42 protein-coding genes and 2 tRNA genes (1 of these 44 running past the window's edge) are annotated in these 43,008 nt (G+C 57.4%); 22 read left to right on the forward strand and 22 right to left on the reverse strand.

Annotation, left to right across the window (positions count from 1 at the left end; all coding sequences use genetic code 11):
* The 3 genes from O2N63_RS11510 to O2N63_RS11520 form a co-directional block, all read right to left on the reverse strand.
* A protein-coding gene (locus O2N63_RS11510) for a sugar O-acetyltransferase (protein WP_271054415.1) crosses the window boundary here: on the reverse strand, positions 1–122 show its 5' end (the start). Its footprint begins 436 nt before the window's first position; 122 of the gene's 558 nt are visible here — the first part of the coding sequence; the start codon lies at positions 120–122; the stop codon falls past the left edge of the window.
* A 180-nt stretch (positions 123–302) separates the two neighbouring features.
* Entirely contained in the window at positions 303–1,730 is a 1,428-nt protein-coding gene (cls, locus tag O2N63_RS11515) for a cardiolipin synthase (protein ID WP_271054416.1), read from the reverse strand.
* A gap of 7 nt (positions 1,731–1,737) precedes the next feature.
* Entirely contained in the window at positions 1,738–2,772 is a 1,035-nt protein-coding gene (locus tag O2N63_RS11520) for an RluA family pseudouridine synthase (protein WP_271054417.1), read from the reverse strand.
* Between O2N63_RS11520 and O2N63_RS11525 the strand changes: the two genes are divergently transcribed.
* On the forward strand, positions 2,771–3,097 hold the full coding sequence (locus O2N63_RS11525; protein WP_271054418.1) for a DUF6476 family protein: 327 nt from the start codon (positions 2,771–2,773) through the stop codon (positions 3,095–3,097). The genes O2N63_RS11520 and O2N63_RS11525 overlap by 2 nt on opposite strands.
* A 123-nt stretch (positions 3,098–3,220) precedes the next feature.
* Here O2N63_RS11525 and O2N63_RS11530 read toward each other — a convergent pair.
* Positions 3,221–3,297 (reverse strand) — tRNA-His (locus O2N63_RS11530).
* Between the two features lie 143 nt (positions 3,298–3,440).
* Here O2N63_RS11530 and O2N63_RS11535 point away from each other — a divergent pair.
* Positions 3,441–3,665 (forward strand): DUF6324 family protein, encoded by a 225-nt coding sequence (locus tag O2N63_RS11535; protein ID WP_271054419.1) that lies wholly within the window; start codon positions 3,441–3,443, stop codon positions 3,663–3,665.
* A 118-nt stretch (positions 3,666–3,783) separates the two neighbouring features.
* On the opposite strand, the gene O2N63_RS11540 is transcribed toward O2N63_RS11535, so the two are convergent.
* From O2N63_RS11540 to O2N63_RS11565, 6 genes are all read right to left on the reverse strand, one after another.
* Positions 3,784–4,254 (reverse strand): MmcB family DNA repair protein, encoded by a 471-nt coding sequence (locus O2N63_RS11540; RefSeq protein WP_271054420.1) that lies wholly within the window; start codon positions 4,252–4,254, stop codon positions 3,784–3,786.
* A 387-nt stretch (positions 4,255–4,641) separates the two neighbouring features.
* Entirely contained in the window at positions 4,642–4,965 is a 324-nt protein-coding gene (locus O2N63_RS11545) for a hypothetical protein (protein WP_271054421.1), read from the reverse strand.
* A 148-nt stretch (positions 4,966–5,113) separates the two neighbouring features.
* Positions 5,114–5,581, reverse strand: coding sequence for a transcription antitermination factor NusB (gene nusB / locus O2N63_RS11550; protein WP_271054422.1), 468 nt, complete (start codon positions 5,579–5,581; stop codon positions 5,114–5,116).
* Positions 5,578–6,129 (reverse strand): 6,7-dimethyl-8-ribityllumazine synthase, encoded by a 552-nt coding sequence (locus tag O2N63_RS11555; RefSeq protein WP_271054423.1) that lies wholly within the window; start codon positions 6,127–6,129, stop codon positions 5,578–5,580. The genes nusB and O2N63_RS11555 overlap by 4 nt, the downstream gene beginning before the upstream one ends.
* 2 nt (positions 6,130–6,131) lie before the next feature.
* On the reverse strand, positions 6,132–7,262 hold the full coding sequence (gene ribB / locus O2N63_RS11560; RefSeq protein WP_271054424.1) for a 3,4-dihydroxy-2-butanone-4-phosphate synthase: 1,131 nt from the start codon (positions 7,260–7,262) through the stop codon (positions 6,132–6,134).
* A gap of 148 nt (positions 7,263–7,410) precedes the next feature.
* Positions 7,411–8,049, reverse strand: coding sequence for an NYN domain-containing protein (locus tag O2N63_RS11565; protein ID WP_271054425.1), 639 nt, complete (start codon positions 8,047–8,049; stop codon positions 7,411–7,413).
* A gap of 166 nt (positions 8,050–8,215) precedes the next feature.
* Here O2N63_RS11565 and O2N63_RS11570 point away from each other — a divergent pair, with 166 nt between their 5' ends.
* Complete coding sequence (locus O2N63_RS11570) at positions 8,216–8,572, forward strand: DUF6122 family protein (protein WP_271054426.1); 357 nt, start codon at positions 8,216–8,218, stop codon at positions 8,570–8,572.
* A 24-nt stretch (positions 8,573–8,596) separates the two neighbouring features.
* Here O2N63_RS11570 and O2N63_RS11575 read toward each other — a convergent pair whose 3' ends face one another.
* Positions 8,597–9,577 carry an MBL fold metallo-hydrolase gene (locus tag O2N63_RS11575; RefSeq protein ID WP_271054427.1) on the reverse strand — a complete coding sequence of 327 codons (981 nt, stop codon included), beginning with the start codon at positions 9,575–9,577 and terminating at the stop codon, positions 8,597–8,599.
* Between the two features lie 133 nt (positions 9,578–9,710).
* Positions 9,711–10,301: a riboflavin synthase gene (locus tag O2N63_RS11580; RefSeq protein WP_271054428.1), complete on the reverse strand. Its 591-nt coding sequence runs from the start codon at positions 10,299–10,301 to the stop codon at positions 9,711–9,713.
* Positions 10,302–10,565: 264 nt separating this feature from the next.
* On the opposite strand from O2N63_RS11580, the gene O2N63_RS11585 reads away from it, so the two are divergent.
* The 3 genes from O2N63_RS11585 to O2N63_RS11595 all read left to right on the forward strand — a co-directional run bounded on the left by O2N63_RS11585 (position 10,566) and on the right by O2N63_RS11595 (position 15,183).
* Positions 10,566–11,852 carry a capsule biosynthesis protein gene (locus O2N63_RS11585; RefSeq protein ID WP_271054429.1) on the forward strand — a complete coding sequence of 429 codons (1,287 nt, stop codon included), beginning with the start codon at positions 10,566–10,568 and terminating at the stop codon, positions 11,850–11,852.
* A gap of 129 nt (positions 11,853–11,981) precedes the next feature.
* On the forward strand, positions 11,982–13,106 hold the full coding sequence (locus O2N63_RS11590) for a polysaccharide biosynthesis/export family protein (protein ID WP_271054461.1): 1,125 nt from the start codon (positions 11,982–11,984) through the stop codon (positions 13,104–13,106).
* Between the two features lie 22 nt (positions 13,107–13,128).
* On the forward strand, positions 13,129–15,183 hold the full coding sequence (locus O2N63_RS11595; protein ID WP_271054430.1) for a capsular polysaccharide biosynthesis protein: 2,055 nt from the start codon (positions 13,129–13,131) through the stop codon (positions 15,181–15,183).
* Between the two features lie 66 nt (positions 15,184–15,249).
* On the opposite strand, the gene ribD is transcribed toward O2N63_RS11595, so the two are convergent.
* From ribD to O2N63_RS11635, 8 genes are all read right to left on the reverse strand, one after another.
* Complete coding sequence (gene ribD / locus O2N63_RS11600) at positions 15,250–16,317, reverse strand: bifunctional diaminohydroxyphosphoribosylaminopyrimidine deaminase/5-amino-6-(5-phosphoribosylamino)uracil reductase RibD (RefSeq protein WP_271054462.1); 1,068 nt, start codon at positions 16,315–16,317, stop codon at positions 15,250–15,252.
* Positions 16,318–16,331: 14 nt separating this feature from the next.
* The gene (gene nrdR, locus O2N63_RS11605) at positions 16,332–16,802 is read right to left on the reverse strand and encodes a transcriptional regulator NrdR (RefSeq protein ID WP_271054431.1); all 471 of its coding nucleotides are present in this window, start codon (positions 16,800–16,802) and stop codon (positions 16,332–16,334) included.
* A 180-nt stretch (positions 16,803–16,982) separates the two neighbouring features.
* Entirely contained in the window at positions 16,983–17,408 is a 426-nt protein-coding gene (locus O2N63_RS11610; RefSeq protein ID WP_271054432.1) for a secondary thiamine-phosphate synthase enzyme YjbQ, read from the reverse strand.
* A 7-nt stretch (positions 17,409–17,415) separates the two neighbouring features.
* Positions 17,416–17,694 (reverse strand): HlyU family transcriptional regulator, encoded by a 279-nt coding sequence (locus O2N63_RS11615; RefSeq protein WP_271054433.1) that lies wholly within the window; start codon positions 17,692–17,694, stop codon positions 17,416–17,418.
* A gap of 63 nt (positions 17,695–17,757) precedes the next feature.
* Positions 17,758–18,021 carry a DUF1294 domain-containing protein gene (locus tag O2N63_RS17575; RefSeq protein ID WP_408629814.1) on the reverse strand — a complete coding sequence of 88 codons (264 nt, stop codon included), beginning with the start codon at positions 18,019–18,021 and terminating at the stop codon, positions 17,758–17,760.
* A 111-nt stretch (positions 18,022–18,132) separates the two neighbouring features.
* On the reverse strand, positions 18,133–20,121 hold the full coding sequence (gene rpoD / locus O2N63_RS11625) for an RNA polymerase sigma factor RpoD (protein WP_271054435.1): 1,989 nt from the start codon (positions 20,119–20,121) through the stop codon (positions 18,133–18,135).
* A 196-nt stretch (positions 20,122–20,317) separates the two neighbouring features.
* A complete protein-coding gene (gene dnaG / locus O2N63_RS11630; protein WP_271054436.1) occupies positions 20,318–22,285 on the reverse strand; it encodes a DNA primase in 1,968 nt (655 codons plus the stop codon).
* A 52-nt stretch (positions 22,286–22,337) separates the two neighbouring features.
* Positions 22,338–22,925 carry a TetR/AcrR family transcriptional regulator gene (locus O2N63_RS11635; protein ID WP_271054437.1) on the reverse strand — a complete coding sequence of 196 codons (588 nt, stop codon included), beginning with the start codon at positions 22,923–22,925 and terminating at the stop codon, positions 22,338–22,340.
* Between the two features lie 166 nt (positions 22,926–23,091).
* Here O2N63_RS11635 and O2N63_RS11640 point away from each other — a divergent pair, with 166 nt between their 5' ends.
* The 6 genes from O2N63_RS11640 (at position 23,092) to O2N63_RS11665 (ending at position 28,515) form a co-directional block, all read left to right on the forward strand.
* Entirely contained in the window at positions 23,092–23,400 is a 309-nt protein-coding gene (locus tag O2N63_RS11640) for a hypothetical protein (protein WP_271054438.1), read from the forward strand.
* Between the two features lie 153 nt (positions 23,401–23,553).
* Positions 23,554–24,840: a homoserine dehydrogenase gene (locus O2N63_RS11645; RefSeq protein ID WP_271054463.1), complete on the forward strand. Its 1,287-nt coding sequence runs from the start codon at positions 23,554–23,556 to the stop codon at positions 24,838–24,840.
* Positions 24,841–25,078: 238 nt separating this feature from the next.
* Positions 25,079–26,050 carry a class II fructose-bisphosphatase gene (glpX, locus tag O2N63_RS11650; RefSeq protein WP_271054439.1) on the forward strand — a complete coding sequence of 324 codons (972 nt, stop codon included), beginning with the start codon at positions 25,079–25,081 and terminating at the stop codon, positions 26,048–26,050.
* A 7-nt stretch (positions 26,051–26,057) separates the two neighbouring features.
* Entirely contained in the window at positions 26,058–26,606 is a 549-nt protein-coding gene (locus O2N63_RS11655) for a cysteine hydrolase family protein (RefSeq protein ID WP_271054440.1), read from the forward strand.
* Entirely contained in the window at positions 26,603–28,348 is a 1,746-nt protein-coding gene (gene recJ, locus O2N63_RS11660; protein WP_271054441.1) for a single-stranded-DNA-specific exonuclease RecJ, read from the forward strand. Before O2N63_RS11655 ends, recJ begins: the two co-directional genes overlap by 4 nt.
* Positions 28,349–28,440: 92 nt before the next feature.
* Positions 28,441–28,515: transfer RNA gene (locus tag O2N63_RS11665), tRNA-Glu, on the forward strand.
* A 372-nt stretch (positions 28,516–28,887) separates the two neighbouring features.
* On the opposite strand, the gene O2N63_RS11670 is transcribed toward O2N63_RS11665, so the two are convergent.
* Entirely contained in the window at positions 28,888–29,949 is a 1,062-nt protein-coding gene (locus O2N63_RS11670; protein ID WP_271054442.1) for an ABC transporter ATP-binding protein, read from the reverse strand.
* Positions 29,950–29,969: 20 nt separating this feature from the next.
* A complete protein-coding gene (locus tag O2N63_RS11675; RefSeq protein WP_271054443.1) occupies positions 29,970–30,749 on the reverse strand; it encodes an IclR family transcriptional regulator in 780 nt (259 codons plus the stop codon).
* A gap of 154 nt (positions 30,750–30,903) precedes the next feature.
* Here O2N63_RS11675 and O2N63_RS11680 point away from each other — a divergent pair, with 154 nt between their 5' ends.
* From O2N63_RS11680 to O2N63_RS11725, 10 genes are all read left to right on the forward strand, one after another.
* Entirely contained in the window at positions 30,904–32,154 is a 1,251-nt protein-coding gene (locus O2N63_RS11680; protein ID WP_271054444.1) for an ABC transporter substrate-binding protein, read from the forward strand.
* Between the two features lie 122 nt (positions 32,155–32,276).
* Entirely contained in the window at positions 32,277–33,188 is a 912-nt protein-coding gene (locus O2N63_RS11685; protein WP_271054445.1) for a carbohydrate ABC transporter permease, read from the forward strand.
* A 13-nt stretch (positions 33,189–33,201) separates the two neighbouring features.
* Positions 33,202–34,050, forward strand: coding sequence for a carbohydrate ABC transporter permease (locus O2N63_RS11690; RefSeq protein WP_271054446.1), 849 nt, complete (start codon positions 33,202–33,204; stop codon positions 34,048–34,050).
* The gene (locus O2N63_RS11695; protein WP_271054447.1) at positions 34,047–36,131 is read left to right on the forward strand and encodes an alpha-galactosidase; all 2,085 of its coding nucleotides are present in this window, start codon (positions 34,047–34,049) and stop codon (positions 36,129–36,131) included. The genes O2N63_RS11690 and O2N63_RS11695 overlap by 4 nt, the downstream gene beginning before the upstream one ends.
* Positions 36,128–37,837, forward strand: a complete 1,710-nt coding sequence (locus tag O2N63_RS11700) for an IlvD/Edd family dehydratase (RefSeq protein WP_271054448.1) — start codon at positions 36,128–36,130, stop codon at positions 37,835–37,837. The genes O2N63_RS11695 and O2N63_RS11700 overlap by 4 nt, the downstream gene beginning before the upstream one ends.
* Positions 37,837–38,601: an SDR family NAD(P)-dependent oxidoreductase gene (locus O2N63_RS11705; protein ID WP_271054449.1), complete on the forward strand. Its 765-nt coding sequence runs from the start codon at positions 37,837–37,839 to the stop codon at positions 38,599–38,601. The genes O2N63_RS11700 and O2N63_RS11705 overlap by 1 nt, the downstream gene beginning before the upstream one ends.
* A 5-nt stretch (positions 38,602–38,606) precedes the next feature.
* Positions 38,607–39,512: a 2-dehydro-3-deoxygalactonokinase gene (locus O2N63_RS11710; RefSeq protein ID WP_271054450.1), complete on the forward strand. Its 906-nt coding sequence runs from the start codon at positions 38,607–38,609 to the stop codon at positions 39,510–39,512.
* A complete protein-coding gene (locus O2N63_RS11715; RefSeq protein WP_271054451.1) occupies positions 39,509–40,114 on the forward strand; it encodes a 2-dehydro-3-deoxy-6-phosphogalactonate aldolase in 606 nt (201 codons plus the stop codon). The genes O2N63_RS11710 and O2N63_RS11715 overlap by 4 nt, the downstream gene beginning before the upstream one ends.
* Complete coding sequence (locus tag O2N63_RS11720) at positions 40,111–40,956, forward strand: SMP-30/gluconolactonase/LRE family protein (RefSeq protein WP_271054452.1); 846 nt, start codon at positions 40,111–40,113, stop codon at positions 40,954–40,956. Before O2N63_RS11715 ends, O2N63_RS11720 begins: the two co-directional genes overlap by 4 nt.
* Positions 40,957–40,963: 7 nt before the next feature.
* On the forward strand, positions 40,964–42,865 hold the full coding sequence (locus O2N63_RS11725; RefSeq protein WP_271054453.1) for a beta-galactosidase: 1,902 nt from the start codon (positions 40,964–40,966) through the stop codon (positions 42,863–42,865).
* Positions 42,866–43,008 lie beyond the last annotated feature (143 nt).

Here is a 43,008-nt window from a genome sequence, read left to right on the forward strand (position 1 = left end):
TCGGGATGCAAGCTATTGTGCTCATGGACCGCTGACCGCGCCACGACCCGAAGCGCCTCAAGCTCGTCATCGACACAGTTGTACCAATCACCGGCCACCATCTTTTGTCGTTCTGTTCTCATGCCAATCAAAGCTCCGTGCTTATCCCGAGGGACTTTCGAAATCAGACGTATTCGAAAATCCTGAAGCCCAATTCGATGAGAGGCTCGGGGACTGATAAGTTCAAGCATATCGCCTGGCCGGTAAAACCCAAAATCCGGCGCGGCCCAACATCCTGCCAAATAGCAGGACGGGTGGTGCCCCTATAAAAGCGGCGCCATGGTCCCCACCGCGTTGACCATCAACCGGCGCAGGCGGGACCAGTCTTCGACGTCCTGGCGCAGAACCGGGGTAGACGCGTCCTGAAATGCGTCCTGCTGGGTGCGGATTTCCCCGGTCAATTCGGGGTCAAGCAACATCAAAGAATTCTCGAAATTCAGATCAAAACTGCGCCGGTCCAGATTGGCGGAGCCAATCAATGCCACCTGCCCATCCACAGTTATCAGCTTGGCGTGCAAAAGCCCTCCGTGAAACTCGTGGATTTTCACACCGGCCCGCAGAAAACTGTCGAAATAGCTTTGCGAGGCAAGGCCCACCACCCAGCTGTCGTTCTTCGCCGGAAGATTGATCCGGACCCGCACACCACGACGCGCCGCCGAGCAGATCTGCCCATGCAACGCTTCGGACGGAACGTAATAGGGCGTGGTGATCACCACCTCTTCTTGAGCGGAGGCCAAAAGCATCTGAATCATGTCCGGCACGCCTTCATGGGTCTCGACGCTCCCCGTACCGGCCATGACACTAACAAATCCACCTGCTTCCTCTTCCGGGATGTGGTCAAGCAGTTCCGAAATGTCTTTGCCACCATGAGCCATCCAGTCACCGATAAACAAGCGTTGCGCCTGCCACGCCACGGGGCCATCGATACGCAGCATCGTGTCGACCCAGGGCGCATATTTGGCTTTTATGCGGAACTCGGGATCAGCGCAGTTCTGGCTGCCCACATAGGTGACATGATGGTCGATCACCACAATTTTTCGGTGGTTGCGGATATCCAGTCGCTGATAGAGGGCGGCGATGAGCGGGTACGAGATATCAAAGGCCACGACCTGCTCGATCCCGGCCTCTGCCATGTCGCGCCATAGTTGGTGTGACAGGAGCTTGCGCGAGCCAAGCCCGTCGACAATCACCCGCGCCGCAACCCCTCTTCTGGCGGCCGCCATCATCGCTTGGGCCACCCGCGTTCCATTGTCATCGGGCAACCAAATATAGAAGAGCAGATGAGCGTGATCCTGTGCCGCTTCGATATCAGCCACCAGCCAATCAATCGCCTCATTGCTGTCAGCGGTCAGCTCGGCCCTGTTCCCGTCCACCGGTTGAAACCCATTGATGGAGGCAGCGCGGGCAAAGCTCTGAGCGTAGGGCACAGGCAGATCCGGCGCAATGGGCGCAGCGGCCGGTAAGCGCGGCAATTCCTTGCGCAGATGCGTCAGCCTGCGGTCCATCCGCCAACTGGCGCTTGGATCCCCAAAGAAGAAATAGGCAATGATCCCGATGAAAGGCAGCGCCATGATCACGGCAACCCAAGCCAGTCGCGAGGCGGGTGCGCGATGCGCCCGCGTGATGGCACGCACCACCACGGATACGTGCAGCAGAAAGAAAAAAATGGACCAGATCAGTGTCCAGTTCATATGGGCCCTACCCGTTGCGCAACACCTCTATCAAGGTCAGCATATCCTCTGGAAGGGGCGCGGCAAAGCTGAGTTTTTCCTCTGATACCGGGTGTTTGAAGCCCAAAGTCGCCGCATGCAGCGCCTGACGTGGAAACGCGCGCGTCGCCTCAATCGCTTCAGGACCGATGGCCTTGGCGTTGAGCTTGCGCCGTCCACCGTAGGTCGGGTCACCGATCAGCCCGTGTCCCGCATGGGCCATGTGCACGCGGATCTGGTGGGTCCGTCCGGTCTCAAGCCAGCAATCCACCAGCGCCGCCTGCCCCGGCGTGCCAAAGCTTTCGATAATCCGCGCACGTGTGACCGCGTGGCGCCCGCCCGAAAACAGCACCGCCTGCTTTTGCCGATCAGTCTTGTGGCGCGCCAGCTGGGTGGTGATCTTAAGGATATTGCCCGGCTCGAAACTGATGCCTTTAAGCCCGTTCAGCCGCGGATCTGCCTGATCCGGCACCCCATGCACGACGGCACGATAGTGCCGTTCCGCCGTGTGCTTTTCAAATTGCGCCGCAAGCCCGTGATGGGCTGCATCCGATTTCGCCACAACCAAAAGCCCAGAGGTATCTTTATCGATCCGATGCACAATGCCCGGTCGCGCCACGCCGCCAACCCCGGACAGCTCTCCACCAAAATGGTGCAACAGCGCATTGACCAGAGTGCCCCCGGGCGAGCCCGGCGCCGGATGCACCACCATACCCGCAGGTTTGTTCACCACGATCAGATCCTCGTCCTCGTGAACGATATCCAGCGGGATGTCTTCCGGTCCGATATGGCTTTCCTCGGCCACGGGGACCGAGATCAACAGCACGTCGCCCACTTCGACCTTGCCGCGCGGATCGGTAATCACCTCACCGCCCCGTGTAATGGCACCTTCTGCCAGCAGCTTGGCAAGACGCGAGCGCGACAGCGCAGCTTCTTCTGGCACATCACGCGCAATCGCCTTATCAAGACGCTTGGGCGGGTTTTCCGCAATGACGACTTCGATCAGGCGCAAAGGGGCCGACATGGACAACTCTCCTCAGGACGAAACCGGCGCGGAACACACCGTATTGGATGGCACCGTCCGGTTTCTGAAAATTCTGGTGACCACCCTGACGGCGACCACAATCATTGGTCTCATAGTGCTGATCACGGTGATTGTCATGCGCTTCCAGCAGGAAAATGTCGTTCCCCTGCCTGATGAGCTGGTTTTGCCAGCTGGCGTGACCGCAACCGCCGTGACCCGGGGACCGGGCTGGTTTGCGGTGGTGACGGACGATGAACGCATCCTGATTCTCGAACCCGACGGGCAAACCATCCGCCGGGAAGTGTCGATTTCGAACACTGAGTGACCCTTGCAACCCATTGGAAACAGACGACTTCATCGGCTTTCAACAAAAAAAGGCGCCACCGGATCAAACCAGTTAGCACCCTTCTGTCCTCTCCGCATCATGCCCTATTGGGCAGCGGGAAGGTGGTACCGACACCCCGGCTCGAACGGGGGACCTCTTGATCCACAATCAAGCGCTCTAACCTACTGAGCTATGTCGGCACGTGGGATGCGTCATAAACCGAGCTTTCGGTCTGCGCAAGAGGGAGAACTTGAAAAAGTTGTGAAAGATCCGTAACCCGACAGACAAGGAATTCACGCGGCCAGAACACAGGCCAGTACACGGGCCAGACAAAGGACACGTCATGGGTATCAACGACGAGAGTGACATCGAAGCCAACCTGCAGATCGGGCCAACAACCGACGGAATGGTGCGGCTGTTTGTAGAAGGCAGCGGGATTGAGATCCCGATGGATTTCGACCCGGAAGAGGCAGAAGAGATTGCCGAGGAATTGCAGGCGGCAGCGTCTCAGGCCCGTGCAATTCTGCAGTCCGCTGCGGATAAGGGCGGCAAAAAGAAAAAACGCTGAAACTGCAGATGTCGGGTGAGGGGCGCTGCCCCCTCGCAAGGCAAGCTTGCTCACCCCGGGATATTTGCAGTCAGAAGAAAAGGGGCGCAGGCTTTAAGGCGCCCTATTTTACAAAATATCAAGAGGTTGAGATAAGCGCCGCGACACCGGGGTCGCGAAACGCTTGCAGGCGGCGGGCGGCATGGGTGGCGAATTTCTGCACCATCACTTTGCGCCGAGCGGCAGCGAGTTTGTCTTCTGGCGCCATGCGGATGATTTCCGCATCATAGCCATCGGCGATGATCAGGCCGGTGCCATCTGGCAGGAGTTCTGTGGGGAAACCTGCATCCACCGCCCAGAAATAGCGGTCGCACCATTCCAGATAGCCCTGCCATTTCTTATCGGAGGTGAAATCTTCGCGGCTGGATTTGCACTCGATCACCCAGATCTCGCCTTTTGGTCCCAGCGCCATGACATCGACGCGTAAGCCACGGGTGGGGATCAGTTCTTCGACCGTGACGAACCCATGTGACATCATATGACGGCAGACACCACGGGCGAGGATCTGGCCGGGCTGTGTATGAAACGTGGTGATGTCCGAGCTCTGCATGCCTTCATGTGAACAATTCATGAACATTTTGTCAATGGGCCGTTCGCCCCCTTGTTATCTTCCTCTTGCAACGCCCGCCCGCAAACCCTATTTAGGCGGAGGCGGTTTCTGCCCTTTTCGTCACAAGCGGGTAATATTCCGGTGGCCTTAAGCATTTCTGAGGGAGCTGGCTCTGTCATGGCCGTGGCCACGTTACCTGGCGCCCACCTGTACATACAGGTCCTCAGGAATTCAGACCCCGACGACTGTGAGCGGTTCCGCCGACCCTCCCCCTTTTTCCTGGTAACGACAAAAGCCCACCAACTGGCGGGCCATTAAAGAGTTTGAAGAATGGATGCACGCTCCTTTAAAGAGTTTAAGCTTTGCCCAGACAGCCCTTTAAAGAGTTCAACGTTTTACCGGGTGGCGCTGCGCGGCCTTAGTGACCTCAACCCGCACCGGAATATCGGTGGCGACCGGAATGCGTTTTCCGCCTTTCGGCGTTTTGTCATCATCCCCCAAGCGCATAATCACGAAGGCGAATTGTACGCCGGAAAAGACAATCCCGTTGAACATGAACAGCATGATCAACGCGACCCAGCCCATGTCGGAAGCCGAGATCAGGTGCCAGAGGTTGGCCACATTCATGTAGAGAAGAGCCGCCACAAACGCTGCCGACAAGGCAAATCCGATCAACACATGGGTGATGTAGAGGCGGACAAGTTTGGGCATGGGGCAATCCTTCATGGGCTCATACCCCTACCCTAACAGGACAATGGTGAAGGGAAAGTGGCACGAGGTCGCACAGCATCATAAAATGGTGAACAAAAGAAAAAAGCGCCCCAAGGGGCGCTATTCACATTCACCGTAATGTCCTGTTTTAAAAGGCGTCCGGACGAGCTTCTCGGGCCATATGATCAAGCACCGCATTGGTGAATTTCGGTTCATCTCCTTCCGGGAAAAAGGCACGCACCACGTCAACAAACTCGGTAATGACCACCTTTGGCGGGGTATTGCTTTCGACCAGTTCAGCACCAGCCGCGCGGAAGGTGGCCCGCAGGGTCGGGTCGATGCGCGCGATTGGCCATTTTGCCACCAGCGCGCGGTCGGTCATCTGGTCGATCTTCGCCTGATGGTTCACAGCGTCCTCGACCAGCTTGCGGAAGAGTTTGCTGTCGCCTTCCACCATGGTGTAGTCGTCAAATTCCTCGCCAAAGCGGAAGTCTTCGAACTCCACCTTTACCCGATCCACGGTCTGGCCGGAGGCTTCCATCTGAAACAGTGCCTGCACCGCGAACAGGCGGGCTGCTGATTTCATTTGACGTTTCTGGTTGCCGGAGAGCGTCATGCCGTTGGGGTATCCTCTGTATCACCTGCAAGGCGGATGCTGTCCGTGATGGGCTTGAACCCGATCCCCTTGCTCGAAGAGCCCCATTTGCGCGAAAGCGCGATGAGATGCAAGGCCGCAGCGGCTGCACCACCACCTTTATTTTGACCCTCGACCTCAGCGCGCACTTCGGCCTGCTTGCGGTTTTCCACGGTCAGGATGCCGTTTCCGATGCAGATTCCATTCAGGCCCATCATCTGGATCGCGCGCGAGCTGTCATTGCAGACCGTCTCGTAATGCGTTGTTTCACCACGGATAACGCAGCCCAGCGCGACATATCCATCATAGTTCGACAGACGTTCGGCGATGGAAATCGCGGTGGGAACTTCCAGTGCTCCGGGCACTTCGGCCACATCCCAGGTGCCACCCACGGCTTCGATTTCCGCCTTGGCGCCCGCCACCAGATTGTCGGCGATATCCTTGTAGTAAGGGGCAACGACGATCAGGATCTTCACCGGCTTGTCAAATTCCGGGCGCGGCAGGATGTAGTGTTGTTCAGCAGCGGCCATGATCAATCCTCTTGAATGGGGCGGGTTGCGGTGATGTTCAGCCCATAGGCGTCCACGCCCACATAACGGGTATCGGGGCTGTCGGTCAAAAGCACGAGGTCTGAGAGGCCCAGCGCAGACAGGATCTGCGAGCCAAGACCAATATTGCGCACGGTGCCGGGCTCTTCCTCGTCGCGGGCATAAAGCGTCTTGCGTGGCTCGCGGAACAGGCAGACAACGCCCCTGCCCTCATTCGCCACGATCTGCATCGCGCGCGGCAACTCGTCAGCCGGTTTCGGCCCCATGCCCAGCACGTCCTGCGATTCATTCAGAGCGTGGGTGCGCACCAGAACCGGATCGGCCGTGGTGATATCCCCTTTGATCAGCACAACATGCTCGATGTCATGGGTCAGGTCGGTAAAGATCCGCATTTCCCATTCGCCACCGAATTCCGAGGTGATCGTCTCGTGACCTGTCTCGCGCACAAGATTGTCGTGACGGCGGCGATAGGCGATGAGATCCGAGATCGTCCCGATCTTCATCCCATGTTTCTTGGCAATCTCAACCAATTCCGGCAGGCGTGCCATGGTGCCGTCTTCATTCATGATCTCGCAGATCACGCCCGATGGGTTGCGACCGGCCAAACGGGCAATATCCACGGCGGCTTCGGTGTGGCCAGCGCGGACAAGCACGCCGCCATTCCTCGCCCGCAGCGGAAACACATGGCCGGGGGTCGCGATCTCGGCCGGACCATTGGCCGGGTCGATTGCGGTCGCCACGGTCAGCGCACGGTCGGCGGCAGAAATACCGGTCGACACGCCTTCGCGGGCTTCGATTGAGGTGGTGAAAGCCGTTTCGTGACGCGATGAGTTATGCATGGACATCATCGGCAGACCGAGTTCTTCAATTCGGCGTGCTTCCATAGGCAGGCAAATCAGACCACGGCCATAGGTTGCCATGAAGTTCACCGCTGCTGCATCACAGGCATCCGCCGGGATCACGAAGTCTCCTTCGTTCTCACGGTCTTCGTGGTCCACCAGAATGAAGATCCGTCCCTTGCGGGCCTCTTCAATGATTTCTTCGGCGGTGGCGATGGCGTCCGACAGGCTGGCCTCAACCGGGCCCGGCGTTTCATAGGTGGTGCTCTCGCTCATGTCAGGTTCCCCAGATGGCAATTCCAGTGCAGTTGGCCCGCAATACCGTAGCGATGCAGCCATGGAAAGACAAAACGCGACGTTTTAGTCGCCCTGAACGCGCAGTGCCCCTGCGTATATGCGCAAATGGGAAGTTGATGACCTACGATCAGACCTTGAGCTTGATCCGCGTTTGCTGACCGGTGCCTTCGATGCAGAACTTTTCGACATGAGCTTCGAAATACTTACGCCAGCTTTTTTGGTCTAGATCTGATACCGTAATTCCGAGTTTGGACCTCATGATCCCATTGACCTGCCCCATGAGTGGGGTCTCAGGAAGTGATTGAAATACGCCGATGATCCGTTGGTTAATTTCTTCCTGCGTAGTATTGATCCGGCACCACTCATTGCAAGACAACCTAAAATTTTCAGGCGCCTTTAACTCCCCCATGCCGACCACATGGATACCCCGTTCCCTCAGGTGCGCAGCGAGGTGAGAAAAATCACCATCTGAGCTGGCCAACACCAAAGCATCCAAACCGCGCTCAAGGCACAATTCGAATGCTTCTAGTGCGAGAGCTATGTCTGCGGCATTCTTACCAGTTCCTGTGTGAACAAGTTTGATACCTGGAGCGTCGTCCCAACCGGGAATACGTTTGGCATTACCGTAAACCCGCCGAACCGTCAGATCGCCAATTTTGCGTGCTTCGTGGATAATTTTTCCAGCTAGCGCACTCGAGATGTTCTCTCCGTCAATCATCAGCGCCACACGCCTTGCCGATGGCAATTTCACTTCGTCTTTCGGCATAATGAGGACCCATCTTCTGAATACATTTCAACAATAAGAAAAAGATAACCTGCCACCCCGACAATTCAACCCATGCTTGATATTTACTGGCAGAAATAACAAAGGGGGTTGCACCGCACAGGGAGGCGCGCGATGTGGGGCACTGAAAGGACGGCCGATGGAGCAAATGTTTGAGCTAGCGACTGGCCCATTGCGCCCTGTGATCCACTACGGGTCACATTTCCTTTTGCCCGTGCTGTTTGCTTGGCTGGTGTTCAGGTCGCAATGGAAGGTCGCGGCGCTATTGATGATTGCCACGATGGCCGTGGATTTGGATCACTTTTTGGCAACCCCGGTTTTTGACCCCGACCGCTGCAGCATCGGGTTTCATCCGTTACACGGTGGATGGGCGCTGGCTGCCTATGCGGCTGCTTTGCTGGCCGCCCTGCCCTTGCGCATATGGTGGCTGGTGGCCTTGGCTTTGGGGAGCATGTGGCATCTCGCAACAGATAGTCTGGACTGCGTGTTGGGCGGTATCTGGTAAGGCCGCACCAAAGGTTTCAATCCATCAAAATTGCCACAGTGCCGGAATGAAGCGATAGGCATCGCCATCGCGCGCCACATGACCTACGCCAGGGAATGGGAAGTGATAGCCCAGAACAGCAATCCGATCTGTCGCGGCCATATCCAACAGGCGTCGGCGCGTGGCGCCAGTCATCTCTCCGTCTGTATCCCGCCCGCTATACCATTCGGGATGCGCAAAGTTCAGGATCGCATGGGTCATGCAATCGCCCAGCGCTATGAGCTGTTGCCCATCACTTTCCACAATGACCGACATGTGACCGGGTGTGTGACCGGGCGTGTCGATCAGGCGAATGCCGGGGGCAACCTCATGGTCGTTGGAGGCAAGCGTCCATTCCACCCCTTCGGCATTAATGGAATTCACGGCACCCAACACAAATTGTTGTTCTTCGGGGGCGACGCGGTTCACCAGATCGTCTTGGGTCCAATGCGAGTGCTCGGCCTCTCCCATCACATATTCCGCATCCGGGATGAGCGGTTCGTCAAAATCGTCGCGAATACCCCAGATATGATCGGGATGGGCGTGGGTGATCGCCACATGGGTGATGCCAAACGGGTCAATACCAGCGGTTTCCAGATTTTCCATCAACCGCCCGGCTGTGCCGAGCCAACGGTTGCCCGACCCCACATCCACAAGCACCTTGGCCTCGCCCAGCTCGATATACATGTGGTTGGTATGGGAATAGCCGATCTCGGGATCGATATAATGCGCGGCCATAAAAGCGAGCTTTTCTTCTTCCGGTGCATTCATCGCCTGACCACCGAAGGGCAGCGTGAAATAGCCATCCGACACAATCGTGATCTTCGCCTGCCCCAGTGTGAAGCTGAAATGCGCCGGGTTTCCATCCGTGGGAGCACCGAGCATGGCACGCGCCGTTGCGGGCATGGCAAAAGCGGGGGCCATGGCGGCCATACGCAATAGGTCCCGCCTTTTGAAACTGGGGGGTGTCGGTTTGATCAGGCTCATCACAGGCTCCCTAGTGGTTCACCCGTTAATTCATATGCAAATTTTCGAATTTAGCAATATGTCAGCGATCAAGTGCCCGTTTTTTGAAACCTGCAAACCGATATTTTTTTACAAAACATGGAACCTCGCGAGGTTAGCCACCATATTCTGCAAGCCGTGCCACATAGCGGGCCAAAGTATCGATCTCGAGGTTGATGCGGTCACCCACTTTCGCCGTTCCCCAATTGGTCACGTCTTTCGTATGCGAAATCAGGTTCACGCCGAACACGTCCCCCTCCACTTCGTTCACGGTCAGCGAAGTGCCATTCAGTGCCACCGATCCTTTTGGAGCAATGAACTTGGCAAGTTCACCCGGCGCGCGGAATTGAACCCGCGTGCTGTCCCCTTCGGTCTGCATTGATGTGATCTCGGCCACGCCATCCACATGGCCAGACACAATATGTCCACCCAACTCATCCCCAACCTTGAGCGCACGTTCCAGGTTCACTTTGCGCCCAACGACCCAGTCACCCAGATTGGTCTTGGAAACGGTTTCGGCTGAAATCTCGACATCATACCACCCATCGCCCATTTCGACGACGGTCAGACACACACCGTCAGAGGCAATTGATGCCCCAAGATCGATTGTCGCGGTGTCATAACTGGTCTCGATCCGCGCGCGCAGGTCGCCTTTCTGCTCCAGCGCTGCGATACGACCCACATCGGTGATGATCCCGGTAAACATGTGCCTCTCCTTCATGAAACGCCAAAGACCTAGCGCGCGCCCGGAGGTTTGCCAATCCCTGCGCGATGCAAATTGTGCAGTTGGGGCCTGTAGGTGGGTGGTTTTTCAAACAGACGCAAGGACGCCAGTACTGCATTTATACACCAATTCACCTTAATTTTACCAAATATGGCTCAAAATGAACTTGCAAATTTGATGGTGTTCAGCCCTACGATTATAGTCGTCCCAACGACCCAGAAGCTGGACATTCAAAGGTAAAAACACGTGTTAACCGGTAAAGATCGCAACTTCCTTTTTCTGCAAGGTCCACATGGGCCGTTCTTCTGGCAGTTGGGCAAGATGTTGCGCGCGGCGGGTGCTACGGTCTGTCGGGTGGGGTTCAACCGAGGTGATGAGGCATTCTGGCCCGAGAAATGCAGCTATGTCCCCTTCAATCAAGACCAGACCGAATGGGCAACGCACTATTCCGATTTACTCACTGAAAAGTCTGTCACTGACATCGTTCTCTATGGGGACACGCGCCCGGTTCACGCCCAAGCGATTGATATCGCCAAATCCCGGAACCTAACGGTGCATGTTTTCGAAGAAGGTTACTTGCGCCCCTATTGGGTGACATATGAGCGTGACGGTTCCAACGGTCATTCGCGGCTGATGGATATGTCGATCACACATATGCAGGACGCATTGGCTGATGCCGAGCAGGATCTACCGGAAGCCCCCGCAGTTTGGGGCGATATGCGCCATCACGTATTCTACGGTGCGCTCTACCATTGGTTCGTGATGTTCCTGAACCAGCGCTACACCAATTTCCGACCTCATCGAGCGCAGACCGTAGCGCAGGAATTTCGTCTGTATCTGCGCCGCCTTTTGCTCATGCCTGCCCATGCCGCAGAGCGAATGGTGGCGACGGCCCGGATCAAATATGGTGGTTTTCCCTATCACTTGGTTCTTTTGCAGCTTGAACATGATTCAAGCTTTCAGATGCACAGCCCATTTGACAGTATGACCGAGTTTTTAGAGTTGGTATTTGATGGCTTCATCACTGGGGCTGCCCCTCATCATCATCTGGTTTTCAAAGCCCACCCCCTTGAAGACGGGCGCGCACCAATTCGTCGCAAAATCAATGAGCTGGCCAAGAAACATAATATTGAAAACCGGATCCATTACGTTCGAGGCGGCAAGCTGGCAGAGCTGTTGAACCATGCGAGGTCGGTCGTAACCGTCAATTCCACCGCTGCCCAACAGGCGCTTTGGCGCGGATTGCCGACCAAGCTCTTTGGTCGCGCGGTCTTTGCCAAACCGGAGTTTGTCTCAACTCAGACGCTGCCCAGCTTCTTCTCACAACCCACGCGCCCTGACAGCCGTGCCTACCGCGACTACCGGCATTATCTTCTCGAAACCAGCCAAGTGCCCGGTGGCTTTTATTCATCGCGTGGGCGGCGCCAATTGATGCGACAGGTGGCGGATATGATGCTGGCCCGTCACGATCCTTATGATGCCCTGTCAAAAGGCACAGCAGCACCGCGGCAACAGTTGCATATCGTGAAATAACCCAGCAAAGGAAGTGCTGGATTTTTTGGCTTAACCAGCATAATATTTCCAATAAGAACAATGAAAACAATGGCCTCCCCTCATTTCCCGAGCTGGCTGGCCACAAGAGGAGCCCGAGCAGTGAAGAACATGGGCAAAACAATAGCGCGCCGTGCGGCGCTTTTGGTGCTGGCAGGCACCGTTGCCGCTTGTGGATTGCCACGGGTCGGCCCCAACAAATCCGAGATTTATGCAGGAAGCGTCGAACAACAAGGCGATGCCTTTATCGTATCAATAAACGACCGCGTGACCCGTGCGACCGCTGTGGTGCCCGCGCTTGGCTTTGATGATGCATTTCTGAATGCTGGCATCATTGGATCCGACACAATCAGCCCCGGTGACGTGCTTGGCATCTCTATCTGGGAAAATGTTGATGCGGGCATTCTGACCACAGCAGGTGCTCCGGCAAGCCTGAGCGAAATTCAGGTAGATGGAGATGGATATATATTCATCCCATATGCTGGCCGTATCAGGGCCGCAGGCAACAGCCCCGAAACCATTCGCCGCATCGTGACGGAAAAACTCGCTTCACAGACACCAGATCCACAAGTCATGGTCGCTCGTGCTGCCGGGAATGGGACAACCGTCACCCTGACGGGCGCCACCGGTCAAGGCGTGTTCCCGATTGAGCGCCCGACACGCACCCTTAGCGCCATGCTCGCAGCTGCGGGCGGCGTATCGGTCGCACCGGAAATTGCAAAGGTCAGGGTCACTCGCGGCAATCAGACCGGTGAAGTCTGGTTCGAAGATCTCTTTAACAACCCCGCGCTGGACATCGCATTGCGCGGCGGTGACCGCATTCTGGTTGAGGCCGATACCCGCGCCTATACTGCCCTAGGCGCAACTGGCGGGCAAAGCCGCGTGAAGTTCGAAAGCAAGACCCTGTCCGCTATCGAGGCGCTGGCGCAGGTTGGTGGACTGCAAAGCAATGTCGCTGATCCAACCGGAGTCTTCGTGTTCCGCAACGAGACTGCAGAGATCGCCAACAGTGTGCTCGGCCGCAGCGATCTGATTGGTCCGCAACGCATGGTCTATGTACTGAACCTGACCGAACCCAACGGCATGTTCATGGCCCGTGACTTTGTGATCCGCGACGGCGACACGCTGTATGTGACCGAAGCCCCCTACGTTCAGTGGACCAAGCTTCTGTCGACCATCACCGGCTCCCTCGCCTCTGCCGGGTCAATTGCCGCATTGGGCAATTCTGTAAAATAGGCAGCACGCGTTGACACAAACCGTGAAATCTCTTTCAGCCGCCGGGAAGCCACCTTCCCGGCGGCTTTGTGTCTATAATGGCGGTTTTCTGACCCAACCCCGCATTCGCCGGATCCTTTCATTGTCAGGTTGGAAAGTGGATGTCGGGCTTCCGAATGACGGGGATTGGGTTGGCACCTGGGGCAAGAGCCCCACTTCTGGACGCGGTGAATGGGTGTCAGACTGGAAGGACAGCCCGGTTTTGCGGGTTGAAGACGCTTTCTTACGTTCGGTCCTGCCTGGACGCGAGGGGGAGCCACCTCTGGGGCTTCTGCTTGATGACCTCGGCGTGCATTTTGACAGCTCCCACCCCTCACGGCTGGAACAGATTCTTGCCGAAAACCCGCTGGACGACACGGCTCTCCTGAACCGCGCCCGGAATGCGATGGCGCGGCTTCAGACAGCACAACTGTCAAAATACAACGCGTTTGATCCGGCACTGCCCTGCCCTGACGCTCCGTATGTTCTGGTGATCGACCAGACCCTCGGAGATGCGTCGATCCCGCATGCTGGGGCATCCGAAGGCACATTTCGTGATATGCTGGTCGAAGCCCGGTTGACCCATCCCTATGACCGCATCTTGATCAAAACTCATCCCGAAACCCAACGTGGACACCGACAGGGCTACTATGGGACCGAGGACGAAAGCGATCATGTTCACCTTATCACAGACCCGGTCAGCCCATGGGAGCTTCTGTCTGGGGCCAAGGCTGTCTACACGGTCAGCTCTGGAATGGGGTTTGAGGCCATTTTGGCCGGGCACAAACCGCATGTTTTTGGTCAACCCTTCTATGCTGGATGGGGGCTGACACAAGATGCACATCCACCCAACCGGCGCGGTCGTTCGCTAACGCGCGCGCAACTCTTTGCGGGTGCTATGATCCTCTATCCCAGCTGGTATGATCCCTATCGTGACAGGTTGTGCGAGATCGAAACCGTGATCGACACACTTGAAGCTCGCGCCAGGGCGTGGCGGGAGGATCACCAAGGATATGTCGCCTCGGGGATGCGGCTTTGGAAGCGCAAACCTCTGACACGTTTTTTCTCAGCTCAGGGCACGGCACCGTCCATGATCTTTGACGACACTGCTGGTCGCGCTGCGGAAGGCGCTGCATTGGTCGGCAAACCATTGATGGTGTGGGCGGGTAAGGAAGAACCGGAACACAGGGGAGAGGCACCGCTTTTTCGCGTTGAAGACGGTTTTTTACGCTCTCGCGGGCTTGGTGCGGATCTGATCCCCCCTCTGTCTCTCGTCCGGGATGATCTGGGGATTTACTACGACCCCACACGAGAAAGCCGTTTGGAACATTGGATCACAGCACGTGTGACCCTTCCTGATTACGCAAAAGATCGTGCAGACCGGCTCATCTCTCAACTTCGCGCAGCCAAAATTGGCAAATACAACCTCGCCCGATCGGCACCCGACCTGAGCCACCTTCCTGAAGGACAGCGCATTCTTGTGCCCGGACAGGTGGAAGATGACGCGTCGATCCGGTTGGGCACTACTGAGGTTTCAACCAATCGCGCTCTGTTGCAGCGGGTCCGTCAGGACAATCCTGATGCCACGATTGTCTACAAACCCCATCCAGATGTGGAGGCGGGTTTGCGTGAGGGCAAGATTTCTGAGGATGCCGCTGCCCAGCTTGCGGATCTTGTCGCCCATGACGCAGATCCGATGGCACTTCTGGATCAGGTCGATGCGGTCTGGACCATGACGTCGACACTTGGATTTGAAGCGCTCATTCAGGGTGTGGATGTCACCTGCCTTGGGGCACCGTTTTATGCTGGATGGGGGCTGACACGGGATCTTGGTGATATCCCTGCGCGACGCAGCGCCCGTCCGTCCCTGCAAGCACTGGTCCATGCCGCATTGATAGACTATCCACGCTACTTTGATCCTGTCACAAAAACAGCCTGCCCTGTCGAAGTGGTGTTGGATCGTCTGATCGCAGGGGACTTGCCTCACCCCGGGCGAGGAAATCGAATGTTGGCCAAGCTGCAGGGCCTGCTCGCCAGCTATGCGTATCTGTGGAGATGAAAAGGGGCTCTGCCCCTCGCCTCTTCGAGGCTCACCCCGAGGTATTTTCTGCAAGAAAAAGCAGGCTCAGGATCGCGCCCAACGGTGCAGCGCGTCCCCTCCGAGGTTGCGGGTTTCGACGAGCTTGAAACGGGGGGCGTCACCAAGGCGTTCAATCCCCATGGCTGCAAGCGAAGGGCGACCCTCAGCACCGAGTGCGATACCTGCGGTAAAGCCGATCAACTCATCCACTTGCCCGGCCATCAATAGCGAGGCGGCCAGTCCTCCGCCGCCTTCACAGAAGATCCGGGTCAGTCCCTGGGTTCCAAGGGCCTGAAGCACTTGCACTGGATCCAGAACCCCTTCTGTTTCGCCAACTTCAACACATGTGGCCCCGCTTTCCTGCCAATGGGAAATGCGTGTCTTTGGCGCTTTGCCCCCATGGCAAAGGATCACCGGGACGTCCTTGGCGGTGCGGGACAGGTGACTGTCCTGCGGCAGGTCCAGGTGACGCGAAAGTACAATGCGGGTGGGTTGCCTGCTCACACCCAGCCCACGTACGGTTAGGCTTGGATCATCATCCCGCGCTGTTCCGCCGCCCACCATCACCGCGTCATGGCGCGCACGCAGGGCATGCACGTAGCGGCGCGCCTCTGGTCCTGTGATCCATTGGCTTTCACCGGTGGCGGTTGCAATGCGCCCATCAAAACTATTGGAGAGTTTGAGCGTCACCCATGGCCGCCCTTCGGTGGTCTTGAGCAGGAACCCGGCATGATCGCGGCGCGCCTCATCTTCGCAAACGCCTATGGTCACATCGATCCCAGCGGCGCGCAGCATGGTGATACCGCCACCATCCACGCGCGGATCGGGATCTCCCAAGGCGACCACAACACGGGACACGCCCGCATCAATCAACGCCTGAGCGCAGGGCGGTGTCTTGCCGTGGTGCGCGCAGGGTTCGAGAGTCACATAAGCGGTGGTGCCTTTGGCGTCCCCGGCTTGTGCCAGAGCAACAACCTCTGCATGGGGTCGCCCCCCTGGCTGTGTCCAGCCGCGCCCAATGATGCGTCCGTCCCGCACCAATACGCAGCCCACTGCTGGGTTCGGCGCACATTGCCCCATCCCGCGCCGCCCAAGGGACAGCGCGAGCTTCATGTATCTTAGATCACTCACTCTTCTTCAGCGGGATAGTCAGGGCGTAGTTCGCTGACAAATTTGTCGAAATCATCCGCCGCCTGGAAGTTCTTGTAGACCGAAGCAAAGCGGACATAGGCCACCGTATCGATCCGGGCGAGGCTTTCCATCACAATCTCGCCGATGGTTTTTGACGGGATGTCAGTTTCGCCCATACTTTCCAGCCTGCGCACGATGCCTGAAATCATCTGATCAATGCGCTCGGGTTCTACAGGGCGTTTTTGCATGGATATGCGGATTGACCGCTCCAGCTTCTCCCGGTCGAAATCCTCGCGTCGACCGTTGGATTTGATCACCACCAGATCACGCAGCTGCACGCGCTCATAGGTTGTGAAGCGACCGCCACAGGCGGGGCAAAACCGGCGCCTGCGAATGGCCACATGGTCCTCTGCCGGACGGCTGTCTTTTACTTGAGTGTCGATATTACCGCAAAACGGGCAGCGCATTTGGCGTCCCCTTCCTTTGAATGACTGCCAAGGCCGGTATAATCCGCCCCATGGCGTGGGTCTTCGCCCAATTATCCACAGCCACTATAGGGGCACCACTAGGGTTTGTGTAGAGGGTAATTGCATGCCGCTAAATGAAGATTTCACCCTGTCCAGTGGGAAATATCTGGATATGCTCCCCTAACTTGACGCGACGACAACAGCGGCCACCTGCCGGTTGTGCGGGCGGTCGCGGTGCTCAAACAAATAAATCCCCTGCCATGTGCCCAGAGCAAGGCGACCTTTGAGAATAGGGATATTCAGGCTGACCGGCATCATCGCCGCCTTGATATGGGCCGGCATGTCGTCGGGGCCTTCATAGGTATGGGTGAGGTACGACATGGAGGGGTCAGTGCTCGGCGGCACCAACCGATGGAAAAAGTTCCTCAGGTCGGTCTGCACTTCGGGTTCGGCATTTTCCTGAATGAGCAGCGAACAGGAGGTGTGGCGGACAAAGAGGGTGAGCAGACCGTCGCGCAGCCCCTGTCCGTCCACAAATCGGCTCACGTCTCGTGTGAATTCGTACAGCCCCTGACCAGAGGTCGAGATGGAGAAGAGGGTCGACATCTGCGCTCTACCCGAAAATCCGATCACCCATCTGATCAATAAAGATCTTCGCCTTGCGCAGGCTTTCAGCCTTGGCATCCTCTTCTGATCCCAGCACATCCGCGCGCAGCATCAGGTGGGATTTCAGCTCGCCGTCGATTTCCTTCTCGATCCGCGCGCCTATGCGATAGCCGCCGGCGTCCTTGGCGGGTTCAAGATAAATAGAATAGCCGTTGTAAAGCTCGGGTTCATCGACTTTGCCTTTATCAGAGGTTCCTCCGCCGAAGAGTTTGGAGAAGAGTGACATGTTTGATCCTTTTTACGGTCAGTTTGGCCGCAGATTGGGCTTGGCACAAGGTATGTGCGCCCTTCATAGCAACCAATGGAGGAAGCGCAGGAAATGCAAAGCAACGAACAAACGCCCGTATTCTGTCAAAAGCACACCAAAACCCACGAGGTTAATCGCTACCAGAGCGTTCAAAACCTTGGCAAATGGCTGTTTTCTTGTCTTATGCCTCAACCGCGTCTGGGCGATTTTACCACCGAGCGCTCCCCCGAGCAGAAACCACATCTGCAGTGTGATTTCGCTGATGCGCCACTCTTCTCGTTCAGCTCTTCGTTTATCCAGAAACATCAAGAAATAGCTAACAATACTGACGCCACAGAACCAGACGATGATGAACAAAGAAATATTCAATCAGCTACCCCAAAAAAATAAAAACGCCCCTAACGGGGGCGTTTTTGATTACTGATCCAAGAAGCTGCGCAGCTTGCGGCTCCGGCTCGGGTGCTTGAGTTTCCTTAGCGCCTTCGCCTCGATCTGGCGGATCCGTTCGCGGGTTACGCTGAACTGTTGGCCGACTTCCTCAAGCGTATGGTCTGTGTTCATACCGATACCAAAACGCATCCGCAGCACACGCTCTTCACGAGGCGTGAGCGAGGCAAGCACGCGGGTGGTGGTTTCCTTGAGGTTTTCCTGAATGGCGCTGTCGAGCGGCAGCACGGCATTCTTGTCCTCGATGAAATCACCCAGTTGGCTGTCTTCCTCATCACCAATCGGCGTTTCGAGAGAGATCGGCTCCTTGGCGATCTTCATCACCTTGCGCACCTTCTCAAGCGGCATCTGCAGCTTTTCGGCCAGTTCTTCCGGGGTCGGCTCGCGACCGATCTCGTGCAGCATCTGGCGACCGGTACGGACCAGTTTGTTGATCGTCTCGATCATATGGACCGGGATACGGATCGTGCGGGCCTGGTCGGCAATCGAGCGGGTGATCGCCTGACGGATCCACCAGGTCGCATAGGTCGAGAACTTATACCCACGGCGGTATTCGAACTTGTCCACCGCCTTCATCAGGCCGATATTACCTTCCTGAATAAGATCAAGGAATTGCAGGCCGCGGTTCGTGTACTTTTTGGCAATTGAGATCACCAGACGAAGGTTGGCTTCGACCATTTCCTTCTTGGCCTGACGCGCCTCTTTTTCACCCTTCTGAACCTGCTGCACAATGCGGCGGAATTCGGGGATGTCGACGCCGACATATTGACCGACCTGAGCCATGTCACCGCGCAGTTTTTCAACCTTATCTGCGGATTTCTCGATGAACATCTGCCAGCCACGACCGGGTTTCTGGGTCATGTCCTCGAACCAAGTCGGGTCCAGTTCGCGTCCGCGATAGGCCTCGATGAATTCGCGACGGTTGATCCGAGCTTGGTCGGCCAGTTTCACCATGGCGCTGTCGATCGACATGATGCGGCGGTTGATGCCATAAAGCTGGTCGATCAGCGCTTCGATCCGGTTGTTATGCAGGTGAAGCTCATTCACCAACTCAACGATTTCAGACCGCAGTTTCTGATAGGATTTCTCTTCCTTGTCGGTGAAACTGTCATCTTCGTTAAGCGTGGCGCTCATGCGAAGATCCTGCATTTCACTCAGCATCGTGTAGTCACGTGCGATCAGTTCGAGGGTTTCCAAAACACGCGGCTTGAGTGCGGCCTCCATCGCGGCCAGCGACATGTTGGCTGCTTCATCCTCGTCGTCATCGTCGTCGGTGTTGTTCAGAGGGTTGCCATCCGCGTCGAGCTCTTGCTCTTTTTCTTTCTTCTCGGCCTTTGGAGCACCGGCGGCGGCACCATCCAATACGCTTTCTTCTTCCTCGTCATCATCATCGAGCTGATTGCCGAAGGTGGCATCAAGGTCGATGACGTCGCGCAGCAGAATGTCTTCGTTCAGAAGTTCGTCACGCCAGATGGTGATCGCCTGGAAGGTCAGCGGGCTTTCGCAAAGGCCAGCGATCATCGTATTGCGGCCGGCCTCGATCCGCTTGGCAATGGCAATCTCGCCTTCGCGCGACAGAAGTTCTACCGAGCCCATTTCACGCAGATACATGCGTACCGGGTCATCAGTACGGTCGAGTTTTTCGGTCTCGGCAGTGGCAACGGCCACCTCTCCCCCGGCGTTTTTCACCACCAGTTCGGTCGAGCCCTTTTCCTCTTCTTCGGCCTCTTCATCTTCGATGATGTTGATGCCCATTTCAGAAAGCATCGACATCACGTCTTCGATCTGCTCGGAACTCACCTGGTCAGGGGGCAGAACCTGATTGAGCTGATCATAGGTGATGTAGCCCTTTTCGCGGGCCTCAGCGATCATCTTCTTGACGGCGGCTTGGCTCATATCACCGATGTTTTCGGCGTCCTGATCGTCCTTGCGGTCCGATGCGGTGTCTTTGGCGGCCATGGGCACTCCTTGCACAGCGTTCCGATTGTGGCCTTTGAAATCCAGTATGGTTCCCGGCGCGAATCGGTTGGCGGTTGATTCGGGTTGTCGAATCAAACAATCGAATCGTTGATTCGCCAACCCATGTAATGTGTTTTTCGGGGGAATTCACGATGCACTCTGCACGAACGTCGCAAATTTGCCCCAGTTTCCTGCTTCAGGATCCTTTCCCTTTGGTCATCGGCAGGTTGGCAAGCATTTTGTCAAACGCGTCCTTCTCTTCACGGCTGATCAGCAATCCGTTTTCAGCCCGTTCATATGTGGTCTTGTCTTCGGTCTGGCTTCGGGATGCCCGGTTGCGCGCCTCGGCAGCTTCACGCAGCCGCCAGGTAACGCCTTCATCGGCCACCCCGTCCAGGTCATGAGTCGCATCCGTCACCTCGCGCTGAACGCCGCGCATCGCATCGAGCTTCATAAGCTCTTCTTTCAAACAGGCCGTCACGATCTCATCATCCTCGGCCATGCGAATGGCCGGGGCAATCTGCACATGGTTGAGGCGAAACAGCTTTTCAAGGGGCTGGGCACCAATTTGCGCGATTATCGCGTCGCGCAACGCCTCTGGGCCATCCGATGCGTGGCGTAATAAAACGCGCTGCATAACCCCATGATCTGGGCCAATCATGTCGATACGTTCGATCTGGCTTTCAAAGCTTTCAAGCACGTCCGGGCGCGTGATCAGAACCGCGAGGATCACTGCTTCCCGCAGCATCTCTTCAGCCTCGATACTTCCACCGGCAAGCATGGAACTTTTCGTGGTGGGCAGAACTGGATCAACAGCTTTCCTGAAGCCACGCCCCCCGCCGGGTTTCCAGTCTCCTTTGCCCTTTCCGGATTGCGGACGCGACCGAAACAGCTCCCACCGTTTGTCTTTGATCGCCTGCCCGTAATGGGTGCGAATCGAGGGGTCGTTGATTCGCGAAATCACCTCGCGCAGGTCCTTATCGAGCGCCGCCTTGCGTTCTGGGCTGTCAAACACGCGGCCCTCCGTTTCGCGACGCCACAGCAGATCAACCATCGGCACCGCCTGATCGATGGCAGCTTGCATTGCCTGCGGCCCTTGCGCCTTGATCAGATCATCAGGGTCCAGCCCTTCGGGCATGATGGCAAACCGCAGCGCCTTACCCGCTTCGAGCAATGGCAGAGCCAGGTCAATCACCCGCATCGCGGCGCGCAGTCCTGCGGTGTCACCATCAAGCGCGATCACCGGTTCGGGGTTGATCCGCCACATTAAATGCAGCTGGTCTTCTGTGATTGCAGTGCCAAGCGGGGCAACCGTCGCACCAAACCCAGCCTCGGAAATCGCAATCACATCCATATAGCCTTCGGCGACCACAAGCGGCTGACCTTTGCCGGACGCCGCCCGCGCGGGGCCGACATTGTACAGGTTTCGCCCCTTATCAAAGAGCTCGGTTTCCGGGCTGTTGAGGTATTTCGCGTTGTCATTCGGATCCATCGCCCGGCCACCAAAGGCAATGCAACGTCCTCGCGCATCGCGGATCGGGAACATGATCCGTCCCCGGAACGTGTCGTAGGGATTGCCACCCTTTTGGCTGGGTTTGGCCAGCCCTGCCCCGAGGATCAGATCGTCAGCAACCCCCTTGCCCTTGAGGTGGTCCCAAAGGCCTTGCCACAGATCAGGGGCAAAACCGATTTCCCATCTCTCCTGCGCGGCTTCATCCAATCCACGCCCAGAAAGATATTCACGGGCTGCGGCCCCTGCCCCGGTCTTGAGCATCAGGCGGAAATGCCCAACGGCCATCTCCATCACTTCGGCAAGCTGCGTGCGGCGGTCGGCCTTTTCCTGAGCGCGTGGGTCACGGGCGGGCATCTGCATCCCGGCCTCACCGGCGAGGATTTCGACCGCCTCCATGAAGCCCACATTTTCCGTGTCTTTCACAAAGGAGATCGCATCCCCTTTGGCATGGCAGCCAAAACAGTAATAAAAGCCCTTGCGGTCATCCACATGAAAAGACGCGGTTTTTTCGTGATGGAACGGGCACGGTGCCCACATATCGCCTTTGCCCGGCTGCGATTTCCGCTTGTCCCACATGACTTTACGACCCACCACATCAGACAGGGTCAGGCGCGTGCGCAATTCATCAAGGAAACCGGGTGGCAGAGACATTCCCTATATATCGGACGTCACGCGGGCAGAGTCCAGATGCCGCAGTCAGGCATTACGCCCCAACCGCGCCACGCACCATGTCCCAGTAGATGTCCGCCACAGCATCCTGACTGAGACGTCCACCTTCTCGATACCATGTGTTCACACCGGTCAGCATGGCAATCACAGCCATCGTGGCAAGACGCGTATCAGGAACGTTGATCATTCCGGCCGCGTGACCCGCTTCGAGGATCCGCTCCAACTCGCGTTCATACTCGCGGCGCAACGCTTCCAACGTGGCAAAGTTCGCATCGGAGAGATTCCGTAATTCCATATAAGCGATGAACACCGCGTCAGGGCGATCCAAATGAAAATGGATGTGAAAGCGTGAGAAATCCTCAAGCTGGGCCAGTGGCGTTGATCCTTTGGGAGTGGCCGCCCATGCTGCCAGAAGTTCGTCCATATGGGTGCGCATAAGATCAAACAGAAGGCTTTGCTTATCTTTTGTGTAAAGGTACAAAGCCCCGGCCTGCACCCCGACCTCTCGTGCGATCTGGCGCATCGACACGGCGGCGTAGCCATGACGTGCAAACAAACGAAGGGCTGCATCGCGCACTTTCGGGCCGGTGATTTCGCTGTGAGATCCTGTTTTACGTGCCATACACAAAGATTAACTGAACGATTGTTCAAATAAAACCCCCTTTTACCGCGAGGGTTTGCCGAAAACCCTCTGCACCACTTGCCCCTACCTGAACCCGTGGATATGGTCGCCGCAATCCTTATGTGAGCAGGCAAATACCCGCATCGCGTGGTATTTGGGAGAACAGATGTCGCAACCTTTCAATACGCCTTTTTGGGGACTGGCCATCGCCAGCATGATTGGCATTGCGGCCTGCTCTTCACCTCCGAATGTGGGGACTGACCTTTCAGAGGCCGCAAAACGTGCCGACTATCCCACCATTCAGCCATTGGATGCTCTTCTGGCAAGCCAACCGGCCGCAATCGACATCCCCAGCCTGACTGGATCGCTTGAAGGGCGTGCCCGCGCTTTACGGGCGCGGGCAAACGCGTTGCGCACTCCAATCGTGGACAGTGACACGCGGGCGCGAATGTTGGCTGCACTTGCGCGACGCTGATTGGCGCCACCCATGTGTTTGGCCGGAATATCACACCTCTCTGTCGCAATCCGTCATTGACCGCATTGCGTCCTGTGCCACCTTTCGCTAGACCTCGCGGGACGCGACTTTTAGCCATATCTGATGGAGAACAACATGAGTGACACTTCCGCCCTGGGCACGCCGCTTCGTCTTGGCATTGCGGGGCTTGGCACCGTTGGCATTGGTGTGGTGAAAATCATCCGCCGTCAGGCACATCTGCTGGAAGCCCGCGCTGGTCGTCCGGTGGTGATCACGGCGGTTTCTGCGCGTTCGAAAGACAAGGATCGCGGCATGGATCTGTCAGACTACGCTTGGGAAGACGATGCGGTCGATCTGGCCAAACGCGACGATGTGGATGTATTTGTCGAGCTGATGGGTGGGCACGAAGGCACCGCAAAAGATTCAGTTGAAGCGGCGATTGCCGCGGGCAAGGACATTGTCACCGCCAACAAGGCGCTGCTGGCTCATCACGGTCAGGCCCTTGCGTTGGCGGCCGAAGAGGCTGGCGTTGGCCTGCGCTATGAGGCTGCCGTGGCCGGGGGCATTCCGGTGATCAAAGCGCTAACCGAAGGGCTGGCGGGCAATGAGATTACCCGCGTCATGGGCGTGATGAACGGCACCTGTAACTATATCCTGACCCAGATGCAGGCCACCGGGCGCGGCTATAATGCGCTCTTTGAGGAATGCGCCGAACTGGGATATCTGGAAGCTGACCCCAATCTTGATGTGGGCGGCATCGATGCAGGCCACAAGCTCTCGATCCTGTCGTCCATTGCTTTCGGCACACAGGTGAATTTTGACGCGGTTGAGCTGGAAGGCATTCAGCGCATTCAGCTGGAAGACATCGAACACGCAGCCGAAATGGGCTTCCGCATCAAGCTTCTGGGTGTGGCTCAGATGACCGGTCGTGGGCTTGAGCAACGTATGTCACCCTGCCTTGTTCCCGCGACCTCTCCGCTGGGGCAGCTGGAAGGCGGAACCAATATGGTGGTGTTCGAAGGCGACGCCATCGAACAGGTCGTGCTGCGCGGTCCCGGTGCCGGTGAAGGCCCAACCGCAAGTGCGGTGATGGGGGATGTGATGGACATCGCGCGCGGCTTTAATCTGCCAACCTTTGGGCAACTGGCAACAACCCTGCGTCCGGTGAACGGGGCGAAGGCCGCAAAACCCGCGCCGTACTACATCCGCATGACGCTGCTGGACAAACCCGGCGCCCTTGCGAAAGTGGCGGCGGTTCTGGGTGATGCGGGCGTGTCGATCAACCGGATGCGCCAGATCAGCCACGAGGAAGAGAAAGCACCTGTCCTGATCGTAACCCATAAGTGCACCCGTGATGCTCTGGATGCGGCGATCACTGGTCTGGACGATACCGGCGTGGTGGATGGTGCCCCGGTGGCGATCCGCATTGAAGAAGTGTGAATCACCGCTTGATCACTTTTTAAAAGGCGCCCTGATCGAGGCGCCTTTTTTATTGGAGGCGCGTGCAAAAGGGGCTCTGCCCCTCGGGCGACGCCCTCACCCCGGGATATTTTAGGCAAGAGGAAGGGGGCGGGACCAGTTTCTTAGGCTATTGGCGCGAAGAACGCCCATTTCCCTTGCTCCATCTGCGCCCCCCGCTTAAACCCATCGGCAACTACATTATTCGAGGATTGCTCTTATGGCTGATAAAGTCGTTTTCGCCGACCGCATGCTGTCGCTGGGTCTGGCCCGTGTTTCCGAAGCCGCCGCGATGGCCTCAGCCACGCTGGTTGGGCGCGGAGATGAAAAGGCCGCAGACCAGGCCGCTGTGAACGCAATGCGCGATCAGCTGAACCTTCTGGACATCCAGGGCACGGTGGTCATCGGCGAAGGTGAACGTGATGAAGCTCCGATGCTTTACATCGGTGAAGAGGTCGGCTCGGGCGAAGGCCCCGCCGTGGACATCGCACTTGACCCGCTGGAAGGCACCACCCTGACCGCAAAAGACATGCCCAACGCATTGACCGTGATCGCCATGGCACCGCGCGGCACGCTGCTGCACGCCCCTGACGTCTACATGGAAAAGCTGGCCATTGGCCCGGGCTATCCGAAGGATGTGGTGAGCCTTGAGATGAGCCCGGCCGAGCGCGTAAAGGCACTGGCTGCCTCACGTGGTTGCGATCATTCTGACATCACCGTCTGTGTACTGGAACGCCCGCGTCACGAGGAAATGATTGAAGGCATCCGCTCGACCGGAGCTGCGATTCGCCTGATCACCGACGGGGACGTCGCCGGTGTCATTCACTGCGCCGAAGCCGAGATCACCGGGATCGACATGTATATGGGGCGCGGTGGCGCACCAGAAGGAGTTCTGGCGGCGTCCGCTCTGAAATGTATGGGCGGCCAGATGTGGGGGCAGCTGACCTTCCGCAATGATGATGAGCGTGGTCGTGCCGCCAAGGCAGGGATCACCGATCTGGATCGCATCTATACGCGCGACGAGATGGTTACTGCTGACGTGATCTTTGCCGCCACTGGCGTGACCGATGGATCGGTCGTCTCTGGCATCAAGCGCGAACCGGGGTTCCTGACCACGGAAACCCTGCTCATGCGGTCAAAAACCGGTTCTGTCCGCCGTATGATTTATCGCAACCCCGCCTCGGTGAGCTGATTACGAAATGTCGCGCGCTCTGATCCTCGTCGATATTCAACAGGGATTTGACGATCCCTATTGGGGTGCGCGCAACAATCCGGATGCAGAAGAAAAAGCGGGGCAGCTTTTGGCGCATTGGCGTCGCAAGATCTGGCCCGTTTTCATCATTCAGCACGTATCAACAAACCCGGACAGCCCACTTTGGCCGGACAAGCCCGGTGTTGCACTGCACCCGCTGATTGCGCCAATTGACGAACCGGTACTCCAAAAATCCGCCAATTCCGCGTTCATCGGTACTGATCTCGAAGCCCGGCTGCGCAATCAGGACATCACTGACCTTGTGGTCGCAGGGATCACCACTCCACATTGCGTTTCCACGACCTGCCGCATGGGGGCAAATCTCGGCTTTAACGTCACACTGGTACATGACGCCTGTGCGGCCTTTTCCGAAGGCGCCAACACCGCATGGCGAGGCGGCGGATCTGTGGGCCCCGAGCTGATCCACCAGTCCGCAATTGACCACATTGCAGGAGAGTTTGTGACCGTCAGCACCGTGTCCGAGGTTCTTTTATGAGTTTTCTTGGCATTGAAGACTCTGTCACAGGACGGCGTTGGATAGGCCCCGGACTTGAGGTCGAACGCCAGGCAGAGCACCTGCACCAACTGACCCAACTCCCCCTGCCCCTTTGCAAGATCCTGGCGGTGCGCGGTATTGGCCCCGAAGAGGCAGCCGGATACCTCGACCCAACGCTGAAAGCCCTTTTGCCCGATCCCCGTGGTTTGAAGGATATGGAGCTGGCCGCCAAGCGCACGCTTCAGGCACTTGATCAGAATGAGAACGTTGCAATCTTTGCAGATTACGACGTGGATGGGGCCACCTCTGCTACACTGCTCATCGACTGGTTTCGGCAGATGGGGCGCGAGGTCACGCTCTACATCCCCGACCGAATTGACGAAGGCTATGGTCCGAATGTGCCTGCAATGGAGGCCTTGGCCGCTGAGCACAGCCTGATTATTTGCGTCGATTGCGGAACGCTGAGCCACGAACCAATTGCAGCCGCCAAAGCAAAAGGGGCCGATGTTGTGGTGCTGGACCACCACCTTGGCGGCGAAACGCTCCCTTCTGCGGTCGCCGTGGTGAACCCAAACCGTCAGGATGAGCTGGACGCACCCGGGTATCTTTGTGCCGCAGGCGTTGTGTTCCTCATGTTGGTCGAGCTGGGCCGGATACTGCGCGACGCTGAACGCAACGGGCCAGACCTCTTGTCCATGCTGGATCTCGTCGCCTTGGGCACAGTGGCCGACGTTGCCCCTCTGATCGACGCGAACCGGGCATTGGTGCGTCAGGGGCTCAAGATCATGGCACGACGCGCACGCTGTGGAATGGTGGCGTTGGCGGACGCCTCAGGAATGAACGAAGCGCCGCGCGCCTATCACCTTGGCTACATGATGGGACCACGGGTCAATGCCGGGGGGCGGATTGGCAAGGCAGACCTCGGAGCGCGCCTTTTGTCCACCACAAATCCTCAGGAAGCACAGGCCATTGCCGCGCGACTGAATGACCTCAACGCCGAACGGCGCGAAATCGAGGCCCGCGTGCAGGAAATGGCGATGGAACAGGCTGAAGAGCGCGGATTGGATGCCCCGCTGGTCTGGGCTGCGGGTGACGGATGGCACCCGGGAGTTGTGGGGATTGTCGCCTCGCGTCTGAAAGAAGCCACCAACCGCCCCGCCGTGGTGATCGGGTTTGATGGGGATGATGGCAAAGGCTCCGGCCGCTCGATTGCCGGTGTCGATCTGGGGGCATCAATCCAGCGGCTTGCTGCCGACGACATCATTCAAAAGGGGGGTGGCCACAAAATGGCGGCGGGCCTTATCCTGTCTCGTGCGCAATTGGAAACAGCTATGGAACGCCTGACCGAGCTGCTCGCCAAACAGGGATCCGGGCTTCAGGGCGCCGCTGATCTTCGACTGGATGGGGTGTTGATGCCGTCCGCCGTTACCGTCGACCTGATCGAAGAGCTGGAACAGGCTGGGCCGTTTGGGGCCTCTGCCCCTGCCCCACGATTTGCCTTTCCCGATGTACAGGTGTTTTTTGCCAAACGAGTGGGCCAGAACCACTTGAAACTGAGTTTCGGTGACGGAATGGGCGCGCGGATCGACGCCATTTGCTTTGGTGCTTTTGATGGGCCACTTGGCCCCCTTCTGGAAAACTCCGGGGGGCAACGGTTTCATCTGGCCGGTAAACTTGAAGTGAATCACTGGCAGGGACGTTCGAGCCCGCAACTGCGCCTGGACGATGCCGCAACTGCCTGACAAAAAACGGATTTCAAGTTTTTTGCAAAAAGCCGCTTTTCCCCCTTGCGCGGCGGGTTTGTTTTCCATAAAACCCGCCTCACCGACAGAGTGGCCCGTTCGTCTATCGGTTAGGACGCCAGGTTTTCAACCTGGAAAGAGGGGTTCGATTCCCCTACGGGCTGCCACTTCTTCCCCGAATTCAAATATTTCTTTGATCTTCCGGCCAGGAAGTTTCCAACGTTTTCTGAACCGTGGGACATTCCGCAGAAAATTCATTTCTGATCCGCACAAGCTGCCGCTTGCTTGGCAAGAGCCTCACGTTCAAAATCCTCTGTAGAAGTCTCAGCGGATTTGGTGTCACTGCGTGAATGAAGCTCCATGACCTCGTTAAGAGAAAGAGATTCATTTTCTAAACAATCACTTGGGCATTATGTTTGTGAGCACCACGCAGTGATCTTGCGACCCAGCGTGGAACTCGTGTTCGAACGAGACATAAGGTCAGCTTTCACTGGCCTCCCCAAAACTGCTTTAAGGCACTCGCCCGCCTCGTTTCAAATTCAGCGAAGGCGCTGTTCTGTCTTTGCGTCGAAGAACATGCAGTTTGCATCCTCGAAACCGATAATGACAGAGCTGCCTTCGGGCAAGGTATCTTCTTCGCGGTTTTCCACGATGATTTTTTCGCCGTTCCCTGCCACCAGGTAATCGTAGGATACGCCACCCAGTCTTTCACGCAGGTCAAGTATGGCCCCTCCATCACCAGCTTCTATGGTCATATGCTGCGGGCGTACACCCATAAGGATGGCGCTGCCCTCGGCCGGTAGTGTCACATCGGTTGATATTTCGCGCCCGCTAAGTGAAGGGACGACAACCTTGCCACCCTGCACCACGCCTTCGAGGAAGTTCATGCTGGGCGAGCCGATGAAGCCAGCCACAAACTTGTTGTCCGGATCATTGTAAAGCTGCATCGGGCTTCCGACCTGTTCAATCAGACCGGCCCGGAGCACGACGATCTTGTCGGCCAGTGTCATCGCCTCGACCTGGTCATGGGTCACATAGATCATTGTGGCGCCGATTTCTTTGTGCAGCCGGGCTATCTCTACCCGCATATCCACCCGCAGTTCGGCATCGAGGTTAGAGAGCGGTTCGTCAAACAGGAACACCTCGGGGCCGCGGACAATAGCCCGGCCGATGGCGACCCGCTGACGTTGACCACCGGAAAGTGCCTTGGGCTTACGCTTGAGATAATCGTCAAGTTGCAGGATGCGGCTCGCTTCTCCGACCTTTGCCGCTATTTCAGCTTTGGGGTAGCCGTTCATCTTCAACCCGAACCCCATATTCTGTTCTACTGTCATATGCGGATAGAGCGCATAAGTCTGGAACACCATCGCCACGCCCCGTTCGGACGCATCCACATGGGTGACATCGCTTCCCCCGATACAGATCTGGCCAGCGGACGTCTCTTCGAGACCCGCAATCATTCGCAAGAGGGTGGATTTTCCGCAGCCCGACGGCCCAACAAAAACGCAAAACTCACCATGGTCGATCTCAAGGTCGACACCATGAATGACCTGCACATCGCCATAGCGTTTGATGGCTTGATTTAGGGTGACTCCGGACATTTATTTCTCTCCGTTGGGTTCTATGCGGGGAATTGCCAATGCGTGGCTTCGGCCCCAATCTTTTCGGCGGTTTCCAGAAGGGGCACGCGGAACGCGTCAAGACCTTCTAACGAGTGTCGGGTGGTAGCGGTGGCAATCGAAAGCGCGCCGATCACCCGTCCATTGGACGACAGTATGGGGGCTGCGATTGAGATGATGCCTTCTTCATGTTCTTCACGGTCATAGGCGATGCCGCTGGCGCGGATTTGCTCCAGTTCACTTTCCAAAGCGGCGGCATTTGTGATCGTGGCAGGGGTGTATTGGAAATAAGCCTGCTGCAACATCGCCAGTTGCAGCCGCTTTGGGGCCAGAAAGGCCAGCATCGCCTTCCCTACACCGGTGCAATAGGCCGGGGCGATCTTGCCAACCTGGGCCAATGTTTCGAACCGGTCAGTCGCCTGAAGCTTGTCGACAAACAGCACCTGCCCCTGATCGATCTGCGCTAGGTGCACGGTTTCCCCCACCTCAGCGGCCAGATCCTCGATGAAAGGTCGTGCGATCGGCGCAAGCGAAGCCGTTTTCCAAGCCGCATGCGCAAGCCGCATCAACCGCCCGCCAAGGGCATAGGTTCCGTCACCTTCGTTGAATTCCAGCATGTGCTGATTCGTCAGAGTCTGAAGCAAACGGTAGGTCGTCGCCTTAGGGTGCGGAGACATTGCAAGAATATCCGTAAACCGCACCGGACGGCCGAACTCTGCCACAAGGTCGAGCATTCTTAATGCTTTACCAACAGTTCCATCCGATTTCGCAGTCGCATTCATTAGCGTTATTCTCCTTGCCCCAAAGGCTTCCTCACCCATGAGACTGTTGACAACGTTAACTTCTCACGGCACTGTTTTCAATAGTTGAGATTTAGTTTCATTATTTGGAACCATAAGTCAACACCGAATTAGTCGGAACAAAAGGGAGGAAACCATGTTCCATAAAGTCACCAAGGCAGCCGCCGCTCTGGCACTGACCACTGGCCTCGTCACCCCCGCAATGGCCGAGCTGTCGGGCACCCTGCGCATCATCTCTGACATGTCGAACCCGGCGCCACGTGCCATCATGGAAGGAATGGCTTCGGACTTTGATGCGATGCACCCAGACCTGTCTGTCGAACTGGAAGTGGTTGATCGTGAGGCCTGGAAAAGCCAGATCCGCAATGCCCTTACGGCCAATCCGCCTGACGTGGTGAACTGGTATGCTGCCAACCGTATGGGTCCCTATGTCCGTGCCGGCCTGTTCGAGGATATCTCGGACATGTACACAAATGGCGACCTGCAGGGACTGGACAGCGTCAAAGGCGCGATGACCATGGACGGCAAGCAATATGGCGTTCCATACACCTATTATCAGTGGGGCATCTATTACCGTGAAGACATCTTCAACGAATTGGGCCTGACCGAACCCGCCACCTTCGATGAAGAGATTGCCAACTGCCAAAAGATCGTCGACTCGGGTCGCAAATGCTACACCATCGGATCGAAGTTCCTTTGGACCGCCGGTGGCTGGTTTGACTATATGAACATGCGCACCAACGGCTTCGATTTCCACATGAAGCTTGCAACCGGTGAAGCAGAGTGGACGTCTGATGAGGTCCGGGCCACATTCGCCAACTGGCGCAAACTGATTGATATGGGCGCGTTCATCGACGATCACCAGACATACAGCTGGCAAGAAGCGCTGCCTTTCTTCGTGAATGGCGAAGCGACAGCCTATCTGATGGGCAACTTCGTTGTACCACACCTGCGAGAAGCGGGTCTGGGTGATGATCAGATCGACTTCTATCAGTTCCCGAAGATCGCTGATGTCCCGATGGGGGAAGACGCACCAACCGATACGTTCCACATCGCATCGAACGCGCAGAACAAAGAAGCCGCCCGCGCCTTCTTGCAATTCGTGACGTCGCCAGATGTACAATCGAAAATCAACGCAGCGGATGGGCTGGGCCAGCTTCCAGTCAACGCAAATGCCTCTGTGGGTGATGACGAGTTCCTGCAACAAGGCTTCAACATGCTGTCGAATAACGCGACCGGAGGTATTGCACAGTTCTTCGACCGCGATTTCCCGGCCGAAATGGCTTCGATCGGCATGGAAGGTCTGCAAGAATTCATGGTGTTCCCGGATAATCTGGAAGACATCCTGAACCGTCTCGAGAGCGCGCGGCAGCGGATCTACAAGTAACACGTCTTATTGGTGCCCCGTGTATTCTGCACGGGGCACCTCCCTTTTAATCCACATCAGCCACGCCATCGGCAAGCCCAACCAATCGGGTTTTCCCATGACGTGTCCACGGGAGGAACGAAATGGCCACCAAACGTGCAGAAATGAGTTGGGTCCGGCGCAACCGGATGACCCTGACACCGCTTCTGTTCCTGACGCCCGGCATATTGTTTTTCACGATCTATGTGATCATTCCGATCCTGCAGAGTTTTAATATTTCGCTCTATGAATGGGACGGCTTGGGAGAGGCGACATTTGTCGGGATTGGCAACTATCAGGAGCTGATGACAGACCGCGCTTTCGAAGTTTCTCTGTGGAACAATGTGAAATGGCTGGCGCTCTACCTGCTGGCCATTCCCGCAGGGCTGCTCATTGCCCTTTTCCTGAACCAGACCATTGTTGGCATCCGGCTGTATAAGTCCCTCTTCTTCTTCCCTTTCGTGCTCAGTCAGGTTGTTGTTGGCCTCGTGTTCAGCTGGTTTTACCTGCCACGTGAGGGACTATTGAATGCAGTGCTGGGCGTTGTCGGCCTTGGTCCGATCAACGTGCTGGGAGATCCCACCCTGGCGACCTACGGTATCATTGCTGCTGGCCTGTGGCCGCAGACTGCGTACTGCATGATCCTCTATCTCACGGGTCTCAATGCGGTGGACCCCGAGCAGATCGAAGCGGGTCGTCTGGACGGTGCCAAACGCTGGCGGATGCTGTGGCATGTGATCCTGCCGCAATTGAAACCTGCGACTTTCATCGCCTTTGTGGTCACCATCATCGGCGCGCTGCGTTCGTTTGACCTCATCTCGATCATGACCAATGGTGGACCCTTTGGATCAACCCGCGTTCTGAGTTTCTACATGTTCGAAAAGGCCCTGTCGGAATACGGCTTCCGCATGGGCTACGGCTCTGCCATCTCTGTGGTGCTGTTCCTGATCATGCTGGTCTTCATCGGTTATTTCCTGTGGTCGATGTACCAGGACGAAAAAGCCGCGCGGCGCTAAGGAGGCAATCAATATGTTCCCGACACCGATCGAAAAACGTCCCCGCAGTGCCCAAATCACCTATCAGGCCCTGGTGCCGCTTGCCTTGATCATGTGGCTTCTGCCCTTGATCGCAGTCGCGCTGTTTTCCATTCGACCTCTCACGGATTTCACGAATGGGAATTACTGGGGGCTGCCCTCATCCTTTGAGTTCTTCACCAATTACGGCAAGGTGTTTCTGGAATCAGACATGCCGCAATACATGATGAACTCGATCCTGATCACCGTTCCGACGGTGATCGGTGCTGTGGCCCTATCTTGCATGACCGGCTTTGCCCTTGGCATCTACCGCTTCCGTGGCAACCTGATCATTTTCTTCATGTTCATCGCGGGCAACTTTGTGCCCTTCCAGATCCTGATGGTGCCGGTGCGTGACCTGACCGTGTCGGCCGGGCTTTACGACACCAAGCTGGGGCTTGTGCTGTTTCACATTGCCTTCCAAACTGGGTTCTGCACGCTCTTCATGCGCAACTTTATTCGCGCCCTGCCGTTTGAACTGATCGAAGCGGCACGCGTCGAAGGCATCGCCGAATGGCGTATCTTCTGGTACGTAGTGATGCCCTTGATGAAACCGGCCATTGCGGCGCTTTCTGTGCTGATCTTCACCTTCATCTGGAATGACTATTTCTGGGCGATCGTGCTGACACAAGGCCCAGACGCCCAACCCGTGACCGCAGGCATCACCTCTTTCAATTCGCAGTTTGTTGCGCAATATCACCTGATGAGCGCAGGCAGCATTGTTGCCGCCCTACCGCCTGTCGCGATGTTCTTTCTGATGCAACGCCACTTTATTGCAGGTCTCACACTTGGAGCCGTGAAATGATCCAAACTTGGTTGCTTCAGGACAGGCGCCAAAGCCTGGTACTCGCAGCAGAACGCGAGCAATTGCCCGAGGTGATCTATTGGGGTCCGCGCCTTCCGGACGGTGAAGATCTGAACGCACTGGCCCAGGCGCATCAGATGGATGTGACCGGTGGGATGCTCGACCAGAACCCGGAATTATCGATTTGCCCCGAGGCCAGCCGCAGCTTTCCGGGACAGCCCGGCTTGATCCTGCGCGCGGGTGACGGCACGCCACTTTTGCCAAATTTCCGTTTTGAAAACGCCTCCGAGAAAGAGAACAGCCTCACCTTCAGCTATCGAGACCAAGCGAACACACTGACCTATCGGGCGCATTTTACGATCCACCCGGTCTCGCACATGATCACCGCACGGGCCGAGATCGACGCCGACGCGCCGGTTCATCTGCATTGGCTGTCCGCCCCGGTCTTCCCCGCTCCACAAAACTCGAACGAGGTGATTGATTTCTCTGGCCGCTGGTGTGGTGAATTTCAGATAAACCATACGCCATGGTCCGCCGGGATGCGTGATCGTGAAAACCGCACAGGCCGCACCGGGCATGAACATTTCCCCGGTCTGATCGTCCCCTGCAAGGGCGCCACCAACACGCGCGGCCACGCCTATGGGTTTCACTACGGCTGGTCAGGGGGGCATCGCATGATTGCCGAGGAACTGCCCGATGGCCGTCGTCAGATCCAGTTCGGCAACGCGACGATGACGGAGCACGCGCCACAGCGCAAATTCACCTCTGCTCCGCTTTACGCAATATTTTCCGATGATGGGATCAATGGCTGCGCCGTGGGTTTCCAGCGCCACCTGCGCGACGGGATCCTGCGCTTCCCGAACCCTGACCGCCCGCGCCCGGTGCATTACAATTGCTGGGAAGCCGTCTACTTCAACCACACCCTGCCCGAGTTGAAAGAGATCGCCGAGCGCGCCGCCGCCTTAGGGGCCGAGCGGTTTGTGCTGGATGACGGCTGGTTCGGCAAGCGTGACGATGACACACGATCACTGTCCGACTGGGAAGTGGATCGACGCAAATATCCCGACGGGCTGGGACCGCTGATTGACCATGTTCAAGGGCTTGGCATGAGTTTCGGCATCTGGTTCGAACCCGAGATGATTAACCCGGACAGCGACACGTACCGCGCCCATCCGGATTGGGTATTGGGCGATGTAGATCAGATCCTTGGGCGGCATCAGATGGTGCTGAACATGGCGCTACCCGAAGTGCAGGACTTCCTGGTTGAGCGGATCAGCGCGGTCCTGTCAGAGTATGAGATCGACTATATCAAATGGGATCACAACCGCGTTCTGCCCATCCCTGACGCAGCGCAGGCCCGTGGCTCTTATGCGCTGATCGACCGGCTGCGTGCCGCCTTTCCCCATGTGGAAATCGAAAGCTGTTCATCGGGCGGTGGCCGGATTGACTTTGGCATTCTCGAACGCACCCACCGTGTGTGGCTGTCCGACAGCAATGATGCGCTGGAGCGGCTGCGCATCCAGCACAATGCCGCGATCTTCCTGCCAATGGTTGTAACTGGTAGCCATGTGGGACCGCGTCATTGCCATACATCTGGCCGGGTGATCGACATCCGGATGCGCGCCTGGGTCGCCGCCCAGCGACATATGGGATTCGAAATGGATCCGCGCGAATTGACCGAAGACGAGGTCGAAGTTCTCACTCGCACAACCACCTGGTGGAAGTCCAATCGCGACTGGATGGCGCAGGCAGATATTCTGCGGCTCGACAGTGCTGACCCATCGCTGATTGCAGAGCAACATTTGGCTCAAGAAGGTAACAAATTTGTTGTTTTTGCCGGGATCACCGACACCTCGCGCCAGATCACGCCACGCCCTTTACCGCTGACGCGCCTCAGCCCTGGGGCGAGGTATCGCATCGAACTGGTCAATCGCCACGACGCACCTGCCCTGTCACGCGGCGATCCAGCCCTGAAAACCGGTCCGCTGGAGCTGAGCGGGCAATACCTTATGAACCATGGACTTATGCTGCCATGGCAATTCCCACTGAACATGTGGGTGATCGAAGGAACCAAACTATGAGCAAGGAAAGACGCAATCGCGGCTGGTATGGGATGCTCGACAAAGACGGGTTCATCCGCCGGTCATGGATGAAGAACCAGGGTTTTCCGGACCATGCCTTTGACGGGCGGCCGGTGATTGGCATCTGCAACACCTGGTCAGAGCTGACCCCTTGTAATTCAGGCCTGCGCGAACTGGCCGAAGGGGTGAAACGTGGCGTGTGGGAGGCAGGAGGCTTTCCGGTCGAGTTTCCAGTCATGTCGCTCGGTGAAACCCAGATGAAGCCCACCGCGATGCTGTTTCGTAACCTGCTGGCGATGGATGTGGAAGAGAGCATCCGCGCCTATGGCATGGATGGCGTTGTGCTGCTTGGTGGCTGTGACAAGACCACGCCGGGGCAGTTGATGGGGGCCGCATCCGTGGATCTGCCCTCGATTGTGGTATCGTCCGGTCCAATGCTGAACGGCAAGTGGAAAGGCCGCGACCTGGGGTCCGGCACTGATGTGCGCAAGTTTGCCATGGATGTGAAAGCGGGCGATATGACGCTCAAGGATTTCATGGCAACAGAAAGCGGCATGTCGCGTTCCAAAGGCGTTTGCATGACCATGGGCACGGCCTCGACCATGTCATCCCTGTGCGAAGCGATGGGGCTGGCCCTGCCAATGAACGGCACCCTGCCCGCCGTCGATGCCCGCCGCATGGCGCTGGCCCATATGACCGGCAAACGCATTGTCGAGATGGTTGAGGAAGACCTGAAGCTTTCCGACGTTCTGACCAAGGAAAGCTTTGAAAACGCAATTCTGACCAACGCCGCTCTGGGGGGGTCAACCAATGCTGTGGTGCATCTATTGGCGCTGGCGGGTCGGGTTGGCATTGACCTGTCCATGGACGACTTCGAAATCGGAGGGGAAATTCCGCTTCTGGTCAACTGTATGCCCTCGGGCAAATACCTGATGGAAGACTTCTGCTATGCAGGCGGTGTTCCAGTGGTGCTGAAGGAAATCGCCCATAAACTACGGCAGGCAAACACTGTGATGAGCAAGGACATTTCACATTACTACGATGAGGCCGAATGCTATAATCGCGAAGTGATCTTTGCGTATGATGAACCTCGCAAACCAGCCGCCGGGCTGCGCGTCCTGCGGGGAAATCTGGCGCCGAATGGTGCAATTGTGAAACCGTCCGCCGCCTCGGGCCATCTGCTCGAACACGAGGGCGAGGCCTATGTGTTTGAAAGCATCGAAGAGCTGAAGGCCAATATTGACCGTGATGACCTGCCGGTGGATGAGAATTCCATTCTGGTTCTGAAGCATTGCGGGCCCAAGGGCTATCCGGGGATGCCCGAAGTGGGTGACATGCCGGTGCCTGCAAAACTGGTGAAAGAAGGTGTGCGGGACATTGTCCGCGTCTCTGATGCCCGTATGTCGGGCACCGCCTTTGGCACTGTGGTGCTGCACGTCGCCCCCGAGGCCACGGCGGGTGGTCCGCTTGCGCTTGTCAAAACGGGCGACCGGATCAAACTTTCGGCCTCGGGTGGCGTCTTGGAACTTCTGGTGGATCAGGCCGAGCTCGACAAACGCCGTGCCGCCTGGTCCCCACCTGCCCCCCACTACACGCGCGGCTATGCGAAGATGTATGTCGACCATGTTCTGCAGGCCGATAAAGGCGCGGATCTTGATTTTCTGGTGGGCAAGGACACCCGCCCTGTCACACGGGAGAGCCATTGATGACAGCCACCTTCCATGACCTCAAAGGCACCTCTGTCTTCATCACCGGTGGTGGATCCGGCATTGGTGCGGCGCTTACCGAGGGGTTCCTGCGCCAAGGCGCCAAAGTCGGCTTCATTGGCCGCTCGGATGCCTCGGAATTTGTTGACCGGATGGAAGCCGAGACCGGTAATCGCCCGTATTTCGTACAGGGAGACATCACCGACATTCCCGCCCTGAAAGCGGCAATGGAGGACTGCGCGCACCGGAATGGGTCGATCACCGTGCTGGTGAACAACGCCGCCAACGACCAACGCCACAGCACCGAAGACGTGACCGAAGAGTTCTGGGATTGGGCGCAGGCCGTGAACCTGAAGGCCTATTTCTTTGCCTGTCAGGCAGCAGTCGCAGGGATGCGTGCAGGCGGAGGCGGCTCCATCATCAACTTCACCTCGATCAGCTACATGATGGGCAACACCGGCTATCCCGCCTACACCACTGCCAATTCCGGCATCAACGGGATGACCCGATCACTGGCGCGCGAGTTCGGAGCTGACAAGATCCGCGTGAACGCGATTGCCCCCGGCTGGGTGCTGACGCAAAAACAACTCGACATGTGGGCTGAGCCGGAAGCTCTGGCCGCCCATCTCGACCGTCAATGCCTCAAGGAACATCTCACACCCGAAGACATTGTCGCCTCGACCCTTTTTCTTGCCTCATCTTCCAGCCGAATGATCACCGGGCAAGCCCTTGTGGTTGATGGTGGTGTTGTGGTGACAGGGTGACCGCTATGACATCATTCCCCGACTGGATTGCCGTGGATTGGGGCACCTCTCATGTGCGAGTCTGGCTGATGACGCGGGATGGGCAGGTGCTTGACCGGCGCGACAGCGACAAGGGTATGGGAAAGCTGACGCGAGATCAGTTTGCCCCGACCTTGGCCGAGCTTCTGTCGGATGTGCCCGACGCCTCCTCTTGCCCTGTTATCATCTGCGGCATGGCGGGGGCACAACAGGGCTGGGTCGAAGCCCCATATGTGGCCACCCCCTGCGCCCCTCCCGGGGCTGAAATTGCCACCCGCGTTCCTGAAACGGACTGGGATGTGCGTATCCTGCCCGGCGTCAAACAGATGCACCCAGCAGATGTGATGCGCGGCGAGGAAACCCAGATCGCGGGGCTTTTGCTTGAAGATCAGAACTTCGAAGGCACCCTTTGCCTGCCTGGCACTCATAACAAATGGGTACGCATCAAGGCGGGTCAGGTTACCGAGTTTCGCACATTCATGACCGGTGAGATTTTTGCCCTGATCAGCACGCAGTCCGTCCTGCGTCATTCCGTGAACACAACCGACCATGATCAAAAGGCGTTTGAAGCTGCACTGGAAAGCGCCATGGCGGACCCATCTTCCATCGCGGCCAATCTCTTTTCACTGCGTGCGGAGGGGCTTTTGCACGGCCTTCCCACCGACACCGCGCGTGCGCGCCTGTCTGCCCTGTTGATCGGTGCTGAACTGGCCGCCACACGTCCTTTTTGGCAAGCGGAAGAGGTGTTAATCCTCGGTGAAGGCGACGTGGCACGCGCCTATGAAGCGGCACTGGCAAAGGCCGGCGGCACCGCGCGCTGTGTGGATGCCGAAACACTGACATTGGCCGGATTGAAATCCGCCTACGCAAAATTGGGAAAGGCCGCTTCATGAGCCGCAACATCATCGCCATCCTGCGCGGGATCACCCCGGATGAGGCAACAGACGTTCTCGACGCATTGATTGCCGCCGGGATCACCACAATCGAAGTGCCGCTGAACTCACCTGATCCGTTCGACAGCATCGAGCGCATGGTGAAACACGCGGGCGACCGGGCGGTGATTGGCGCCGGGACCGTGTTGGATGTGACCTCAGTCGAGCGTCTGGCGGGGATCGGTGCGCAGCTTGTTGTATCGCCCGATTCCAACCCGGAGGTCATCAAAGCCACCAAAGCGTATGCGATGGCCTCTTATCCCGGCGTCCTGACCCCAACTGAAGCCTTCTCAGCCTTGCGCGCTGGGGCAGACGGGTTGAAGTTTTTCCCAGCCTTCAAACTGGGCATCGACGGGTTCAAGGCTCTGTCGGCGGTCCTGCCTGCGGGTACCAAATCCTACGCAGTGGGGGGCGTCGGCCCGGATGATTTCGCAAGCTGGCTGGATGCGGGGATCACCGGGTTCGGCATGGGGTCAAACATCTACAAGCCCGGATGCTCGGCCGAACAGGTTGCAAAGCTCGCCGCCGAAATTGTCACCACATACGACAAGGCTTTACGATGACGGCTGAGGTTTTTTCCCAAACAATCTGCACCCTTGGTGAAGGCGCGTTCTGGCATCCGGAGCGCGCGCAGTTCTTCTGGTTCGACATTCTGGGAAAACGCCTGCTGACCCGGGTCGGTGACGAAGAACAGAGCTGGCAGTTTGATGACTGTGTTTCGGCCGCAGGTTGGGTGGATCATGACACGCTGATCATAGCCAGTGCCAATGCCCTTTGGCGGTTCAACATTACATCCGGCGCACGAGAGAAACTGGTCGATCTGGAAGCGGACAATCCCGTGACCCGTTCCAATGACGGGCGGGCCGACCCACAGGGTGGATTTTGGATCGGTACGATGGGCTATAACGCCGAACCCGGCGCTGGGTCGATTTACCGCTATTATTGCGGAGAACTGCGAAAGCTTTACGACAAGATCACCATTGCAAACGCAATCTGTTTTGCTCCGGATGGTCGCCTCGCCTATTTCACCGATACCAAGGATGGTCGGGTGATGTGCCAGGCGCTCGACGGGCAAGGCTGGCCAATTGGCGATCCAGAGACTTATCTGGATCTGCGCGATCAGAAGTTTGGGGCAGACGGTGCTGTGGTGGACGCGGCTGGCCATTTCTGGAATGCGCAATGGGGCGCAGGGCGTGTGGCATGTTATGATCCCACAGGCGCGCTGATTGAAACCCACGCGGTGCCAACCCCGCAAGCTTCTTGCCCCTGTTTTGGTGGAGCAGAGCTCACCACTCTTTATGTCACCACCGCAGCGGATGGTCTGGCCGACGACACAATGGCGGGCAAAACCTTTGCCATCCAAACCAACACCAAAGGCCAACCCGAGCACCGGGTCATATTGTGAGAACACCATGAAACGCACATTGGGCACCTGCTATTACCCCGAACATTGGCCGGAAGAAATCTGGGCAGACGATGCGCGCCGGATGGCCGAGGCTGGGCTGACCTGGGTTCGGATTGGCGAGTTTTCATGGTCGCGCCTTGAACCCACCTCGGGCGATCTGCGCTGGGAATGGTTGGACCGTGCAATTGATACGCTGGGTGCGGTTGGGCTGCGCGTGGTGCTCGGCACCCCCACGGCCACGCCGCCGCGTTGGATGATCGACAAACACCCAGATATGCTCGCCGTGGATGCCGACGGCCGCCCGCGCAAATTTGGCTCGCGGCGGCATTATTGTTTTAGCCACTTGGGCTACCGCGAAGAAAGCCGCCGCATCACCCGTCTGATGGCAGAGCGGTACGGGCAGAACCCACATATTGGTGCCTGGCAGACCGACAATGAATATGGCTGCCATGACACAACGATTTCTTATTCTGATGCGGCACGGGACGGATTTCGCAATTGGCTCGCGGGCCGCTACGGCGACATCAACACTCTGAACGAAGCTTGGCGCAATATCTTCTGGTCGATGGAGTATCGCAGCTTTGACGAGGTGGATCTGCCAAATTTGACCGTCACAGAACCCAATCCCCCCCATGTGCAGGATTTCCGCCGCTACACATCCGACATGGTGGTGACATTCAACAAGATTCAAGTCGACGAGATCAAAGCCCAATCCAAAGCGCCGGTGTCGCACAACTATATGGGCCGGGTCACCGATTTCGACCATTTCGCTGTGGGCGCGGATCTGGAGATTGCCACGTGGGACAGCTATCCGCTTGGGTTTCTTGAAGACAGGGTTGGCGCGGATGCCGACCATCAACGCGCCTATGCGCGCCAAGGGGACCCGGATTTTCAGGCCTTCCACCACGATCTCTACCGCGCCGTGGGCCGCGGTCGCTGGTGGGTCATGGAGCAGCAGCCCGGCCCGGTGAACTGGGCGCCCTACAATCCCTCTCCCTTGCCCGGAATTGTGCGCCTGTGGACATGGGAGGCGTTTGCCCATGGTGCCGAAGCGGTCTGTTATTTCCGCTGGCGCCAAGCCCCCTTTGCGCAGGAGCAGATGCATGCAGGTCTATTGCGCCCTGACAGCAAGGATGCCCCGGCCATTCACGAAGCACGTGAGGTCGCGGCAGAGCTTGCAGATGCGCCAGAAGTACGCCCCCATCAAGCCCCTGTCGCGTTGATTTTCGACTATGATTCTGATTGGGCCTGGAACACGCAGCCACACGGGGCGGGGCTGAGTTACTTCTCGCTGGTCTTTGACCACTACAGGGCTTTGCGACGTGCAGGGCTTTCGGTGGATATCGTGCCGCCATCTCAGACCGATTTCACCAATTACAGGCTGATCATGGCACCCGGTGTGATGCACCTGATGGAGGGGCTGAAACAAGCCCTGTCCAAGGCGGAAGGGTATGTTGCCTATGGTCCGCGCACGGGCGCGCGGGACGCGGGTTTTAAGATTCCCGTGCCACTGCCCCCGGCCATATGCGGGCTGGATGTTACCATATCGCGGGTGGAAAGCCTGCGCCCTGACATGCCGGTTGCCCTTCAGGGGGATGGTGCGGTCACGGGCTATCTGGAAGAGTTGGTCGGCCAAGCACCGGTCTTGCTCGAAACCCAGACAGGCGCGCCAGTTCTGGTGGGGGACAATTCGCACAGCTATTGCGGCGCATGGCTAGATGCTGACGGGCTGGACCGTCTGGTAGAACAACTCTGCCTGCGAGTTGGGATTGAACGGCAGGTGATGCCGGAAGGGGTGCGCACCCGCAGGACCGCAAGTGAAGAGTTCTGGTTCAATCATCGGGCAGAAAGCGTGGACACTCCGGTTGGCCCCCTGCCCCCGGCGGGTGTGCTGCGGCGCGTATTGTGAGCGGCGAGGTACTCCACTGGACCAGTCGCTGCCCCTTGGGAGAGTGTCAGTTTTAAAGGGCAAAGGAGATATGAGGATGGTTTAATATCCCTATTCTGCTCTCCGGGAGGATCGCGTCCTTAAGATTTCCACGGTCTGGAGGG

This window comes from Aliiroseovarius salicola (assembly GCF_027891095.1).
In the GTDB taxonomy this organism is placed as follows: Bacteria; Pseudomonadota; Alphaproteobacteria; order Rhodobacterales; family Rhodobacteraceae; genus Aliiroseovarius; species Aliiroseovarius salicola.

What these genes read in the sequence shown, in the direction of transcription:
- O2N63_RS11715 (WP_271054451.1), top strand. Translation starts at nt 39,509, where the DNA reads ATGAGCCGCAACATCATCGCCATCCTGCGCGGGATCACCCCGGATGAG.
- O2N63_RS11720 (WP_271054452.1), top strand. Translation starts at nt 40,111, where the DNA reads ATGACGGCTGAGGTTTTTTCCCAAACAATCTGCACCCTTGGTGAAGGC.
- O2N63_RS11670 (WP_271054442.1), bottom strand. Translation starts at nt 29,949, where the DNA reads ATGTCCGGAGTCACCCTAAATCAAGCCATCAAACGCTATGGCGATGTG.
- O2N63_RS11680 (WP_271054444.1), top strand. Translation starts at nt 30,904, where the DNA reads ATGTTCCATAAAGTCACCAAGGCAGCCGCCGCTCTGGCACTGACCACT.
- O2N63_RS11675 (WP_271054443.1), bottom strand. Translation starts at nt 30,749, where the DNA reads ATGAATGCGACTGCGAAATCGGATGGAACTGTTGGTAAAGCATTAAGA.
- O2N63_RS11695 (WP_271054447.1), top strand. Translation starts at nt 34,047, where the DNA reads ATGATCCAAACTTGGTTGCTTCAGGACAGGCGCCAAAGCCTGGTACTC.
- O2N63_RS11555 (WP_271054423.1), bottom strand. Translation starts at nt 6,129, where the DNA reads ATGGCCGCTGCTGAACAACACTACATCCTGCCGCGCCCGGAATTTGAC.
- nusB (WP_271054422.1), bottom strand. Translation starts at nt 5,581, where the DNA reads ATGACGCTCTCCGGCAACCAGAAACGTCAAATGAAATCAGCAGCCCGC.
- cls (WP_271054416.1), bottom strand. Translation starts at nt 1,730, where the DNA reads ATGAACTGGACACTGATCTGGTCCATTTTTTTCTTTCTGCTGCACGTA.
- recJ (WP_271054441.1), top strand. Translation starts at nt 26,603, where the DNA reads ATGAGTTTTCTTGGCATTGAAGACTCTGTCACAGGACGGCGTTGGATA.
- O2N63_RS11725 (WP_271054453.1), top strand. Translation starts at nt 40,964, where the DNA reads ATGAAACGCACATTGGGCACCTGCTATTACCCCGAACATTGGCCGGAA.
- O2N63_RS11565 (WP_271054425.1), bottom strand. Translation starts at nt 8,049, where the DNA reads ATGCCGAAAGACGAAGTGAAATTGCCATCGGCAAGGCGTGTGGCGCTG.
- O2N63_RS11710 (WP_271054450.1), top strand. Translation starts at nt 38,607, where the DNA reads ATGACATCATTCCCCGACTGGATTGCCGTGGATTGGGGCACCTCTCAT.
- glpX (WP_271054439.1), top strand. Translation starts at nt 25,079, where the DNA reads ATGGCTGATAAAGTCGTTTTCGCCGACCGCATGCTGTCGCTGGGTCTG.
- O2N63_RS11580 (WP_271054428.1), bottom strand. Translation starts at nt 10,301, where the DNA reads ATGTTTACCGGGATCATCACCGATGTGGGTCGTATCGCAGCGCTGGAG.
- ribD (WP_271054462.1), bottom strand. Translation starts at nt 16,317, where the DNA reads ATGAAGCTCGCGCTGTCCCTTGGGCGGCGCGGGATGGGGCAATGTGCG.
- nrdR (WP_271054431.1), bottom strand. Translation starts at nt 16,802, where the DNA reads ATGCGCTGCCCGTTTTGCGGTAATATCGACACTCAAGTAAAAGACAGC.
- ribB (WP_271054424.1), bottom strand. Translation starts at nt 7,262, where the DNA reads ATGAGCGAGAGCACCACCTATGAAACGCCGGGCCCGGTTGAGGCCAGC.
- O2N63_RS11570 (WP_271054426.1), top strand. Translation starts at nt 8,216, where the DNA reads ATGTTTGAGCTAGCGACTGGCCCATTGCGCCCTGTGATCCACTACGGG.
- rpoD (WP_271054435.1), bottom strand. Translation starts at nt 20,121, where the DNA reads ATGGCCGCCAAAGACACCGCATCGGACCGCAAGGACGATCAGGACGCC.
- O2N63_RS11590 (WP_271054461.1), top strand. Translation starts at nt 11,982, where the DNA reads ATGGGCAAAACAATAGCGCGCCGTGCGGCGCTTTTGGTGCTGGCAGGC.
- O2N63_RS17575 (WP_408629814.1), bottom strand. Translation starts at nt 18,021, where the DNA reads ATGTTTCTGGATAAACGAAGAGCTGAACGAGAAGAGTGGCGCATCAGC.
- O2N63_RS11545 (WP_271054421.1), bottom strand. Translation starts at nt 4,965, where the DNA reads ATGCCCAAACTTGTCCGCCTCTACATCACCCATGTGTTGATCGGATTT.
- dnaG (WP_271054436.1), bottom strand. Translation starts at nt 22,285, where the DNA reads ATGTCTCTGCCACCCGGTTTCCTTGATGAATTGCGCACGCGCCTGACC.
- O2N63_RS11640 (WP_271054438.1), top strand. Translation starts at nt 23,092, where the DNA reads ATGTCGCAACCTTTCAATACGCCTTTTTGGGGACTGGCCATCGCCAGC.
- O2N63_RS11685 (WP_271054445.1), top strand. Translation starts at nt 32,277, where the DNA reads ATGGCCACCAAACGTGCAGAAATGAGTTGGGTCCGGCGCAACCGGATG.
- O2N63_RS11635 (WP_271054437.1), bottom strand. Translation starts at nt 22,925, where the DNA reads ATGGCACGTAAAACAGGATCTCACAGCGAAATCACCGGCCCGAAAGTG.
- O2N63_RS11535 (WP_271054419.1), top strand. Translation starts at nt 3,441, where the DNA reads ATGGGTATCAACGACGAGAGTGACATCGAAGCCAACCTGCAGATCGGG.
- O2N63_RS11525 (WP_271054418.1), top strand. Translation starts at nt 2,771, where the DNA reads ATGGACAACTCTCCTCAGGACGAAACCGGCGCGGAACACACCGTATTG.
- O2N63_RS11655 (WP_271054440.1), top strand. Translation starts at nt 26,058, where the DNA reads ATGTCGCGCGCTCTGATCCTCGTCGATATTCAACAGGGATTTGACGAT.
- O2N63_RS11615 (WP_271054433.1), bottom strand. Translation starts at nt 17,694, where the DNA reads ATGTCACTCTTCTCCAAACTCTTCGGCGGAGGAACCTCTGATAAAGGC.
- O2N63_RS11610 (WP_271054432.1), bottom strand. Translation starts at nt 17,408, where the DNA reads ATGTCGACCCTCTTCTCCATCTCGACCTCTGGTCAGGGGCTGTACGAA.
- O2N63_RS11705 (WP_271054449.1), top strand. Translation starts at nt 37,837, where the DNA reads ATGACAGCCACCTTCCATGACCTCAAAGGCACCTCTGTCTTCATCACC.
- O2N63_RS11690 (WP_271054446.1), top strand. Translation starts at nt 33,202, where the DNA reads ATGTTCCCGACACCGATCGAAAAACGTCCCCGCAGTGCCCAAATCACC.
- O2N63_RS11700 (WP_271054448.1), top strand. Translation starts at nt 36,128, where the DNA reads ATGAGCAAGGAAAGACGCAATCGCGGCTGGTATGGGATGCTCGACAAA.
- O2N63_RS11540 (WP_271054420.1), bottom strand. Translation starts at nt 4,254, where the DNA reads ATGCAGAGCTCGGACATCACCACGTTTCATACACAGCCCGGCCAGATC.
- O2N63_RS11575 (WP_271054427.1), bottom strand. Translation starts at nt 9,577, where the DNA reads ATGAGCCTGATCAAACCGACACCCCCCAGTTTCAAAAGGCGGGACCTA.
- O2N63_RS11520 (WP_271054417.1), bottom strand. Translation starts at nt 2,772, where the DNA reads ATGTCGGCCCCTTTGCGCCTGATCGAAGTCGTCATTGCGGAAAACCCG.